Source organism: Lachnospiraceae bacterium (assembly GCA_025758065.1).
GTDB lineage: Bacteria > Bacillota > Clostridia > Lachnospirales > Lachnospiraceae > Enterocloster.
The window spans coordinates 2,130,515-2,188,185 of record CP107199.1 but is presented as its reverse complement, the minus strand read 5'-3'; the positions used below and the strand labels follow the sequence as shown (position 1 = coordinate 2,188,185).

The 57,671-nt window shown below is 43.5% G+C and carries 46 protein-coding genes, 1 pseudogene and 1 other annotated feature (2 of these 48 running past the window's edge); of the genes and pseudogenes, 13 read left to right on the top strand and 34 right to left on the bottom strand.

All coding sequences use genetic code 11. The features are described 5' to 3' along the window. Nucleotides 1-1,102, bottom strand: the 5' portion of a protein-coding gene (locus tag OGM16_10130; protein ID UYJ45192.1) for a transposase. The gene continues 80 nt to the left of window position 1, outside the view; the window shows 1,102 of its 1,182 coding nt (coding positions 1-1,102); it begins with the start codon at nucleotides 1,100-1,102; its stop codon lies beyond the left edge, outside the window. Nucleotides 1,103-1,515: 413 nt separating this feature from the next. Continuing rightward, nucleotides 1,516-1,778, bottom strand: a binding site (T-box leader). A 141-nt stretch (nucleotides 1,779-1,919) separates the two neighbouring features. Here OGM16_10130 and OGM16_10125 point away from each other — a divergent pair. Further along, the gene (locus OGM16_10125) at nucleotides 1,920-2,951 is read left to right on the top strand and encodes a 3-deoxy-7-phosphoheptulonate synthase (GenBank protein UYJ45191.1); all 1,032 of its coding nucleotides are present in this window, start codon (nucleotides 1,920-1,922) and stop codon (nucleotides 2,949-2,951) included. 143 nt (nucleotides 2,952-3,094) lie between these two features. Here OGM16_10125 and OGM16_10120 read toward each other — a convergent pair whose 3' ends face one another. The 6 genes from OGM16_10120 to OGM16_10095 all read right to left on the bottom strand — a co-directional run bounded on the left by OGM16_10120 (nucleotide 3,095) and on the right by OGM16_10095 (nucleotide 8,186). After that, nucleotides 3,095-3,937, bottom strand: coding sequence for an undecaprenyl-diphosphate phosphatase (locus tag OGM16_10120; protein UYJ45190.1), 843 nt, complete (start codon nucleotides 3,935-3,937; stop codon nucleotides 3,095-3,097). Nucleotides 3,938-3,974: 37 nt separating this feature from the next. Then, nucleotides 3,975-4,664 (bottom strand): uracil-DNA glycosylase, encoded by a 690-nt coding sequence (locus tag OGM16_10115; protein UYJ45189.1) that lies wholly within the window; start codon nucleotides 4,662-4,664, stop codon nucleotides 3,975-3,977. A gap of 42 nt (nucleotides 4,665-4,706) precedes the next feature. Next, nucleotides 4,707-5,468 carry an imidazole glycerol phosphate synthase subunit HisF gene (hisF, locus tag OGM16_10110; protein UYJ45188.1) on the bottom strand — a complete coding sequence of 254 codons (762 nt, stop codon included), beginning with the start codon at nucleotides 5,466-5,468 and terminating at the stop codon, nucleotides 4,707-4,709. Nucleotides 5,469-5,505: 37 nt separating this feature from the next. After that, on the bottom strand, nucleotides 5,506-6,114 hold the full coding sequence (hisH, locus tag OGM16_10105; GenBank protein ID UYJ45187.1) for an imidazole glycerol phosphate synthase subunit HisH: 609 nt from the start codon (nucleotides 6,112-6,114) through the stop codon (nucleotides 5,506-5,508). Nucleotides 6,115-6,160: 46 nt separating this feature from the next. Further along, complete coding sequence (locus tag OGM16_10100) at nucleotides 6,161-6,823, bottom strand: hypothetical protein (GenBank protein ID UYJ45186.1); 663 nt, start codon at nucleotides 6,821-6,823, stop codon at nucleotides 6,161-6,163. A gap of 169 nt (nucleotides 6,824-6,992) precedes the next feature. Continuing rightward, the gene (locus OGM16_10095) at nucleotides 6,993-8,186 is read right to left on the bottom strand and encodes a phosphopentomutase (protein ID UYJ45185.1); all 1,194 of its coding nucleotides are present in this window, start codon (nucleotides 8,184-8,186) and stop codon (nucleotides 6,993-6,995) included. 258 nt (nucleotides 8,187-8,444) lie between these two features. Between OGM16_10095 and asnA the strand changes: the two genes are divergently transcribed. Further along, nucleotides 8,445-9,452, top strand: coding sequence for an aspartate--ammonia ligase (gene asnA / locus OGM16_10090; protein UYJ45184.1), 1,008 nt, complete (start codon nucleotides 8,445-8,447; stop codon nucleotides 9,450-9,452). Between the two features lie 21 nt (nucleotides 9,453-9,473). Next, nucleotides 9,474-10,130, top strand: a complete 657-nt coding sequence (locus OGM16_10085) for a trimeric intracellular cation channel family protein (GenBank protein ID UYJ45183.1) — start codon at nucleotides 9,474-9,476, stop codon at nucleotides 10,128-10,130. Between the two features lie 117 nt (nucleotides 10,131-10,247). Here OGM16_10085 and OGM16_10080 read toward each other — a convergent pair whose 3' ends face one another. The 7 genes and pseudogenes from OGM16_10080 to OGM16_10050 form a co-directional block, all read right to left on the bottom strand. After that, nucleotides 10,248-11,915 carry a Na/Pi cotransporter family protein gene (locus OGM16_10080; protein ID UYJ45182.1) on the bottom strand — a complete coding sequence of 556 codons (1,668 nt, stop codon included), beginning with the start codon at nucleotides 11,913-11,915 and terminating at the stop codon, nucleotides 10,248-10,250. 549 nt (nucleotides 11,916-12,464) lie between these two features. Beyond that, entirely contained in the window at nucleotides 12,465-13,613 is a 1,149-nt protein-coding gene (gene fucO, locus OGM16_10075) for a lactaldehyde reductase (GenBank protein ID UYJ45181.1), read from the bottom strand. Nucleotides 13,614-13,969: 356 nt separating this feature from the next. After that, nucleotides 13,970-14,425: an IS200/IS605 family transposase gene (tnpA, locus tag OGM16_10070; protein ID UYJ45180.1), complete on the bottom strand. Its 456-nt coding sequence runs from the start codon at nucleotides 14,423-14,425 to the stop codon at nucleotides 13,970-13,972. Between the two features lie 333 nt (nucleotides 14,426-14,758). Continuing rightward, nucleotides 14,759-15,324: pseudogene (locus tag OGM16_10065) on the bottom strand (TetR/AcrR family transcriptional regulator). Between the two features lie 141 nt (nucleotides 15,325-15,465). Then, on the bottom strand, nucleotides 15,466-17,766 hold the full coding sequence (locus OGM16_10060; protein UYJ45179.1) for a hypothetical protein: 2,301 nt from the start codon (nucleotides 17,764-17,766) through the stop codon (nucleotides 15,466-15,468). Next, complete coding sequence (locus tag OGM16_10055) at nucleotides 17,750-20,014, bottom strand: efflux RND transporter permease subunit (GenBank protein ID UYJ45178.1); 2,265 nt, start codon at nucleotides 20,012-20,014, stop codon at nucleotides 17,750-17,752. The genes OGM16_10060 and OGM16_10055 overlap by 17 nt, the downstream gene beginning before the upstream one ends. Before the next feature lie 31 nt (nucleotides 20,015-20,045). Beyond that, nucleotides 20,046-20,900 (bottom strand): hypothetical protein, encoded by an 855-nt coding sequence (locus tag OGM16_10050; protein UYJ45177.1) that lies wholly within the window; start codon nucleotides 20,898-20,900, stop codon nucleotides 20,046-20,048. A gap of 247 nt (nucleotides 20,901-21,147) precedes the next feature. Between OGM16_10050 and OGM16_10045 the strand changes: the two genes are divergently transcribed. The 6 genes from OGM16_10045 to OGM16_10020 all read left to right on the top strand — a co-directional run bounded on the left by OGM16_10045 (nucleotide 21,148) and on the right by OGM16_10020 (nucleotide 27,011). Next, nucleotides 21,148-21,744 (top strand): TetR family transcriptional regulator C-terminal domain-containing protein, encoded by a 597-nt coding sequence (locus OGM16_10045; protein UYJ45176.1) that lies wholly within the window; start codon nucleotides 21,148-21,150, stop codon nucleotides 21,742-21,744. A 55-nt stretch (nucleotides 21,745-21,799) separates the two neighbouring features. Continuing rightward, on the top strand, nucleotides 21,800-23,032 hold the full coding sequence (locus OGM16_10040) for a class I SAM-dependent rRNA methyltransferase (protein ID UYJ45175.1): 1,233 nt from the start codon (nucleotides 21,800-21,802) through the stop codon (nucleotides 23,030-23,032). 869 nt (nucleotides 23,033-23,901) lie between these two features. Next, complete coding sequence (locus OGM16_10035; GenBank protein UYJ45174.1) at nucleotides 23,902-24,522, top strand: sugar O-acetyltransferase; 621 nt, start codon at nucleotides 23,902-23,904, stop codon at nucleotides 24,520-24,522. 178 nt (nucleotides 24,523-24,700) lie between these two features. Then, the gene (locus tag OGM16_10030; GenBank protein UYJ45173.1) at nucleotides 24,701-25,162 is read left to right on the top strand and encodes a LysR family transcriptional regulator substrate-binding protein; all 462 of its coding nucleotides are present in this window, start codon (nucleotides 24,701-24,703) and stop codon (nucleotides 25,160-25,162) included. A 56-nt stretch (nucleotides 25,163-25,218) separates the two neighbouring features. Then, nucleotides 25,219-26,382, top strand: coding sequence for an N-acetylglucosamine-6-phosphate deacetylase (nagA, locus tag OGM16_10025; protein UYJ45172.1), 1,164 nt, complete (start codon nucleotides 25,219-25,221; stop codon nucleotides 26,380-26,382). Nucleotides 26,383-26,570: 188 nt separating this feature from the next. Continuing rightward, a complete protein-coding gene (locus OGM16_10020; protein UYJ45171.1) occupies nucleotides 26,571-27,011 on the top strand; it encodes a GNAT family N-acetyltransferase in 441 nt (146 codons plus the stop codon). Between the two features lie 42 nt (nucleotides 27,012-27,053). Here OGM16_10020 and OGM16_10015 read toward each other — a convergent pair whose 3' ends face one another. Further along, the gene (locus OGM16_10015) at nucleotides 27,054-27,593 is read right to left on the bottom strand and encodes a nitroreductase family protein (protein ID UYJ45170.1); all 540 of its coding nucleotides are present in this window, start codon (nucleotides 27,591-27,593) and stop codon (nucleotides 27,054-27,056) included. A 141-nt stretch (nucleotides 27,594-27,734) separates the two neighbouring features. Here OGM16_10015 and pdaA point away from each other — a divergent pair, with 141 nt between their 5' ends. Next, nucleotides 27,735-28,607 (top strand): delta-lactam-biosynthetic de-N-acetylase, encoded by an 873-nt coding sequence (pdaA, locus tag OGM16_10010; GenBank protein UYJ45169.1) that lies wholly within the window; start codon nucleotides 27,735-27,737, stop codon nucleotides 28,605-28,607. 17 nt (nucleotides 28,608-28,624) lie between these two features. Here the strand turns inward: pdaA and OGM16_10005 are convergent, their stop codons facing one another. From OGM16_10005 to OGM16_09965, 9 genes are all read right to left on the bottom strand, one after another. Continuing rightward, on the bottom strand, nucleotides 28,625-29,341 hold the full coding sequence (locus OGM16_10005; protein ID UYJ45168.1) for a hypothetical protein: 717 nt from the start codon (nucleotides 29,339-29,341) through the stop codon (nucleotides 28,625-28,627). Next, entirely contained in the window at nucleotides 29,325-29,996 is a 672-nt protein-coding gene (locus OGM16_10000; protein ID UYJ45167.1) for a YkgJ family cysteine cluster protein, read from the bottom strand. The genes OGM16_10005 and OGM16_10000 overlap by 17 nt, the downstream gene beginning before the upstream one ends. 54 nt (nucleotides 29,997-30,050) lie before the next feature. Further along, nucleotides 30,051-30,839 (bottom strand): L,D-transpeptidase, encoded by a 789-nt coding sequence (locus tag OGM16_09995; GenBank protein UYJ45166.1) that lies wholly within the window; start codon nucleotides 30,837-30,839, stop codon nucleotides 30,051-30,053. Between the two features lie 138 nt (nucleotides 30,840-30,977). Continuing rightward, nucleotides 30,978-34,316, bottom strand: a complete 3,339-nt coding sequence (locus OGM16_09990) for an SMC family ATPase (GenBank protein UYJ45165.1) — start codon at nucleotides 34,314-34,316, stop codon at nucleotides 30,978-30,980. After that, nucleotides 34,313-35,461 carry an exonuclease SbcCD subunit D gene (locus tag OGM16_09985; GenBank protein ID UYJ45164.1) on the bottom strand — a complete coding sequence of 383 codons (1,149 nt, stop codon included), beginning with the start codon at nucleotides 35,459-35,461 and terminating at the stop codon, nucleotides 34,313-34,315. Before OGM16_09985 ends, OGM16_09990 begins: the two co-directional genes overlap by 4 nt. 120 nt (nucleotides 35,462-35,581) lie before the next feature. Further along, the gene (gene argH, locus OGM16_09980; protein UYJ45163.1) at nucleotides 35,582-36,961 is read right to left on the bottom strand and encodes an argininosuccinate lyase; all 1,380 of its coding nucleotides are present in this window, start codon (nucleotides 36,959-36,961) and stop codon (nucleotides 35,582-35,584) included. Nucleotides 36,962-37,028: 67 nt separating this feature from the next. Continuing rightward, on the bottom strand, nucleotides 37,029-39,914 hold the full coding sequence (locus OGM16_09975; GenBank protein ID UYJ45162.1) for a YfhO family protein: 2,886 nt from the start codon (nucleotides 39,912-39,914) through the stop codon (nucleotides 37,029-37,031). Nucleotides 39,915-39,940: 26 nt separating this feature from the next. Continuing rightward, complete coding sequence (locus OGM16_09970) at nucleotides 39,941-40,363, bottom strand: GtrA family protein (protein ID UYJ45161.1); 423 nt, start codon at nucleotides 40,361-40,363, stop codon at nucleotides 39,941-39,943. 126 nt (nucleotides 40,364-40,489) lie between these two features. Next, a complete protein-coding gene (locus OGM16_09965; GenBank protein ID UYJ45160.1) occupies nucleotides 40,490-41,491 on the bottom strand; it encodes an FAD:protein FMN transferase in 1,002 nt (333 codons plus the stop codon). 174 nt (nucleotides 41,492-41,665) lie between these two features. Here OGM16_09965 and OGM16_09960 point away from each other — a divergent pair, with 174 nt between their 5' ends. Continuing rightward, nucleotides 41,666-42,592, top strand: coding sequence for a LysR family transcriptional regulator (locus OGM16_09960; GenBank protein ID UYJ45159.1), 927 nt, complete (start codon nucleotides 41,666-41,668; stop codon nucleotides 42,590-42,592). A 316-nt stretch (nucleotides 42,593-42,908) separates the two neighbouring features. Further along, on the top strand, nucleotides 42,909-44,099 hold the full coding sequence (locus OGM16_09955; protein ID UYJ48434.1) for an iron-containing alcohol dehydrogenase: 1,191 nt from the start codon (nucleotides 42,909-42,911) through the stop codon (nucleotides 44,097-44,099). 102 nt (nucleotides 44,100-44,201) lie between these two features. On the opposite strand, the gene OGM16_09950 is transcribed toward OGM16_09955, so the two are convergent. The 10 genes from OGM16_09950 to OGM16_09905 form a co-directional block, all read right to left on the bottom strand. Further along, nucleotides 44,202-45,563: a xanthine permease gene (locus tag OGM16_09950; GenBank protein UYJ45158.1), complete on the bottom strand. Its 1,362-nt coding sequence runs from the start codon at nucleotides 45,561-45,563 to the stop codon at nucleotides 44,202-44,204. Nucleotides 45,564-45,613: 50 nt separating this feature from the next. Further along, on the bottom strand, nucleotides 45,614-46,558 hold the full coding sequence (gene arcC / locus OGM16_09945) for a carbamate kinase (GenBank protein UYJ45157.1): 945 nt from the start codon (nucleotides 46,556-46,558) through the stop codon (nucleotides 45,614-45,616). Between the two features lie 56 nt (nucleotides 46,559-46,614). Next, complete coding sequence (locus OGM16_09940; protein ID UYJ45156.1) at nucleotides 46,615-48,027, bottom strand: TIGR00366 family protein; 1,413 nt, start codon at nucleotides 48,025-48,027, stop codon at nucleotides 46,615-46,617. 75 nt (nucleotides 48,028-48,102) lie between these two features. Then, a complete protein-coding gene (locus OGM16_09935) occupies nucleotides 48,103-48,804 on the bottom strand; it encodes a DUF6198 family protein (GenBank protein UYJ45155.1) in 702 nt (233 codons plus the stop codon). A gap of 22 nt (nucleotides 48,805-48,826) precedes the next feature. After that, a complete protein-coding gene (locus OGM16_09930; protein UYJ45154.1) occupies nucleotides 48,827-50,029 on the bottom strand; it encodes an amidohydrolase family protein in 1,203 nt (400 codons plus the stop codon). Between the two features lie 44 nt (nucleotides 50,030-50,073). After that, entirely contained in the window at nucleotides 50,074-51,480 is a 1,407-nt protein-coding gene (locus OGM16_09925) for an amidohydrolase family protein (GenBank protein UYJ45153.1), read from the bottom strand. Between the two features lie 67 nt (nucleotides 51,481-51,547). After that, nucleotides 51,548-52,348: a cyclase family protein gene (locus OGM16_09920; protein UYJ45152.1), complete on the bottom strand. Its 801-nt coding sequence runs from the start codon at nucleotides 52,346-52,348 to the stop codon at nucleotides 51,548-51,550. Nucleotides 52,349-52,401: 53 nt separating this feature from the next. Continuing rightward, nucleotides 52,402-53,829, bottom strand: coding sequence for a DUF1116 domain-containing protein (locus OGM16_09915; protein UYJ45151.1), 1,428 nt, complete (start codon nucleotides 53,827-53,829; stop codon nucleotides 52,402-52,404). Nucleotides 53,830-53,846: 17 nt separating this feature from the next. Further along, nucleotides 53,847-55,403: an acyl-CoA synthetase FdrA gene (gene fdrA / locus OGM16_09910; GenBank protein UYJ45150.1), complete on the bottom strand. Its 1,557-nt coding sequence runs from the start codon at nucleotides 55,401-55,403 to the stop codon at nucleotides 53,847-53,849. After that, nucleotides 55,390-56,262, bottom strand: a complete 873-nt coding sequence (locus tag OGM16_09905) for a DUF2877 domain-containing protein (GenBank protein ID UYJ45149.1) — start codon at nucleotides 56,260-56,262, stop codon at nucleotides 55,390-55,392. The genes fdrA and OGM16_09905 overlap by 14 nt, the downstream gene beginning before the upstream one ends. Nucleotides 56,263-56,445: 183 nt before the next feature. On the opposite strand from OGM16_09905, the gene OGM16_09900 reads away from it, so the two are divergent. Then, nucleotides 56,446-57,671, top strand: the 5' portion of a protein-coding gene (locus OGM16_09900) for a PucR family transcriptional regulator ligand-binding domain-containing protein (protein UYJ45148.1). 376 nt of this gene lie beyond the right edge of the window; the window shows 1,226 of its 1,602 coding nt (coding positions 1-1,226); it begins with the start codon at nucleotides 56,446-56,448; the stop codon falls past the right edge of the window.

The following is a 57,671-nucleotide window of genomic DNA, read 5'->3' as shown; positions in this document are numbered from 1 at the left end:
GGCTGATTCCACTTTCTTTAAATCTTTGAATACGGCGATACAGGTATAATTCTCTCATGTTGAAGCCGATGATCATCAGATCAAATATTACTTCTGTTGCTGCATGGCAATAGCAATGTTTTGCGTGATAATACGTTTTCAACTGGTGGAATCCATTCTCTTCTATATCCCATCTTCGGTTCATCATCTCCCATAAAACCCGAGGTTCCCCTTGATCCAGAGTCGTTACCAGCCACATCCGGCGTTCGTTTTCTTTCCAGCTTTCATGATATCGGATCACACGAAGCTTATGGGGACTATTATCTATCTCAAATCCTGAAAGATCCCAGACTTCTATATTCTTTTTTCCACAGGTAAACGACCTTTTTTTCCCCTCATCCCGCTTAAACAGGCTTTCCGCATCCTGAAACAGTTCCCTTCGTTCATCTTTTAGTCGGATCACCGCATCCAGTCCGCACTCTTTTATCGTATTGATAAATGGGGCATTCAGATACAGCGCATCTGCTACGATCACATCTGCGAAATGTCCGTGTCTTTCCTTCAGACGTCTGATCAGCTTTTTTCCTCCTGTCAGTTCTCCTTCATCTTTTTCCGCTCCGTCCCTCGGTTTTAACATTTCCTGGCCCAGGATTACATGTGGCGTTTTTCCTACTGTCATACAGACCACGCTCCGGTGGAAATATTCTGTTTCACCTGCACGGTTTTTCCGGCTAAGGCAGTCCGAACAGGACTTTTTTGTGCTGTTGAACAATTCCACTCCATCGATACCGGCTACAACATATCCACCTATAGTCCCTTCCCGAAATACACGGTTGCTTTTTATGATATCGATCGTCTGGTCGTGGATCTCACGGATCTCATCTGGATCTATCTGGGTAAGAAGGTCACGGACCGCATCAATTTTAGGTATTTTTCCATGTATGCAGTTTTTCAATCGTTTTCCCATACTTTCAGGCGCAGAAAAAACTGTATGAAAACTCTCATACTGCAGCATCAGAAAGAGCAGTGCCGGCATGACGATATTAAATAATGGGATCGTTCTTCTTTTTCTTTTGTCCGATAACCCCTTGATTTTCTCCGGGATTTTATATACACTTTTCATATAAGTTAGCAGCTTCTTTAATGCTAATTTTTCATTAAGGACACCTTCTTTCGTGTTGTTTTGTGGGTAACATAATTATACAATAAAAGGTGTCCTTTTTGATTGCTTATGCAGAAAAAACAGTAACTTTTTATTCAATATGAGAATTCCCCGTTCTGCCAGATGGATCCCTTGCAAAACGGGGAACTTTTTATCTTAAAAGCGAAATCCCTGGGAGATTCCTGATTATTAAATGTTACAGTTCAGCCATGACATCTTCTTGTTTCCATATTCATGAAAACAAGAAGCACGGTGGGTTCACCATATGCTGATTTGGATGAAAAAGTGCTTATGCAAGCAAGCTTGCAACACACTTTCTCATTCAAACCAGCGCATGGCTGAACTGTAACTATTAAATAAAAAAGCTCCGTCCCCTAAAGGACGAAGCATAAAGATCCGTGTTACCACCTTAATTTACAGACAGCTCACACCGTCTGCCTTAAAAGGTACGCTCTTTCGAGGATACCCTGGTACTATAACGTGTACCGCCTCCGTTGCAGCCTACTAAACGATCTTATCATTATTCAGTGCAAAGCTCAGGGATGTATTCATATCCTGCTTTCCATGCGCCTCTCATCAGCCGGCTGCTTTCTGTATGCTTTTGCAGAAAATTACTTGTTCCCATCATTGCCAAGTCATGAAATTAAGGCTATTATAGGCAGTTATCCTATTTTTGTCAATGGGATTTTTTTGCGTTGCAACTTCCCCAAAGTTATACTATAATGAGTCCTAAAGAAAATTGAGCCATACTAAAGTTACATCGGGAGGATAAAGACCAATGAGTTTCACACTTGTAAATGAACTTCCAAGCCCCGCAGAGATCTTAGAGCAGTTTCCTCTGCCTGAAAAGCTGGCAGCTTTAAAAGCTGAAAGAGATGAAGAGATCAAAAAAGTAATTACCGGAGAAAGCAATAAATTCCTTGTTATCATCGGACCTTGCTCCGCTGATAATGAAGATGCTGTCTGCGACTATACAAACCGTCTTGCAAAGGTTCAGGAGAAGACCAAAGACAGACTTCTCATTGTTCCAAGAGTTTACACCAATAAGCCAAGAACCACAGGCGAAGGCTATATGGGCATGCTCCACCAGCCTGATCCTGAGAAAAAGCCGGATATGCTCCAGGGGATTATTTCCATCCGTCATATGCACATGAAGGTATTCCGCGAGACCGGAATGTCCACTGCTGACGAAATGCTGTATCCGGATAACCTTCAGTATCTGTCCGATATTATGTCCTATATCGCAGTTGGCGCCCGTTCTGTTGAAAACCAGTATCACCGTCTGGTAGCCAGCGGCTGTGACGTACCGGTGGGCATGAAAAATCCTACCAGCGGCGATCTCAGCGTTATGTTAAACTCTGTTGTAGCAGCCCAGCTGCCTCATGATTTTATCTTCCGCGGTGACGAAGTTTCCTGCCCCGGAAACCCATTGGCACATACCATTCTGCGCGGTGCTGTAAACAAGCATGGCCAGTGCATCCCTAACTACCATTATGAGGACCTGCACCTGCTCTTTGAGCTTTACTCCAAGAGAAACTTAAAGAACCCGGCCTGCATCGTAGATACCAACCATTCCAACTCCAACAAAAAGTATGCAGAACAGGTACGTATCGCAAAAGAAGTTCTCCACAGCCGCCGTCATTCTGATGATATCCGTCATCTGGTAAAGGGTCTGATGATCGAAAGCTACATCGAGCCAGGAAACCACAAGATCGGCGAACACTGCTACGGACAGTCCATTACCGACCCATGTCTGGGCTGGGATGAGTCTGAAAAGCTGCTGTATGATATTGCTGAAATGGCAGATTAAAAATAATCGTTAAAAAAACTCCGTTCCTGATATATGAGCAGGACGGAGTTTTTTTGTCTGCAGTATTTTAGCTGCCCGTTATGGACATTTTAGTATTTATTGATCCATTGCCTGGCCGACCGGGCATTTTTGCGGAACTATGATTATGATGCCAGTGCTGTGATCCCGAAGTATGCCAGCACCACAATACCTAAAATAATACGATAATAACCAAAGAATTTAAAATCATGCCTGCGCACATACCCCATTAAGAACTGGATAGAGTATACAGATACGCCAAATGCAACAAGCATTCCCAGAATGGTGTAAAAAATCTGCGGCCCGGTCAGGGCATTGCCTTTTATGAAAAACTTTACAAGCTTTAAAAAGCTGGCCCCGAACATGACCGGGATCCCTAAAAAGAAGGAAAATTCAGCTGCCGCACCTCTGGAACAGCCAAGTACCATGGCTCCTAAAATCGTAGATCCGGAACGGGACGTACCCGGTATCAGGGACAGAAGCTGGAACAGACCGATAAAAAGGGCTGTTTTTGCAGAAATATGACCTACTTTGGTAATAGACGGATTGGCTGTAATAGAACTGTTTTCCAGAACAATAAACAGTACACCGTAAATGATCAGTGTGGCAGCTACCACATAGGCGTTGTATAAATGTGCTTCCATCCAGTCATCTAAAAGAAGTCCGAATACAGCTGCCGGGACACATGCGATCACGATCTTGATCCACAATGCCCATGTAGCCTGTTTCTGTCTGGAAGACTTTGCTGGGCTGAATGGGTTTAATTTGTGAAAATACATTACTGCAACCGCTAGGATAGCGCCTAACTGGATCACCACCAGGAACATGTCTTTAAACGCATCCGGCTGGTTTAACCGGATGATCTCATCTACCAGGATCATGTGGCCGGTGCTGCTGATGGGCATCCATTCTGTGAAACCTTCTACAATTCCCAGAACGATCACCTTTAAAATCTCTACTATACTCATAATTGCTCCTTATATATCATTTTTTGATCACGTCAGCTTATTTCGCCTGCTTTTCTATGTTTTCGATCTGCCAGTCAACAGGCTCTAAACCATGTTTCCTGAGGAAATCATTGGTCTTGCTGAAAGGACGGCTGCCGAAAAATCCTCTGTATGCAGATAATGGGCTTGGATGGGGCGCCTCTAAGATCATATGCTTTGGATTGTTTAACATAGCCTTCTTTGCCTGGGCCGGTCTGCCCCACAGGATAAAGACCATGGGACGGTCCTGTTCATTTAACACACGGATGGCAGCATCTGTAAACTGCTCCCAGCCAATATCATGGTGGGAATTTGCCTGATGGGCCCGCACAGTCAGAACTGTGTTTAAAAGCATAACGCCCTGGTCTGCCCATTTCTTCAGATAACCGTTATTTGGTATGTAACAACCCAGATCATCATGCAGCTCCTGATAAATATTCACCAAAGATGGCGGAATATCTATATCCGGCTTTACGGAAAAACTCAGGCCATGGGCCTGGCCATTGTTGTGATAGGGATCCTGACCCAGGATCACTACTTTTACCTTTTCCAGTGGTGTAAAGGCAAAGGCATTGAAAATGTCATCTGGTGCCGGAAAAATCTCTCTTGTTTCATACTCATGTTTTACAGTTTCATATAATTTTTTATAATATGGCTTTTTAAACTCTCCGCTTAAGGGAGCCAGCCAGTCATTAGATATCGCAGCCATTTTATGCTCCTTTTCTCTTGTATGTTCTCTTCAGGCACACCCTTATCTCCGAACGGAAATACCTTGGTCAGCCAGATAATCCTTCAGCTCACAGATTTCCAGTTCCTTATAATGGAACATGGAAGCAGCCAGGACCGCATCTGCTTTGCCTTTTGTTAATGCATCATAAAAATGCTCTTTTGTACCTGCACCGCCAGATGCGATCACAGGAATGCTTACCAGATCTGCTACTGCTGCAGTCAGTTCATTGTCATATCCGGCTTTTGTGCCATCGCAGTCCATACTGGTAAGAAGGATCTCACCTGCGCCTAATGAATCTGCTTTTTTCGCCCATTCCAGCACATCCAGACCTGTATCTAAACGTCCGCCGTGTTTGTATACATTCCACCCGGAACCATCTGCCCTGCGCTTGGCATCGATCGCTACCACAACGCACTGTCTTCCGAATTTCTGTGCTGCATCATGGATCAGCTGCGGGTTATCAATGGCAGATGAGTTAATGGATATCTTATCAGCGCCTTCCCGAAGAAGCATGCGGAAATCTTCCACTGTACGGATCCCACCGCCTACTGTAAAAGGGATAAACACCTTTTCTGCCACCTTGCGCACCATATCTACTACTGTTTTTCTGTGGTCAGAGGACGCAGTAATATCAAGAAATACCAGTTCATCTGCTCCTGCTTTGTCATAAGCTGCCGCTATCTCCACCGGATCACCGGCATCTTTTAAATTTACAAAATTAACGCCTTTTACAACACGGCCGTTATTCACATCTAAGCATGGAATGATCCTTTTTGTAAACATATTTTATTTTCCTTTCTCCAGGTATGTGTAAAAGCCACTATGACAGTTTAATGAAGTTTTCAAGGATCTTAAGACCTGTCTGGCTGCTCTTTTCCGGATGGAACTGGCAGGCGAACAGGTTTCCTTTCTCGACTGCTGCGTGAATATGTGTCCCGTATTCCGTAGTAGCTGCTACAATATCTTCTGATCCTGCTTTCAGATAATAGGAATGGACAAAATATACATAACTGCCATCTGGAATGTCCTGAAACAATCTGGAATCCGGACGTACTTTCAGGGAGTTCCAGCCCATATGTGGAACTTTCATCCCCGGTGCTTCCGGTATCTTTAGGATCTTTCCCGGAAGCAGTCCAAGACCTTCTACACCAGGGCTTTCTTCGCTGCTTTCAAACATCAGCTGCAGTCCCAGACAGATCCCCAGAAAAGGGGTCCCTTTTTTTACGATCTCTTTTATCACATCTACCAGTCCATACTGGTGCAGACGTTCCATTGCATCCCCAAAAGCACCTACTCCCGGAAGGATCACTTTATCAGCCGCCAGAAGTTCTTCCCTGTCTCTGGTGATGACCGGTGTTTCTCCAAGATAAGCTAATGCTTTTTCCACGCTTTTTAAATTTCCTGCATCATAGTCTATTACAGCGATCATGGTCATTCCTCACTTTCGTCTTTTATCTGGCTTTTACACTGCTATTTTATTTTTCAAGCATCCAGCGGACAGAATTTTCATGGACAGAAACGCCACGTTCCTCCGCCTCCTTAGGAAGCTGGTAAAAGCTTTCATTTATACGGTATAATCTGGATTTACGGTTAAAATAAATGATCTTTTCAAAAGGCCAGCGCATAACAGTGGGAGTTGCGAATCCTTCTCCCAGTTCCAGGATCACAAGAGAACGGTTAATCGTACCGGTCTGCCATTTCATATAATCTTTCCATCTTGGAAGATAGCCTTCTTCAATATATGTTTCTGCCTTTATAGTATTTCCTGTAAGCGGGGCTTTGCAGTGTGGACAGACATCATCTGGCACTTCACTTTCTTCCCAGATGTCCTTGGTACATGCCTTAGAACACTGTCTCCAGTGGATATTTCCGCAGGGAGCCACGATCCTGTTTTTATCAAAGGGCATTTCATAAACAGCCCCGTCTGTTAAAGTAGTGACAATGTAATAGTCTTTCTCTTTTATCAGATCATAAAGGGCTTCATAAGCTGCCTCCAGATCAGCCTGGGATGGATCTGTTAAATGGCAAAAGCGGATATCTTTTTCATCATCCCTCAGCGCCCATTCTTTTCCGATCCCAATGAGGACTTTCTGGGCTTCTTTTATCTTTTCCATGACCTCTGTCTTTACATTTTCCATTAATTTCTCTGCCTTCCTGCAAATTATGTCAATCAACATAATACCACAGACAGCCTTTCATTTCAATGAAACAGTTTATAAACCCTTTGCAGTCCTTTTTAACGGGAATACAAAAAACAGGCAGAAGCTTTTCTCCCGCCTGCTTTAAAAATACAGATACTGTTCTCAATTATTTAAACTGCCCTAAAATAGAAGTTCCAATGGTTCCTTCCGGCATTTTCACATCAAAATTATCTGCAATCGTAGCACCGATAACACCAAAGGTATCTGCTTCTTCCAGTTTTCCATCTCCTTTTAATGACGGGGAATAAACTAACAGCGGTACCTGCTCTCTCGTATGGTCTGTACCGGTCCATGTAGGATCATTTCCATGGTCTGCTGTGATCATTAACAGATCATCCTCTTTCAGATTCTTTAACAGCTCACCCAGCTTTACATCAAAGCTTTCCACTTCTTTTGCATAGCCTTCCGGATTTCTTCTGTGCCCCCAAAGTGCATCAAAATCAACCAGGTTGACAAAGCAAAGACCTGTAAAATCATTGTTCTGCAAAATGTCGATGGTCTGTTCCATGCCGTGAACAGAACTTTTTGATTTATAAGCCTCTGTAATGCCTTCCCCGTCAAAAATATCTCGGATCTTTCCTACAGAGATCACATCATATCCGTTTTCTTTTAATGCATCCAAAGCCGTTTTTCCTGTTGGTTTTAAGGCATAATCATGGCGGTTGCTGGTACGCTTGAATTCACCTTTTTTCTTTCCTACATAAGGTCTTGCAATGACGCGTCCTACTCTCCACTCATCCTTTAAAGTCAGCTCCCTGGCGATCTTGCAGCAGCGGTAAAGCTCATCCAGTCCAAAGGTTTCCTCGTTTCCACAGATCTGGAGCACTGAATCAGCAGATGTATACACGATCATGTGACCGGTTGCGATCTCCTCTTCTGCCAGCTCATCCAGGATCTCTGTACCGCTGGCGCTTTTATTTCCAATGATCTTATGTCCGGTACGTTCTTCCAGTTCATGGATCAGTTCAGGTGGGAAACCATGGTCTGTAAATGTAACGAATGGCTTTGTGGTATAAATACCCGTCATTTCCCAGTGTCCTGTCATAGTGTCTTTTCCGCAGCTTTTTTCATTAAGGACCAGCTGATAGCCCAATGGATGTTCTGCAGGTGTTACTCCCTTTAAAGGATGTAAATTCGCCAGCCCCAGCTTTGTAAGGTTTGGGATTTTCCAGTTATCATGCTTCTCAGCAATATGACCCATGGTATCTGCACCGTCATCGCCGTAAGCAGCCCCGTCTTTTGCATGACCTGCGCCAAAAGAATCCATTACTATCAAAAAAATGCGTTTAAATTTCTTCATTATTTTCATTCCCTCCCATTATTTTTCCGTTTTTTATACATTTTTGCTTTATTTCCATATCTAATATCAGTATACACAAAATAGAAAAATAAAAAAATGCCATATGGCATTTTTTACAGGAAGTAATTTTTCATAAAACCTTTGACTTTCTTATCATTTTTTACTTGAAGCTTCTTTGTAATAATGTTACCATGTACATATTGTATGTTCTCCAGAACTTTTCGGGGGAACATAACATTTCTCAGGAGGAATATATCAATGGAACTGTTTATACCGGAGCACTATGATCCCCGGCTGGATATACGTGAGACCCAGGATGCCATTAAATATATCCGCGATACTTTCCAGAAGGAAATGGGACGCGAGATGCACCTGGAACGTATTTCCGCACCTTTATTTGTAGAAAAAAGCAGCGGTTTAAATGATAACTTAAACGGCGTAGAACGCCCTGTATCTTTCGATATGGCTGCTATTCCTGGTGAGACCATGGAAGTTGTACACTCCCTTGCAAAGTGGAAACGTATGGCATTAAAAGAATATGGTTTCCAGCCAGGAGAAGGTCTTTACACCAACATGAACGCCATCCGCCGGGATGAGGAGCTGGACAATCTCCACTCCTGCTACGTAGACCAGTGGGACTGGGAGAAAGTCATTACCAGGGAAGACCGCAATGAAAAGACCTTAAAGGATACTGTACGTCTGATCTTTAAGATCATCAAGCACATGCAGCACGAAGTATGGTACAAATATCCTCAGGCTGTAAACCAGCTGCCAGATAATATCTTCTTTATCACTACCAGTGAACTGGAAGCTATGTACCCGGATAAAACCCCAAAGGAACGTGAAAACCTGATCACCAAAGAACACGGCTGCGTATTTTTAATGCAGATCGGTGACAAGTTAGCCAACGGAAAGCCACATGACGGCCGTGCACCAGACTATGATGACTGGAAATTAAACGGTGATATCCTTTTCTGGTATCCAACCTTAAACTGCGCGTTGGAGATCTCCAGCATGGGTATCCGTGTAGATGAGACTTCTTTAAGGGAACAGCTTGAAAAATCCGGCTGCACAGACCGTATGGAGCTTCCTTATCACAAGATGCTTTTAAACGGAGAGCTTCCTTATACCATCGGCGGTGGTATCGGACAGTCCCGTCTGTGCATGCTTTTACTGGACCGAGCCCATATCGGCGAAGTACAGGCAAGTATCTGGCCGCAGGAAATGCGTGATACCTGCAGGAAGCATAAAATCTACTTACTGTAATTACAGGAGATCTGATCAATCATGGGGAATTCTATTTCAATCTTCTTTCTGATCGAGGCTGTGGGAACCATTGCTTTCGCCTCTTCCGGCGCTATGGTGGCTATCCGGCAGAATCTTGATCTTCTGGGGATCATTGTATTAGGTGTTACAACAGCAGTTGGCGGAGGTATGATGAGGGACATCCTTTTAGGGATCGTTCCTCCCAGCCTTTTTACCAACCCGGTTTACACGATCATGGCATTTGTCACTGTCCTGATCCTTTTTACAGTCATCCGTATGAACCAGCATTTCTTAGAGGGTGACTGCATCATCACTTATGAAAAGCTGATGAATATTTTTGATGCTATTGGACTGGCTGCTTTTACAGTAACAGGTATTGATACTGCTGTAATGGCTGGATACGGGAATTATCATTTTCTCTCTGTTTTCTTAGGAGTTCTTACCGGCGTAGGCGGCGGGCTTTTAAGGGATATTATGGCAAGGCAGACTCCTTATATCCTGAAAAAACATGTTTATGCCTGTGCTTCCATTGCAGGGGGAATGTGCTATTCTTTCCTGCTTTCCAGCCCTGTTAATAACGATGCTGCCATGATCATCAGCGCTGTTTTAGTGGTTGCTATCCGCCTTTTAGCCACTCATTATTGCTGGAACCTGCCAAGAGCGTTAAAGAAGTCCTGATATCATTTTGGACAACTCTTTTATAATAAGATTCCGAAAGAACATTAAAAAGCTGTATCTACCGATCCTTCAGTAAATACAGCTTTTTTCATATTTTCATAACATGTTTTATATTTTTTATTCGGCCGCAGGAACCGCTTCTTTATCGTTATTCCACTGGATCACATCATATGCTTCACCAATGTTTAACATATGGTCGCCGATTCTCTCATAGTCTGTGAGCATTTCTGAATACAGGATAGAGGACTCTACATTACAATGGCCTTCCCGCATACGGTCGATCTGATTCTGACGGAAATTGTCAGTAATATCATCGATCTTCTGCTCTATGGCCTTGATCTTCTCTAAGGTAAATCCACTGTCTCCGGCTGCCGCCATTCTGAGCAGCTCCATACCTTCTGCACAGCTTTCATCCATGACCTTAAATTCATTTTTTGCATAATCTGAGAAATTCAGGTTTTTTTCCTGGATCGTCTGGGCATATTCTGCCAGGTTCATGGCATGATCGCCAATTCGCTCAATATTTCCTAAAATACTGTACATCTTATTTAATGCTTCAATATCCTGAGGTGTCTGGTCTAAAACAAGGACTTTGGATATCTTCTTTGACAGTCGTACGTTGGAAAGGTCGATCTCTTCTTCTCTGTCTGTGATCTCCTGGATACCATTTTCACCTGGTCCCTGTTCCATGGCCTTAAAGCTGTCAGAAACATTGGCAGCAGCCATAGCCAGCATATCCCGGATTTCTTCATGGATCTGGCTGATGGCAATGGTAGAAACACCCAGATGATGTTTGGAAGCCATCAGGCCTTCAAACCACTGGTCTGCATCCATCACATGCTTTACCTGGGTATCCGGAAGGATCTTCTTTGCAATATTTACTAACATCGGCCCAAATGGGAACAGGATTACAGTTGTGGCAATATTAAAGATGGTGTGCACATTTGCGATCTGCGCAGCCGGATTTGCCGGGTTAGTGGCGATCATCCAGTCTACAAATGGCGTTACCATACACAATACCACAAATATAACTGTACCGACTACATTGAACATCAGATGGATGGCTGTGGTACGCTTTGCATTTCTGTTGGTTCCCACAGAAGCCAGAACAGCCGTGATACAAGTACCGATATTCTGACCGAACAGTACGAACACAGCGCTGTGAAGACCTATCACGCCGCTTACAGCCAGTGCCTGTAAGATACCGATAGAAGCTGCGGAAGACTGGATCACTGCTGTGAACAGCGCGCCTGCCATAACACCTAACAGTGGGTTTTTAAAGCTGGTCATCAGCTGGATAAATTCCGGTTCATCACGAAGAGGAAGCATTGCATCGCTCATCATTCCCATACCGATGAAGATAACACCTACCCCGGCAACAATGCCGCCGATGTGCTGCAGCTTTTTGTTCTTAACAAAAACCACCAGTACAACACCGATAAATGCGATCAGCGGTGCTAAAGCACCTACGTCCAAAGCGATCAGCTGTCCGGTAATGGTGGTACCGATATTAGCACCCATAATGATCCACACAGCCTGTTTTAAAGACATAAGACCTGAGTTTACAAAGCCTACTGTCATAACGGTTGTAGCTGAAGATGACTGGATCAGTGCTGTGATGCCTGCGCCTACCAGGATTCCCATAAAGCGGTTGGTGGTCAGCTTTTCCAGAATCTGCTTCATCTTGTTTCCGGCAGCTGCTTCCAGATTATTGCTCATCATCTGCATTCCATACAGGAACAGCGCCAGACCTCCCAGAAGGCCCAAAAGCAATTCAACTCCCATTTTTTACTCCTTTTTCCTTAAAAAACAGGATGTTTTTGTATTATCAATATTCGGATAATACTGATTTTTTCCTGTTTTTTACATGCGTTTTACCTTTAGTTTACACTTGCTCATTATACGGGATATTTTATCAATCGTCAATATGGATTGTTGGTCGGTTATGTAAAGTTCAGGTAAATTGTTTGTAAACTCGCAGTATGTTATCTATATATAGATAATGCGTTTTTAACGGTTTTGGGGTAAAAAAAGGCCGCACCGAATGGGGCGGTGGGGTGTGAATAGCGTGAATAACCTCCACTTGCAAAGGATCCACTCATGGCCCCGCGCTATCGCGCTCCATTGCCTGCTGACGCAGGCGGGCCATTCGTTAATGGCGCAGAAAAAGCAAATGGCCGTCCCACTTTGGGACGACCGCTTGTGCTTCACTCATGACCCCCGCGCTATCGCGCTCCACTGCCTGCTGACGCAGGCGGGCCATTCGTTAATGGCGCAGAAAAAGCAAATGGCCGTCCCACTTTGGGACGACCGCTTGTTTTTTCTATGCGCTCATTACATTAAAGATAAGTATAAGTTCTTGATGTCTTCAAAGGTCGGATCTTTTGGATTGCCTGGGCGGCATGCATCATCCATTGCGGACTGTGCAAGGAAATCAACGTCTTCTGCCTTAACGATAGCCTTTAAGTCAGCTGGGATACCAACATCAGCAGACAGCTTCTTAACTGCATCTACAGCTGCCTTGCGGTACTCTTCCTGGCTCATGTTCTCTACACCTTCAACACCCATTGCAACAGCGATATCTTTGTATTTGGTTCCTGTGCATGGTGCGTTGTATTCCATAACAGTTGGAAGCAGGATCGCATTTGCAACACCATGAGGAGTATCATAAACAGCACCTAAAGCATGTGCCATGGAATGAACGATTCCTAAACCTACGTTGGAGAAGCCCATACCTGCGATGTACTGTCCTAAAGCCATTCCTTCACGGCCTTCTTTTGTATTCTCGCAAGCGCCTCTTAAGTTCTTGGAGATCAGCTCGATTGCCTTTAAATGGAACATATCAGTCATCTCCCATGCACCCTTGGTGATGTATCCTTCAATTGCATGTGTTAAAGCGTCCATACCGGTAGATGCGGTCAGACCCTTTGGCATAGAGGACATCATATCCGGGTCAACAACTGCGATAACCGGAATATCATGTGTATCTACACAAACGAATTTACGTTTCTTTTCCACGTCAGTGATAACGTAGTTAATGGTAACTTCTGCTGCTGTTCCTGCTGTAGTTGGAACTGCGATGATCGGGATAGATGGCTTCTTGGTAGGTGCTACACCTTCCAAGCTTCTTACATCTTCAAATTCAGGATTGGCAATGATGATACCGATTGCTTTTGCTGTATCCATAGAAGAACCGCCGCCGATAGCGATCAGATAATCAGCACCGGATTTCTTAAATGCTGCTACACCAGTCTGTACATTCTCAATAGTTGGGTTTGGTTTGATATTAGAGTAGATCTCATATGCAAGACCTGCATTATCCAGTACATCTGTAACTTTCTTTGTTACGCCAAATTTGATCAGGTCTGGATCTGAACATACGAAAGCCTTCTTAAAAGCTCTTGTTTTTGCTTCATTAGCGATCTCAGCAATAGCGCCTGCGCCATGATAAGAAGTTTCATTTAATATGATTCTGTTTGCCATGATACACTCTCCTTTTTTTGTGTATATACTCCCTAAAGCTTTCCTGCACCTGCTTTGCGGCCGGTTTTCCGGGAGTACATAAAAATCATGTGTTCCGGGAAGTCCAGAACAGTTTTTTATGTTCTTTTTCGTTTCGTTAATATTATAACAACACTTTTTCCAAAATCATAACCACCCGTCCAACGGGTGGTTTGCACTAGGGCTATAAGCCCTTGTTACTAGGCCAGCGTCTCAAGGCGCTGGCTTTCTCTTTAGACTGTGGGAATTCTGTTTACACAGCCTTCCCACAGCTCCGTTCAAGCCATATTGCTCTTGACTCGTCGCTACCCCTTAAAGGGTATTGTTACTACTTGGCATTAACCCTTAAAAGGGTCTTCATATTCCTTTACACTTAGCTTATCCATTGCTATATCATGCTTTTCCTGCTCTTGGATATATTTTTTTATTGTAGCCTCATTTAATCCTACTGTGCTAACATAATATCCTTCTGCCCAGAAATGACGATTTCCAAATTTATACTTTAAATTTGCGTGTTTATCGAATATCATAAGCGCACTTTTCCCTTTTAAATATCCCATGAATGATGATACACTTATCTTTGGCGGAATACTTACTAACATATGGATATGATCTGGCATTAGATGACCCTCAATAATTTCAACACCTTTATAACTACACAATTGTTTTATAATATCTCTTATATCCGCTTTGTATTGATTGTAAATTATTTTTCGTCTATACTTAGGTGTGAAGACGATATGATATTTGCACATCCATTTCATATGCGCAAGTGAATTTTCTTTCTTCGCCATAAATTACCTTTCCTTTCTGCAATACAGCCTGAACAACTCTATTGTAAACGGAAAGGTGATTTTTTGTATAACAATCGACGCGCACCCGCATAGCGGGTGGTTTATTGTTTCGCCCATCTCCATTTTTCGGAACAACGAAAAACTCCAATGGGCTCAACAGACTAAAGTCCATAATAAAAGTGACAAACTTGCCTGTCTGTCACTTTTTGATAACATTTTTTATTTTTGCATGTAATATTTATTAAAATCGTACATATCACTTTATATACAGCCAGTCGTATTATCTGTATATTGATAATATCGTTTTGTGTTATATATAACAAAGCACCCGGTTTACAGCAGCTTCAGCTCATCAAAAACAGCAGCCAATCTCGGTGGCATGGCCTCTACCAGCTTTTTTGACATTTTCGCAGGTGAATCCTTCATTCCTGTAAGGACCCATTTTACAGTCATGTAAATGGAACCTCTACAATACATTTCCAGAAGAAACTGCAGATCTTCCCCTAAAGGCCTGCTGGTCTTTCGCCCGATCAGATCCTGATAGAACGGAGGATCAGTTCAAAATCATGTTCTTTTAAGGAGTTGCGGTCATCACTGCGAAATGCCTCTGTAAAAAATACCTTTTCATTAACAATAAATTCAAACTTCTGTGTCAGGCTCTCCCCAACTGTATGTCCCATGCCGATCTGCTCAAAAGACTGGAGTACCAGTTTGTCAAAATACCAGTTGATCAGATCATATTTATCTAAAAAATTCCGGTAAAAGGTCTGCCTTGCAACACCGCAGCCTTCTACGATATTTTTTACTGTTATCTTATCCACCGGCATCTGCTTCATGCATTCTTTCATAGACGCTGCCAGTTTGTATTTCGTTTTTTCCTGCTTTCCTACTGTTTCCATGTTTTTCTCCCGCTATATAGCCATGCTATCTGCCCACTGACAGAATTACAGAACAAGACCCCCGGCATGTCATCCCATATGCCGAGGGTCTGTATTTTTTCTGACCCTTATTTCTATCATACCAGAAACAAGAGCAGCTGACTATCTGTTTTTAAAAATTGAGATGATGGCCTTCCACATCTGTACCAGCACATTCCACATCCTTTTTAATGGGCCTTCATTTACCTTCTCTGTCTCTGCATCAGTTTCCTTGTTATCTTCATCATCCAGGCTGATCTCGTCTGTACGCAGGACTACCTGCAAGGTCTTTGGAGCCGGATTTTTATCAGAAGTAAAGGAAACCTTATCCTCTGACGGATCAATAAATAAGAAGCGGTTATCAGTGTCAAATTTATCCAGCTGTTCATCCATAACATCTTTCATGGTACGGCCTGCCGTTCTTACGCCTGTGGTGCTGTCTAAGATGCTAAGGCTCTTATCAAGAAGCTCCATGCTGCCTCTTAAGCTGTTCTTTGCAGCCTCATCTATATCACCGCTGGTAGCTTTTAAGGTATTCTGCACAATGGTCATAGTGCTGATACCCTTATTCATGGCATCTGTAGTGCGGTTTACCAGCTCAGAAAGATCATCCAGGGATGCCTGCAGATCCGGATAATACATATCCAGTGAATCATGAAGAGCAGTCAGGTCTTCAATCATCAGATCCATGCTGTCTGTCAGGTCTGCACCATATTTTGCTGCATCTCCTACATTGTCCATCAGATTAGACGCAACCTGAGTAAATTCACGGCTGTCCTTATCGATCTTGGATAACATTTTATAAAGAGTTACCAGGTCAACGCCGGATGGAGCGCCAACCAGAGGAACCTCATGCTTTTCAATATGAGCCTTGCTAAGTGTCTGGGCATCACTTATGTCTGCTCCATCTGCAGCATCAGAACTGTTATCTGTTCCTGCTGCACTGTCTGCAGTATGGGAACTGTTATCTGCCTCTGCCCCACCGTCTTCATGATCTGCACCGGCCGCTTCAGAAGCCATATCACCACTGGTTTTATCTTCTGTTACTGTATCTGAGCTGTCTGCCTTGTTTATATCAGGATCTTCCTGGTTTCCAGAAGACGTATCTGCCTTGTTTTCCCTGTCATCATCCGGATCATCTGCTATGGTCCTTGTATCTGTATCTTCCAGATCACCCAGATCCAGATCATCCACATCATAATCCTCCAGGCTTGCGATCAGTTCCGGAAGTGCCTCTAAAATCGTAGTCGTCTGCACCTGGAACTGGGCATTATTCTGGATCAGCCATGCCATATCTTCTCTTACATCATCTAACTGTTCCCCTAAAGACTGGGAAGTGGTGCTGATATTGCGGAGACGGTCATACATTTTACGCAGCGGCTGCTGCATATCCCCCATGGTATTTACAATATCACCCATGCTGTTATGTACTGTTTCTGCCGTATCCTTAGCTGTCTGCAAATGAGGGACCAGAGTTTCCAGCTGCTGTGACAATGCAGTCAGTGACTCTAAGGTCTGGTCATTTCCGGCTAATATACTATCTTTATTAGCACTCCATTTTTGTCTTGCACTTTCAGCAGAAGAAACACCGGACTGTACCTTGTTAATGCCATCACGCATGGATTCTACAGATTTTGCCATCTGCTCCAGACTGTCATATAAAGCATCTCCTGCGTCTTTCCATGTATCCTTCGCTTCTTTCAGGTCCTTAATATGGTTCAGGTCATCAATAGTGCCAGGTGCCATTGCCATGATCACACCGGTAGTTTCAAAGCTGTCTGTACCAATACGGACGGTATAATCTCCTTCTTCCCCCGGAAGAGCGGAAAATACAGCTGCTGTGGTAGATCCAAGGCTCTGGATCTGGGCACCATCTGCGTCTACACTGTAGCATTTAGACATATCTACAGGAACTGTCACCATTAACATCATATTATTGCGGTAATACAGATCAGCATTATCATTTGGCGTAGCCTTCACATGGATCTCGATCAGGCCCCCTGCACCTGCCAGTTTGTCACCGTCTGTGGGAACACCGTTTAACTTATAGGACACATCAAAATCCCATGGAAGTACCACCTGTTCATTGTCCATGGTACACTTATAATAAAAACGGCCATTCTGACCTTCCGGCAGGTTCCAGGTCACGCTTCCATCTCCTAAAACCGGAGCATCACTGGTACTCATATTTTCTACATTGATGTAATTTCCATAATCAGTGATCTCACCAAGGCCATTTAAATTTACCCCTTTTACTACGTTTACCTTTGTTGTTTTTCCGTAGTAATCCAGGTTCACATACATGGTCTCATCTACATCTGCACCTGCCGGTGCGCCATATACAGGAACGCTGCCTGCTGATGTGCAAAGCAATGCTGCCGTTAAAACAGAAGCTGTCACTCTTTTTCTAAATTTCATTTCCATCTACCTCCGCTGTCTGACTGCCTCTTCTTGCCAGGGCTGCTGACGCTTTTTTCTTAACTGCCCCAATTCCGGATTTTACTAAGGCTTTCCGCTTTTCATGTCTTCGTTTTAAATACTTCTTAAAGCGGTCCATTTCATTACTTGTGATTATACCGTCACAGAGGACTAGCAGTGCCGGCAAAATGGTAAGTACCAGACACACGCTAAGCAGTGCACCTCTTCCGATCAGATGTCCCAGTCCGCCTATAGCCGCCGTACTGGAGATCATATATACAATATAACCTGCCAGTATCAGGATAGTTCCTGAAGTAAATACCGAGGAACAGGACATAGCCAGCGCCTCCACCACAGCTTCCTTCTTCTTCATGGTCTTTCTGCAGGCCATGTAGTTATTAGTAAGCAGGATCGAATAGTCTACTGTAGCCCCCAGCTGGATACTGCTTACGATAATGTAGCCCATGTAAACCAGCGTCTCGCCAACCAGATAAGGCACCGCCATATTGATATAAATAGCTGCCTCAATAGGGATCATAACAATGATAGGCACCAGTACAGACTGGAAACTGAACATGACTACCACAAATACACTGATCAGGGACAGCACATTAACTCTTGCATTATCCGCTGTGATCGTAGTCTTAATATCTTCCGTAGAAGGTGTTTCACCTACCACATAGGATTCTTCCGGATAATATTTCTTCACAATATCCCGGATATCGTTGGTATACTCAAAAGCCTTGTCACTTTCTGATTTGGTACGTATGTAGATCAGCATACGGCTGGTAGTATCTGTATGTAACTGGCTGGTAATGGAATAAGGGAGAAAATCTTCCGGTACACCTTCCGGCAGTGTGTTTGCCATGGATGTTACACTTTTCACATATTCCAGATCTTCGATCTCATCTGACATTGCCTTTTCAGTAATAGCTGATTTATTGGGATAAATGGCAACCAGCATATTGCTTCGGCCAAATTTCTCATTGATTGCCTGCTCATCTGCATAGACCTGTGTTCCTTCGCTGACACCTACGGCACTGTTTCCAAATAAGAAGCTATTCATTCCCTGGGCTGTATAGGCAAAAGGAACAATCAGGATCAGGATCACCAATGCTATATTACGGATCTTATAAATGCCTCTTCCCATTTTATGGAAATCCGGCAGGAGAGGACGATGTGCAGTCTTTTCATTCCATTTTGCAAAGCGGAATATCATGGCAGGCATGAAAAATACTACAGTCAGGAGGCTGAACACGATTCCTTTTGCAAGGACCAGACCCATGTCAAAACCAATGCTGAATTTCATGAACATCAAAGCTACGAAACCTGCTATGGTAGTAAGGCTGCTGGCAAAAATGGAATTGATCGCTGCATCAACTGCATCTACCATAGCTTCTTCATCAGAAAGCCCTTTTTTCTTCTCCCTGGTAAAAGCATCCAGCAGGAAAATAGAATAGTCCATGGAAGTTGCCAGCTGGAGTACCATTGCCACATTATTGGTCAAAAAGGACACTCTTCCTATGAAAATGTTAGTACCACGGTTTAGCAGGATGGCTACACCCATGACCAGAAGAAACAGGAATGGCTCAGACCAGGCAGTAGTCGTAATACATAAGATCGTAAAAATCATAATAATAGCTACTGTTAAGATCAACTGCATCTCACTAGCCAGATTTTCCTGTAAGGACTTGTTCTGTACCGCCATTCCTGTAAAACAGCCTTTATCTCCTGCAATGTCTTTTAATTCATCAATAGCTGCGGAAGTGCTTTTCGCTGTATTTCCTTCTTTAAAGGTCACATCCATTACCGCATATCCATCTTTATAGTAATCTTCGATGTCTTCTTTATGGATAAAATCTTCGCCAGAGTAAATATTAACAGTACTGTCACACCACAGGATCTGATCCACCCCGTCTACGTTTTCCATTCTGTCTTTGTATTGCTTGGCTTCATACAACGTCACATCTTTTAGCATGATACGGGCTGTTCCGGGATAACCAAACTCGTCTTCCATCTTATTTAAGCCAATACCTGACTGTGCATTATCCGGAAGATACTCGGTCAGATCGTAGTTTACTTCCACAAACAGCATGGCAACTGCACTAAGTAAGCAGGCTGCAACAAACACTGAAACGATCCAGTTCTGCTTTTCAATGATAAATCTGGCCAGCTTGATAGACGTCTTTTCTCCGGAAGCCTTTTCCTTTTTCCCACGCTTCTTTAATGGTCCAAACTTGAATTTCTTTTCCATGATCCTAACTCCTCACATAGATATGTGTTATTTAACGCATAAAAAGAACCATAAACCAATGGTGTCCGTTCTTTTCCTCATGAGCCATACCCATATATCGATAATATTGCAATGTGTATTTTCTGTCTGACTTTGATGTATATTTACGTTCCGTTACATTCATTATCTTGCCATATGCCTCATCCGCATCCTCACAGTCCCGCACATATACCTCCAGGCAGGAAGCATTTTTGCGATAAGGGATCGATGCCAGTGTGTCCTCTATGGTTCCTTCTCCTGTAACCCGTCCGTCTGCATATCCTTTTTCCATGGCTGCTGCCAGACGGCTTTGCGCTATTTTATTTAACTTCATATCCATAATAAAGCCTGCATACCGGTCATAACTGGTGTGGTTGTCGCCGTCATATTCCCGTTCTCTGTCTGGATATGCGTCAAAATACTGTTCTTTCTTTTCATCTCCCAGCTCACTGAAAAGTTCCTGTGTTATATCATCATAGCAGCCTGCATTATAAGCACCTCCGCCTGTATTTTCCAGCCACTTCGCTGTTTTCAAAGCTCCTGAATCTTCAAATTCATATACTGCATTATCTAAAACCAGCTGTCCTTCGTTCATGCCTCCATCTTCGTGGAAGTAATACCATTCATCTCCCACCTTTTCCCATCCGGTGGCCATGGTCCCGTCTTCCTTCATATAGTAAAAGCGGCCGCCGGTATAGAGCCAGCCAATGTATGCCGTACCATCTGTTTTTTTCCAGTACCAGTTCCCGTCAAGATTTACCCAACTGCCATTTGGCTCTGCTGCATATACTGCATTTGCCGGTCCCGCTGCCAGAAAAGCGGCCATCATAATTATAGAAATAGGATATAACCTGCTTCTGCCTTTCATCCTCTCATCTCCTGCTGTCTTTAAAACCTCTGTTTTCGTTTATTGAACTGTTTATTTGTTAATTGACATTTGTTCATTTATTAACTATAATGGATTATACTAACTAATGATGAAAACAACAATGATTAATTTTAATTCTTTTGTTTATTAATCGACATTTTTATAATGTATGTTAATAAAAAAAGTATTAAAATACTGTAAACAAATTTGAACGAACATGGAATACAAAAAGGGGGAATTTCTTATCATGAGTACAGAAGCAGTAGATCGACGGATACGGCGTACCAGAAAGCAGCTGCGGGAATGTCTTGTTACTTTATTAAAGCAGAAAAAGGTACAGGATATTACTGTCCGTGAACTAACTGAACTGGCCGATCTGAACAGAGGAACTTTTTATCTTCATTATAAAGATGTATTTGATCTTCTGGAAAAAACAGAAAGTGAGCTTTTAGATAATTTTAACCAGCTGGTCATGAAACATGACGCAGAAGAACTGAAAAAACATCCTTATGGTATTTTTGTAGAGATCTACACGCTGGCCTATGACAACGCCGACCTGGTGGAAATATTATTAGGCGAAAACGGTGACTTAAACTTTATGAACCGCTTAAAGCAGCTGATCCGTGATAAATGTCTCCATGACTGGATGGAAGTATTCCGCACCGGAAATCCCGCTATCTTTGATGCCTACTTTTCTTTCATTGTATCCGGCTGTGTAGGACTGGTGCAATACTGGTTGAAAACAGGTATGAAAGAAACGCCGGGACAGCTGGCAAAACTGACCGAACAGGTGATCCGTAAAGGTATCGGAGTACTGGACACAGACCCTTTTGCAAAGGTATAATAAACCCTGGAAAAACAACCAGCGCCTATACATTCAAAAACCGAGGAGAAAACAAATGAACTACGAAGATTTATTTAAAGAAACTGCCTGTGTACGTATAAAGAAAGGAACCGGACGCACCTTAAAGGCCGGCGGCGCCTGGATCTATGATAATGAGATTGACGCCATTTCCGGTGATTTTGAAAATGGTAATCTGGTCACTGTAGAAGACTTTGATGGCTATCCTTTGGGACATGGCTTTATCAATACAAGATCCAAACTGACCGTACGCATGTTATCCCGCAAAAAAGATACTGTAGTCAATGAAGATTTCATCGAACAGAGAGTCCGCACTGCCTGGGAATACAGAAAAGCTACTACTGATATCTCCAGCTGCCGCGTGATCTTCGGCGAAGCAGATTTTCTGCCTGGTATCGTCATCGATAAGTTCGAAGATGTTTTAGTAGTAGAGTCCCTGGCACTGGGAATCGACCGCTTAAAGCCGGTGATCTTAGATAAATTAAAGAAAATCCTGGCAGAAGACGGTATTTTGATCCGTGGCATTTATGAGCGAAGCGATGCAAAAGTCCGCCTTCAGGAAGGTATGGAGCGCTTCAAGGGCTTTATTGGTGAACCATTTGATACCAAGGTGGAGATATGTGAAAATGGCGTTCACTACATCGTAGACGTAGAAGACGGCCAGAAAACCGGATTTTTCCTGGATCAGAAATACAACCGGCTTGCAGTACAGAACCTGTGCCGCAATCTGAAACCTGCAAAAGTATTAGACTGCTTTACCCATACCGGCTCTTTTGCTTTAAATGCAGGTATTGCAGGATCCAAAAAAGTCCTGGGGGTGGATGCTTCCCAGCTTGCCGTAGACCAGGCAACAGAAAATTCCCGCTTAAATGGCTTAGAGGATCATGTAACCTTCCAGTGCGCCGATGTATTTGACTTGCTTCCTAAATTAGAACAGGAAGGTGAAAAGTTTGATGTAGTCATCCTTGACCCGCCAGCCTTCACCAAATCCAGAAATTCCATTAAAAACGCAGTAAAAGGCTACCGTGAGATCAATCTCCGCGGCATGAAGTTAGTAAAAGACGGCGGCTACCTTGCCACCTGCTCCTGCTCCCACTTCATGGATCCGGAACTGTTCACCAAGACCATCCGTGAAGCCGCTTCCAACGTCCACAAGAGACTGCGCCAGGTGGAATACCGCACCCAGGCAGCGGATCACCCCATCCTTTGGGCGGCAGATGAGTCTTATTATCTGAAGTTTATTATTTTCCAGGTGGTGGATGAGAAGTAATGATGAACAACCAGGAAAACAGTAAAAAATTATAATGAACTAATAGAATGATTAAGGTGTCAAAAGGTAGTTTTTTACAATTTTCTAAGAAATAGAGGAATTCAATCCCAAAATGTTTTGATATTTATGACTAAAGTGGGATTTAGTTCAATAGGGTCCGAAAGGGCTCCTCCATGTATAAACGCATTCACGTAATTTAGGACCTTTTGTTCCGCCGCCAGTTAGACAGGGCTCCGGCAAACTCACACGCTTCGCGTGTTCAAACAATGCCTCCACCCTGTCCGCTATGCTCACAAAAGGTCCAAAATTGCCTAACGAATGCTTATTATACATGGAGGAGCCCTTTCTACTGTATTGGATATGTCACATAAAAAATGCCGTACTTAAGTACAATCCCCCTCCTGCATGAAAACTGTTTATTGGTTTGCTCCTACATTTTTTATTGCCAATAACGTAGAAAGCCGCCGGTGCACATGACAGAATAAGCATTTGTTTGAAAATCCGTGAGTGGGCGCGCATAGCGTCAGAACGGAGAACCACTGTTTGAGCACGCAAAGCGTGCGAGTTTGGTTCGCATTTCTGACAATAAGCGGCGCAAGTCCACGAACAAAGGATTTTCTCCCAAATGCGCATCTGTCATGTGCACCGGTGGCTTTCGGACCTTAGTCAACAATATCCCAATTTTGCAACTGGACAAAGATAACTTTTTGCGAATGGTAGTGCAAAACGTTATTTTTTGAATATAAGCATAAATAAAGCATATAAAGTTTTGAAGAAATGCGCATAATGTAAAATCTTGCATTGATTCATATGAAATAATGTAATAAAATACATTAATTCGTATGAATTTAAAATTAAGAGGTTAAGCAATGATAAATAAAACCGAATGGGACAGAATGATCCAGGGAAAATTATATAATCCCTATAAAGTTGGCGGAAATACCTTTGAAACCGTTCATGCAGCACAGAAAAAATTTAATGAATCAGAATACTGGCATGATAAAAGTGCTTTTGAAGAACTGAAAAAATGTTTTAAATCCGCTCCTGATGATATGCTACTGACACCTCCTGTTTATTTTGACCATGGAAACAGAATATCATTTGGAAAGCATTTTTATGCTAATACAGATCTGACTATATTGGATGAAAATTATGTTACCTTTGGAGATAATGTATTTCTGGCTCCTCACATAAGCATATATACAGCAGGTCATCCCATTGATAAAGATGTGCGTAACCTGGATCTGGAATATGCTAAACCTGTAACCATAGGCGATGATGTCTGGATCGGTGGAAATGTTGTGATCAATCCAGGCGTTACCATAGGAAGCAATGTAGTGATCGCTTCTGGATCGGTTGTAGTAAAGGATATCCCCAGTCACGTAGTTGCAGGCGGGAATCCCTGTCATGTAATACGGCAGATAACGGAAAAGGACAGAGATAGCTGGCATGCTCAGTTAAAAGACTACGAGAAAGATATAAAAGAGTAAACTTTATAACTTCTTTTTTAAATAACACCCGCTCCAAAACAAATTCAACAATACCCAGCCAATCCCGGTAGCCACTGCTACTGCATTTAACTGAAACCGGCTTACAAATGTCCATGACAGGATCACCCGCAGAGTAATGTATCCCACAGCCTCTATAAAGGGGATATAGCTCCTGCAGATGCTTTCCTTTCACCAGGCAGATTTCTGTCTTATCAGTGAACGTGAAGGCGACCACAACTGGATCTTACTGCGAAATGATCCCATGGTAGCCCTTATTCCACCTGGACACCCACTAGCAAAAGAAACATCCGTTCCCATGGAAGCCTTTGCTGTAGAATCCTACATCCAGACCTATCCGGGACAGGACGTAGACAATGCCCGTATTTTCTCCCGCTGCCACATTACTCCCAACACCCAGTTTTCCACTATGGACATTAACGCAACCTATTCCATGGTAGAAGCCGGTCTTGGCATCGGCATCAATAACCAGGTCAACAGTTATCTCTGGCAGGACCGGGTGGTGCACCTTCCATTAAAACCGACCCAAACCATGAATATTGGACTGGCTTATGAAAAGAACATCTCACTGGCTTCACAGGCCTTTCTTCACTTTATAAAAGATAAGTTGCCTGAATATTGAAAAAAGCTCCAAATTTCGGTACACTAGAGAAAGATACAATAGGAGGGGTTACTGCTATGATCATTGATAATGTAAAAGTTTATACACCAGAAAAGACATTTGTAAACGGCGGTATCATTCTTGAAAATGACCGCATCTGCCATATTTATACAGCAGAAAATAAGCCTGCTGATGGCTATCTTTCAGAAAATGATGTTCTGGATGGAGAAGGCGCCTATGCCATTCCAGGGCTGATTGACCTGCATTTCCACGGATGCAAGGGGGATGATTTCTGTGACAATTCCATGGAAGCAATAGAACGGATCGCAGAATACGAAGCTTCTGTGGGAGTAACTGCCATTGCACCGGCTACCATGACACTTCCTGTAGAGGAGCTGGTAGATGTTTTAAAAACTGCCGCACAGTACAAGCATGAAAAGCACGACTATAAAAAAGCTGACCTGGTAGGCATAAACATGGAAGGGCCTTTTATCAGTCCTGTGAAAAAAGGCGCCCAGGATGACCGGAATATCCTTCCATGTGATACTGCCCTTTGTGAACGCTTCCTGGAAGCCTCAGAAGGCCTGGTCAAATTTGTAGGAATTGCGCCGGAGGAAAGCGAAAATTCTCTGGAATTTATCCGGCAGATGAAAGATAAAGTAGACATCTCACTGGCTCATACCAATGCAGATTACGATACTGCCCTGGCGGCTTTTAACGCAGGGGCAAACCACGCTGTCCATTTATACAACGGTATGCCGGAAATCCTTCACCGGGCTCCCGGAGTTGTAGGCGCCGTATTTGACAGCAAACATGTTATGGCAGAGATCATCTGTGACGGCATCCATATCCATCCGTCTTCTGTACGTGCTACCTTCCAGATGATGGGAGCAGACCGTATGATCCTGATCAGTGACAGCATGAGAGCCACCGGTATGCCTGACGGCCAGTATACTTTAGGCGGACTGGACGTAAAAGTAGTCGGAAAACTGGCAACTCTGGTTTCTGACGGGGCCATTGCCGGTTCTGCCACCAACCTTGCTGACTGTATGCGCACAGTTGTTAAAAAAATGGACATCCCACTGGAAACAGCGGTTGCCTGCGCTACCATCAATCCTGCAAAGAGCTTAAAGATCGATGACGAATACGGCTCCCTTGAAAAAGGTAAAAAAGCCAATGTGGTGCTTCTTGGGGCGGATCTGGAACTAAAAGCAGTTATAAAAGATGGAAAACGGATTTAAAAATGTACTCTCGGAATCTTTTTGTACTTGATTTTGCGAGAAAATTTTTTGTCAGTTGTGCCCAAATTTTTGAGGCGTTGGCGTTGCGTCCGCCTCTAAAATTCGGGTGCGACTGGCGGAAAATCGGCCGCAAAAGCAAGTGCATGAAAGACTCCGAGAGTACGTAAAAATGAAAGAGAGAAAAAAACATGACAATCATACGACCCATGCAGCCTGCAGACAAAGAAGCGGTTCTTGCAATGATGGAAGTTTTCTACACTTCCCCGGCCGTTTTCACCAATGGCTCTGCCACTATTTATTCCAATGATTTTGAAGCCTGTGTAAGCGATAATCCTTATCTGGAAGGTTATATGTTTGAAGAAAACGGGCAGATCCAGGGATATGCCATGACCGCCAAAAGCTTTTCTACGGAATTTGGCCGTCCCTGTATCTGGCTGGAAGACATTTATATCAAAGAAGCTTTCCGGGGTACTGGTATCGGAAGCCAGTTTCTTGAATTTATTGGAAACATGTATCCTGAGGCAGTCCTTCGTCTGGAAGTAGAAGAAGAAAACGGCAGAGCCGTTAAAGTCTATGAGAAAAATGGATTTAACGTCCTGCCGTATATGGAAATGAAAAAACTGTTGTAATAACCACAAACTTGTTTTGAAAAATTGATTTCAAAATTTAATTTAGAAGAATTTTGCTATATCCTCTACATTCTTCCTTGTCGGCATTTCAGGTCTGATCGCTCCGTATCCTACTGCGATCACGGAGACAACTTCCTGGGATGCCGGGATTTCTAAGTATTCACGAAGCTTTTCACTGTCACGGATCCCCATGATCAGAGTATCTAAGCCCATATCCTTTGCCTTCAACACCAGGTTTTCGTTCTGAAGTCCCAGATCATAACAGCCCCAGCCTTCACCTACTTCATTTTCAGCTACGCCTTCTCTTGAAAAACCGGAACGGGTTTTTACAAAAGCCGTAACAATAAGTACTGGTGCATTTGCACTGTTTTTCTGGTTAAATTCCGGAAGGCAGTCTTTTTTCACTTTTTCCAGCATTTCCGGTGACATTACCACATAATATCTGCCAGTCTGGGAATTTTTCCAGGATGGAGCCATCTGGGCAAAACGGATCATTTCTTCGATCTGCGCCTTTTCTACTGTCTTTCCTTCTTCATAAGCTCTTAAGCTTCTGCGTGCCATAAGGGTCTGGTTAAATTCCATAATAGTTCTCCTTTACATTCTTATGTACTCTCGGAATCTTTATATAATCCTGAAATCTTTTACTTTCTAACAGGGAGTATAACATATCCGGAGCCTCTTTGGAATATACATACACCAATCTCTTTTATCTGGAGTTTCCCTATGGGTAGTTTTATAAAAAAATGGTTCCATCTGGTTTTGATCTTTGTTTTTGCCTATCTGGCAGGAAGTCTGGCCGGTCATGCTGCAAACCAGTTTCTTTCCGTTGATGGATCTTCAAAAAATGCAATCCAGAAATCCTCTCCAAAGCCAGTAGCCTTAACAGAAAATGGTATTCCCATTTATTCTGCCTCTGCTGACGGCAACTGGGGCTTAAGTTTTCCAAATCCCGGTCAGGCTCCCGTTGGAAATACAACAAATGACTATTTAAAGCAGTTTAATGCCTGTTATATGGGAGAGCCTGGTGAAAAAGTGCTCTATCTCACCTTTGATGCCGGTTATGAAAATGGAAATACAGGAAAAATATTAGATGCATTAAAAAAGCATGGAGTCCATGCAGCCTTTTTTATAGTGGGAAATTATCTGGAAACAAGTCCTGAACTGGTAAAACGGATGGTAAATGAAGGACATATTGTTGGCAATCATACATACCACCATCCGGACATGTCAAAGATCTCTGACAAAGCAAGTTTTGAAAAAGAATTAAAGGATCTGGAAACCTTGTATACACAGGTCACTGGCCAGACCATGAAAAAATATTACCGGCCGCCTCAGGGAAAATACAGTGAAAACAACTTAAAAATGGCTCAGGAGATGGGATACAAAACCTTTTTCTGGAGCCTTGCTTATGTGGACTGGTATCAGGATAAACAGCCCTCAAAAGAAGAGGCGTTCGAAAAACTGTTAGGCCGTATCCATCCCGGAGCCATCGTACTGCTTCACAGCACCTCAGATACTAATGGTGCTATCCTGGATGAACTTCTTACGAAATGGGAAGAAATGGGATATCATTTCGCCACATTAGATGATATCTGATGTACTAGTACATCGTTTTAAGACTCCGGCACTACAACAGCTTTACTTCCAATTAATTCCAGTTTGTCGCTGTTGCTGCCTTCTCTTTTTATATGAGCCGTTTTAACAGCAGCTCCGGATGCACAGGCCGCTGTGATCGTTCCCTGGGCGCCTGCAAGTTCCACAGTCTCATCTACAATGCCAAACTCTAAGCCTGTAAAGGTAAGGTTTCCGCCCTCCAGCCGGACTGCAGAAGGATGGTCTGCATCCAGCTCTCCCCCGTTCCAGTCGCTGCAGACAGCATTGCCGCTGGCAGATTCCAGTTCCAGGCTTCCTTCTCCCCTGACGGTCAGTGTACCTGTACCTTTTTTGATCACAGGTCCCTGGCTTTCCAGGTGGCTTACTGTATCTTTTTTCAGCTGAAGGATCAGATCTCCTTCCACTTCGATCACCGGTTCTGCTGTGTCCAGGCTTCCTGCTTCCAGTTCGTCCAAAGTCAGGATATACTGTCCTCTGCTGTTTCTAAGTGTCCAGCCAGCTTCCCTGGTGGTCTTTCCATTTTCAGGGATCAGTACCTTTTCTCCTTCGATCTTAACAGAAGTAAGAGGAACCTGGTTTCTGGAAGTAGTCAGATTGAATTTGGACGCTACAAGCATTCCAAAAGTAGCTACTCCTGCGCAGCAGGCTGCCACCAGACCGATAAACAGAACGGTGCGCACCATTCTTCCAATAAATTCCTTAGGCAGCTGCTGCATGTTTCGCTTCCTCCAGTTTCTTGTTAAACTGCTCATAAAAATCCCCAGAAGCATCAAAGGGCTCCATATAGAACTTTTTCAGGATATATAAGCACAATGCCTTTGACTTTTCCTGTCCTTCACTTCCAAAACTTTTTATCTTCTGTCCCATTTCTTTTGCAAAATAATGCCAGTCAGAAACGAATTTCTCATATTTTCCGAAATCCGGCACATCGATCCATTTACGTACCTTTACTTTGGTCCTGTTTTCTTTTTTACATTCGTGGATCTGTAAAAAATACTGGAATGAACCATTTTCATACAGTCTGCCCAATGGGAACAGGCGGCAAAATCCCGGTCTGAATGGATGAACGGAGCATCTTCCTTCTTCATTTAAGAAAGAACAGGCTTCCTTTTCTCCTGCCATTTTCAGATTTGGAAGGATCAGTCCGTCTGACATGTTTAACTCGATCCGGCCTTTTAACAGATCCTCAAAGGATAGCCCTGTTCCTGTACTTAAACGGTAAATATCATAGGGATCCAGTAAAATAGAGGATCCCATTCCCTGACAGCAGGCAGAACAGCCTTTACAGTCGCCGCAGTCTGCTTTTACCATATCTGAGGAACTGTACAGCTTTCCATCTGATATTTCTTTTAAATCTATTTCGCGTTCCATTGTTTCTTTTGTTTCCTTTCACATTCCAGCGGTTCTTCTGTCCATTTAAATCAGTTACGGCCCGATAGTCACCGGTACACCTACTGCACAGTAACTCCACAGAATATCCATTACATCATTTGTCATGGCAATACAGCCTGCTGTTCCTCTGTCTCCCTGATTTCCATGGATCTCAATGGCTCCTCCTAAAGGAGTATCCCATGGGGGTGTCACACCTGCTTTATTGGCATCTACAATAGCCTGATACTGTTCCTGGGTAATAAGGCCGGTGGACAGACCTCTCTGGGCATCTTCAATATTGGGATAGGACAATCCCAGTGCCAGATAATATTTGCTCTTGTCATTTCTGGTACATACGTAGAAACTGCCTGACGGAGTGATCTCATCTCCCTCCTTTACTTTATCACCAGTAGCCGACTGCCGTCCCAGCTTGGCATCCCAGATACCGATCACCTTCTTATTCTGCATCAGGGTCAGCTTGCTCTGGCGTTTGCTGATATAGATGCTGATACCGGTGGCTGTCGGGGTGATAGATGCCGGGTCTGGTTTGGCTGCAGAGGTTTCTGTATTCTGAACAGCATCTGACTCCTTTTGGCTTCCATCTGCCTTGTTTTCTGTACTCTGGGTCTTATCTGTACCGGCTGCAGGATTTTCTGTTGCCTGTGAGGCCTTTGCCCCATCCTGGTCATTCTGGCTGGCATCTGTCACCGGTGTTGCCTGGCCATCAACAGCTTCAACGGTGCTGTTAATGGCAATGATCTGTTCTGCCATCGCGCCGGAAGCTGCTGTTACAGCCAGTCCTACTGCCAGAAAACCTCCCATCAATAATCTTCTATATCTCATAAAACGCATCTCCTTTTGGAAAACATATACCCGCTTTTTTCTATCTGCTCCCCATTTTACCAGAACACCGCTTTATGGGCAACCGCAGTTTGTTTAAGATTTTCTGTCAGTTTTCCAGCTATGCCTGAATAAACTTTCTTAGTTCCCAACCACCTGTACCTGGCTTCCTATACCTGCGCTGCTGCGTTTTTTGGTGACAATGATTTTTCGCTCGATCCGGTCCTTCAGCTCTCCTACATGAGATATAATGCCTACCAGTCGTTGGCCCTCTGCCAGATCATTTAAGGAACGGATCGCCTGGTTTAAGGAGTCTTCATCTAACGAACCAAAACCTTCATCTACAAACATGGCATCCAGGCGGATCCCGCCTGCGCCTGCCTGGATCTCATCGGAAAGCCCCAATGCCAGTGAAAGGGACGCCTGGAAGGATTCTCCGCCGGAAAGTGTTTTTACACTTCGCTCTGTTCCGTTGTAATGGTCAATAACATTTAATTCCAGACCTGCTTTTTCCTTCTTGCCTTCCCCATTTTCCTGCCGTTTTAACTCATACTGGCCACTGCTCATGGTCATAAGCCGCAGATTGGCCCTGCGCAGGATCCGGTCAAAATAAGCCATCTGCACATAGGTTTCAAGCTCGATCTTACGCTTTCCGCTAAGTGTTCCCCCTGCTGTATCAGAAAGTGCCCGCATCCACACATATTCCTGCTCTGCTGCTGCCATTTTTTCCTGCTGTCCCTGAACAGCCTCATAAATACGCCGGTTGCTTTGCAGCTGTGAAAACTGTCTGGAATAAGCTTCTTCCCAGTTTTTCTTCTCTTCTGAGAATGTATTGATTTTTGCCTGTATCTCGTCTTCAGAGCTTTCTACTGTGGAAGAAATCTGGCTTTTTAAGGTTTCCATCGAAGATTTCAGGCTTTCACACTGCTGTTTTAACTGACCAAGTGTTTCATCCGCCTGCTTCAGCTTCTTCTCTAATGCCTGTTTTTTCTCTGTTTTAGCTTTCAGGACAGCATCTATCTCATGGGTTGTCATAAAACCATATATCTGGCTTTCTTCTTCAATCTGTCTCTTTAACTCTTCCAGCTGTATTTCCAGTTTCTGGATATCCAGAGTCTTTTGGGAAATGCTGTCTGAAAGAGTCTTCTGACGGATCTCCAGCTTTTCTGCCTGTATCTGTAAATGATCTAATATATCTGCTTTTTCTCTGTTTTTCCTGATCTCTGCCTGAACTGCTTCCAAAGCATCCCTGTTTTCTTCTTTTAACTGTATATATGCAGCTTTTATCCAAACAAGCATCTGCTGTATGTCCTGCATACCTGACTGTATCTGTGTACTTTGCAGATCTTCCTGCTGCTTTTCCAGCTGCAATATCTCCATGCTCTGCTTTATAAGAAGAGAAAGGCTTCCTGCTGCTGATGAATAAATATTCCGGGTCTTTAACAGCTTATCCTGGAGTACTTTTTCCTTCTGTTCTAAAGCCGCCAGTTCTTTCTGGCATTTTTCAAGAGATTCTTTTGCCGTCTGAGCTTCTTTTAACTTCTGTTCACAGGAAGATAATTCCTCTGACAGATGCATTTTTACTTTTATGACATCCTGGCTTTCTGCTGCACTTTTTTCTGTCCCGGAACCTTCCATATGAGGTGCTTCTGATATCTCATTCCAGACGTCCCCAAAGATCTTCCCTCCTTTATTTTTATACTGCTCCCGCAGATCCCCCAGCTGCTCCTTCATCTGGCCGGCCTGGGCACTTAACTGCTGTACATTTTTTTCTTTCAGCTCTAATATTTCCCTCTTCCGGTCCAGAACCTTTTTATCCGGCACCTGATCTGCGATCACTGCCAGCTGGGGATGATGAAGGGAACCACAGACCGGACATTTCTCCCCTTCCTTTAAATGCTTTGCCAGAAGACCTGCCTGTGCATCCAAAAATGCCTGTTCCAGTTGGTTATAAACCTCCCTTTCCTCATTTCTTTCCGCAACAGCTTTCTCATATTTATCCTGGGTCTCCCATAATCTTCTCTCCGCCTGTTGTAACTGGACTACCTGGGTCTTAAACTCCCGTAACTGCCCTGCTCTTACCTGCAGTACCAGCTCTGTTCCAGCCAGTTCCGTAAGGACTGTTTCCTTCTTTTTCCGTTCTTCTTTCTGCAGCACAAGTTCATTTTCATTTTTTTCCAGTTCTGCTACTTTCTTTTCCCCGGCATCTTTTTCTATAACTGCCTGATTTAAAGCATTTTCCCCGTCTGCAAGCTGCTTTGCCTTGTCCTGCACTTCTTTTAAGATACTTTGCAGCCGTTCTTTTTGGGCGTCTACCCCTTTCAGGCTTTCCCGGGCTTCTTTATTCTCCTGTATTGCCTGTTCCAGAGAAGCTTTTTCTGTGTTTAATCTTCCAGCTGCCTCTTTCTCTTTTTCAATCTGGTCTGCCTTTTCGCCGGCTGTTTTTTTCTTCTTTATAAAGGCTTCCAGACCATCTTTTTGTGTCCGTAAACCGCGGATCTCCTCTGCCAGCAGCTCACAGTCTCCGGCTGCTTCTTCTGCTTCCTTTTTCTGTTCCTCAGCCTCTGTTACCTTTGGAACTAACACCTTAAGCTGTTCCTGCTTTGCTTCCAGGTTTTTCTTCATTTTCTGCTTTTGCTGTGCTTCTCCAAGCCCCCGGCTTGCAGCTTTTATTTCTTTATCCAGACCGTTTATGTGGTCTTTTACCTCTCTTAAACTGTCTTCCTGCCGTTTTATAGCATCTACAAGAAGCTGGATCCCCCGCATGGTCTTTCCCTCAAATTTCGCCTTTTTCAGTTCTTTCCATTCTGCCTCAGCCTGGGGATCTTCGCTGATAAATGCATCACCTAAATACTGGAGGATGCTTAAACGCATGCCATCATACTCTTTCCATTTCCCCTTCACTGCATCCCGCAGCCGGTTTTCAATATCCTGATAGATCCCCGTATGGAAGATCTGGCGGAATATCTCCCCCCGCTCTGTAGTTCCGGCTAAAAGCAGTTTCTGGAAATCTCCCTGGGCGATCATGGCAATCTGGGTAAACTGGCGGTAATCCAATCCCATTAACTCTGTTATAGCTTTTGTCACTTCTCTGGTTTTCGTCACAGGCTGCCGGCCGTCAGGAAAAACAAGCTCTGCCTCTGCTTTCTGTAAGGTAAATCCCGTTCCTCTGCCCTTTGGACGCAGATATTCCGGATTTCTGGTAACTTTATAATCTTTTCCCTGATAGATAAATGTCAGTTCCACATAAGTAGGAACATCCTCCGGTGCGTATTTGCTGCGAAACATTCCTGTTTCCCTTACATTTCCGCTGGCTTCCCCATAAAGGGCAAAGGTAATAGCATCAAAAAGAGTGGTCTTTCCCGCGCCTGTATCACCGGTGATCAGATAAAGCCCTTTTTCCCCCAGCTTTTCAAAATCAACTACTGTCTTTTCCCCATAAGGCCCAAAGGCGCTTATAACCAGTTTTTTCGGCTTCATTCTTTCACCTCCCGGATGATATTTCCTACAAACTCTTTCTGTACCTGGCTCATAGGCTGATTATTCTGCAGCTCATAAAATTCCATAAACAGCTCCATTTCTGATTTTTGCTCCACTGCCTGGGCTGCCGTAAGCTCCATATTTCCCCTGGTCCTGCAGTTATCATATTCCAGCTGCATAATATTGGGATAAATGACCCGCAGCTTCTGAAGACCGTCTAAAATATCCTCTTCATCTGTCAATGTCACATGAAGGTAATCATCGCAGTTTTCATTTTCATAAAATGGCTTTGCAGTTACTTCCATATAACTGCCGCGGATCTTTCGCATATCCCGCAGTGGACGCAGAAAAATAGCTGATATATCTACATTTCCTTTTTCTTTTAACTCCACCACAGTAATGGATTTCTCCTGCCCCGCCTCTGAAAAAGAGTATTTAAGAGGCGTGCCGCAGTAGCGCACCTGGTCTCTTCCCACTGCCTGTGGACTGTGGATATGGCCCAGTGCCACATAGTCAAAATCATCAAAAACAGAGGCATCTACATTGTCAAGCCCCCCTACAGACACCTCTTCTGACTCACAACGCATGGCGCCTGTAACAAACTGATGGGCTATTAACACATTCCGCACATCTGTATCTATATCCATATGGGAAACAGCCATTTTCACTGCGCTCTGGTGATCGCACACTGCTTCTGCTTCTTTTTCAAATTCTCCCCCTTCAAAAGCATGGCGGACTACAGCCGGTTTTATGAAAGGCAGCAGATGGATGCACACTTTTCCATATTCATCCGTAAATTCCACCTTCTCTGTCTTTCCCTCATATACAGGAGCCACGTAAATGCCGCTTTTCTTCATCAGCCGTCCGCCGTAAGAAACACGTTCCGGAGAATCATGGTTTCCACTGATCATAAACACGGGCAGTCCCATTTCATTCAGGCTTGTGAGAAAATCATCAAATACCTGCACTGCCTCTGCCGCCGGAACCGGCTTATCATAAATATCACCTGCTAAAATGATTCCCTCCGGCTGATGCTCTTTCGCAGCCTTTAATATCTGTCCCAGAATATATTTCTGGTCCTCCAGCATGGAAAATTCATTGACCCGCTTTCCAATATGCAGGTCTGATAAATGAAACAGCTTCATAAAAACCTCCCAACCTATATAATGTACTCTCGAAATAAGAGTACATTATACCAAAAAGGCACCGCAAAAAAACTTTTTTCTTTTGCGGCACCTCTCATTCCACTTGATCATGTGTATTTGTTACTGCTCTAACTGCTTCTTATAGATCTCAATTACTTTCTTCATCATTTCAGGACCTGGTGCTCCGATGGTCATACGCTTTTCTACACAGGTCTTCATGCTGATGGCTTCGTATACATCTTCCTCAAACACAGGACTGATCTTCTTATATTCCTCTAATGAAAGATCATCTAAGGCAATGCCCTTGTCAATGCACAGCAGTACCAGCTGTCCTACAATGCCATGGGCATCACGGAACGGCACGCCATGATTTACCAGGTAATCAGCTGCATCTGTAGCATTGGTAAAGCCATTCTTTGCACTGGCTTCCATTACATCCTTGCGGAATTTCATGGAAGAGATCATGCCGGTAAATAAGGACAGACAGCCCTTCACTGTATCAATAGCATCAAAGGTCAGCTCCTTATCTTCCTGCATATCCTTATCATATGCTAAAGGAAGTCCTTTCATTGTGGTAAGCATAGAAACCAGGGCACCGTAAACGCGGCCGCTCTTTCCACGGATCAGCTCTGCAATATCAGGATTCTTCTTCTGAGGCATAATGCTGCTTCCGGTGCTGTAAGAATCATCGATCTCTACGAAACGGTATTCATTGGTATTCCAGATAATGATCTCCTCACTGAAACGGCTTAAGTGCATAGCAATCGTAGATAATGCGCTTAACAGCTCGATCAGGTAATCGCGGTCAGAAACAGAATCCATGGAGTTTAAGGTTGGACCATCAAAATCCAGAAGCTTTGCAGTATACTCTCTGTCCAGAGGATAAGTAGTTCCAGCCAGGGCGCCGGAGCCTAGTGGACAGTAATTCATTCTCTTGCGGATATCCTGTAAACGGGAACGGTCCCTGGAGAACATTTCAAAATATGCACCTACGTGATGAGCCAATGTTACAGGCTGTGCTTTCTGTAAATGGGTAAAACCAGGCATAAATGTCTCTGTATTTGCTTCCATGATCACCAGAAGTTCTTTTAAAAGTTCTTTTACAAGAACGTCCATCTCATCGATCTCATCTCTTGTATACAGCTTCATATCCAGAGCTACCTGGTCGTTGCGGCTGCGTCCTGTATGAAGGCGCTTTCCTGCTTCACCAATACGTTCTGTTAAGGTTCCTTCTACGAAAGAATGGATATCCTCATATTCAGAGTCTGACGGGATCACCAGACTGCCGCTGTCAAGGTCTTCCCTGATGCCTTCAAGACCTGCCACAATGGCATCTCTGTCTGCTTCTGTCAGAATTCCCTGTTTTGCTAACATCTTTACATGCGCAATGCTGCCTCTGATGTCCTGACGGTAAAATTTCTGATCAAATGAAAGTGATTCATTAAAATTCTGTACCAGCTGGTCTGTTTCTTTTGTGAAACGTCCGCCCCAAAGCTTCATAATTGATGTCTCCTTTTACTTTTCTTTTTATATCTGCATGTATGATTATTCATTATACATTATAAATTCACATTTTGCGGCTATTTTTTCTGTTTTTGCCTATTTTTTTCTTATTTTTTTCATTTACAGCTGTAAACAGGGCTGCACCGGCAAACACAGACAGGCTTACACCGGTGATCATGGCACCGGTTTTTAAGCCTTCCGGCTCATAGGTCAAAGTGATCTCATGATCGCCTTCACTTAAGTCTGCTGCCACAAATGTATCAAAGATGGACCTGGTTTCTGTTTCCACACCGTCTACTGTAAGTTTCCAGCCCTTATCATAAGGAATGCTTGTATACATGGTACCGGCTGTATCTGCATGAATAGTACCGGAAAGCTGCGTATCTGTCCACCTGGACAGTTTTACAGGATTCTGATCCATTTTTTCATAAAACTCTTTAAACGCCTCTGTATCAAAACGCCATACTTCTGCCTGAAGTGTTGGATTTCCATCATCTTCACAGCGAAGCTCCACCTCTGTTCCTCTTACAAGATAACCAAGTTCCAGGAAATAACCTCTGTCCACATTGTCAAAGGTCTTGCTTTTTTCGCCCATGGCGGCAGTAACCTTTTCCACCTTTTTGTTGGTCACATATACATAATACTGACCATTTTCTTCTGATGTAAAGGTAAACTTTTTGCCTTCTGCAGCTCCTTCATTGGACACTAAAACATCCCTGGTTCCCAGCACATTGCAAAGATCATTCTGGACGACAGCCGGGTTGCCGGAATCTAACAGCCAGTTGCCTTCCACATCCCCCGGGAGCATAAATGCCACAGGCAGTGTATATTTATTCTCATAAAGCCACATGGAACCTTTTCGTCCCAGCTGGTCCTGTAAGCCAGTTGAAGGCTGCTGATCCGGATAAATGCCATAGCGGATGGAAAACAGACTGTCCACCAATGGGGTGCTTCCCTTGATACTGTAAGCATTCGTAGAGCTTTCACATCCAAGGAATCTTACAAAATCCGATAAAGAAGCATTGGCTACAGAAGAAAACAGGGATGCCGACGGATAATTCATCCATGCCCCGTCATTTTTAGTCTTGCTGTCTCCCTTTTCCACTCTGTAAAAGGTGTCACTTTTAATGTTTCCAGCCAGCTGTATGGTGTCTTCATTATCCTTTACATAGGCTGTTCTGCTGGTAGTGGGAAGACTGCTGACACCTAAATTTAAAGCCGTTTCCACTGCCACTAAAAGCAGTGTGAGCATCATGACCGCATCTTCATTCCAGTGCTTTCTCTTGTACAGATAAACAAGTCCCATATACAGAGAAAGGAAGATAATAGCTGCATAAAACACAGAAAAATGAAATTGCTCTGAGTTATCCACAAGTTTCTCTGCCATGATCACAAAAATGACCGCACCCCAGAAAGCCCATACCACCTGCTTCCAGGAAATTTCTTTTAATTCCAGGCAGGCCTGATGGCACATAGTCAGCACCAGGGCAATATAAATAAAGGACTGCCTGCAGGGAAGGCTGTTTGGATAATGGAAACCATGCCAGATGAAGTTTAACACATTAATGGAAAAGCTTGCATAAAACATTAACAGCAGACCACAGTAAACTGCCTTTTCCCGCACTGTTATCTTCTTTGCCCCCAGATAAAGGAGCAGGAACATAAGTACCGCCACACCACAGTAAATATTAGGCCAATGGTCCAGACCTATCTCCGTTCCCACATTTCCAATATGGCGGGCGATCATATCAAAAATAGAAAAATAGCAGCTGATAGTCTTTGGAAAATCAAAGTCACCGGAAGCAGTTGCCTGTAAAGCATAGATCTCCGGCAGAAGCACTACAGCTGCCAATCCTCCTGCAAGGAGAGAATAAAAGCCAAAACGCACTCCTGTTGCTGCCAGTTCTTTTACTCCCTTTGGCGGATTTAAAATGACCTGCATGATCACATACATGACCATAAAAATACAGATCATAATAGAAATATAGTAGTTGGACAGAATAGAAAGTCCCAGGGTAATGCAGTAGAACAGCCCCTTTTTCTCCCGTACCAGCTGCTCTGCCCCATAGAGGATCAGTGGCAGAAGCCAGATGCAGTCCAGCCACATGATATTCCAGCTGTAAGCTGCCATATAACCGCTTAAAGCATAGAAAATACCAAAAACACCGGCTATAAAATGCTTTTTTTCAAAATGACGGTTCAGATACCAGGTAAACGTCACGCCACAGATGCCTGTTTTTATAGTGATCAGGATGGTCATAAATTCAATGATGAATTTCTTTGGACATAAAATGATCAGCCAGTTCACCGGACTTGCCAGATAATAGGCATAAAGGGCAGAAAAATTCACTCCCATACCAATATCCCAGCTGTATAGCAGGCTCCCCCCCTGCTTTAGCTTGTACTGGAATTCAGAAAAGAAAGGGGCATACTGATGGTACATGTCTGTCCGTAAAAAGCACTCTTCCCCAAATGGGAAAATACCTCTCTGGGCAAAAAGAATGATCAGGACAGCTACCGGCACAAAAAAGGCTGCGATCATACCATCACCTGGGCGCAGAAAGCGGAAGCCTCCATTTCCCGGCTCACTTTCGTTTTCCGGCTCGTCTTTAAATTCTTCCGGTGCTTGTACATCTTCTCTCTCATCCGCGTCGGCCTTATGGACAGCATCCACTTTTTCTTCTCTTGCAGCTGCTGTCTGTTCTTTCGCTTTCCCCAGACTTCCCGCCTTTTTTTTCTCTTTTTTTATTTCTATTTGCACTAGCTCACTTTCCTGTGATCTTTCCTGTAAATTTTTCTGTGATTTTTCCTGCGAGCTTTCCTGTAAATTTTCCTGCAAAGATGCTGCTTCCTCCCTGTTGTCTGCATTTTTTACCGTAACCGGTCTCTGGACCATTTCCAAAACTGCGTCCAATTCCTTCTCTACCTGTTCTATTTCTTCACGACTCACTGCATTCACCTTTCTTACAGCCGTTCCTATTTCTTTTTAAAGATCCAAAGTTTGCTGAACACATAATTTGCCACCATATTGATAACAGAAACTGTCAGTTTGCAGAACATTTCATAAACAAGCCCTCTGTCTCCTCCCAGCTTCACCATCACTACCAATAAGATCCAGGTCGCCACTCCTGAAATAGCTCTTGCCGCAAAAAAAGCACCGCCCTCTTTTAATAGGTAAGAGGGGCGCATGTTAAAATTGCGGAATACAATGATCTTATTTACAATATAGGCAAATAATACCGCAGCCAACCATGAAAAAGCCTGGGATACACCAACACCCATGGACATCTTCCTGAATAACGTATAGGAAACAAAGTCCACAGCTGTTGTCAGCACACCACAGACCAGGTAGCTGATAGTCTCATAATTTACACATTTTTTCCATAATTTTCCAAACACGTTTTTTCTCCTGCATCTGACCTTATATTTCTTTTCCCCAGTCAGTTCTTTCTATAATATTTTAACCTGTCTGATACGGGATCGCTGCGTGCTTTGCACTCTCCCAATCCTGCCAGTTATCCTTCCTTAATCAGAACTTAGAAACTCCTGTGTCCCTTCTGAATAATGCAGTTCCCCATCTTCTGTGATGAACACTGCATATACACCATCCAGTGAATCAGCCAGTTTCATTCCATTTTCCAGACCTAAAGCAAAGCAGGATGTGCTCAATCCGTCTCCATCCACAGAAAGTTTTGAAATGATCGTCACCTGGGTAAGGCCATTTTCATAAGGATAGCCTGTATGCGGGTCTAAAATGTGATGATAATTCACCCCATCCTGGATAAAATGCCGTTCATACACCCCAGAGGATACAACAGATAAGTCATTGATATCCAAAGCTGCTACTGTTTCCGTACGGTCTGCAAAAGGTTTCTGAAGACCGATCTTAAAAGGCTTTCCGTCTGTTTTTTCACCTACACAGACTACATTGCCTCCCAGGTTGATAATAGCACTTTTTACCCCCTGTTCTGTTAAATAATCTTTGATCCGGTCTGCAATATACCCCTTTGCAATGGCTCCCAGATCAATCGCTGTATCATCATCTGCAAAAGTAACTGTATTTCCTTCTAATAAGACTTTCTTATAACCTACTTTTTCAAGAGCCGCCTGGATAGCTGTGCTTTCCGGCACTGCTGGATCTGCCCCTGCAAAGTCCCAGAGACTGCTTAAAGGCTCAATCGTAATATCAAAGGCCCCGCCGGACATTTCACAATACTCCAGTCCCTTCTTTAAAACCTCCGCAGTTTTATCAGAAACTGTAAACTGTCTTTCGCCCGGCTTTCTGTGGTTCATCTGGTAGATCTCACTTGTGTCGATGGTGGTACTTAAAACATTTTCATATTCCCTGCACACATCCAGAGCACCATCTAATATCTCTTCTTTGTCTGTATCATACAAGGTAACACTGACAAAGGTATTCAGCAGAAAATCCATTTTATTTATGGGCTCTTTTGTCTTCTCTGTACAGCCTGTTAATGACAACACCAGACAAAGAACTGTAAGCAGGATGCAATTTCGTTTTTTCATATATTTATTATCTCTTTTTTCCATAAGCACATTCCAAATTTTGTCACGCAACGCATGAACAGTAATCATTTTATCACTATGACAGTTTTACTGTCAACATAACCAGAAAGACTTTGAAAAGAACAGGGATTTAGTATATACTTGTAAATGAAAATGAGTTACAGGAGATCCCATATGAATCTTTCCTATTTAAAATACGCTGTAGAAGTAGAAAAAACCGGTTCTATTACAAAAGCAGCCCAGAACTATTATATGAACCAGCCCCATTTAAGCAAGATCATCCGTGAACTGGAGCGTGATCTTGGATGTCCCATCTTTGACCGTACCAGCAGGGGAATGATCCCTACTGTCCGTGGAGAAGAATTCCTGCGCTACGCAAAAGGGATCATGGAACAGGAAGCTCAGTTAGACAAGCTCTGCTCCAGAAATAAGGAATGTCCCCGTGAAATTCGTCTTTGCGGACCCCGTGCTTCTTATATATCCAGCACTTTAAAGAATTTTTTAAAAGAAGATGACCGGCTTTTTACGACCAATGTGCGCTATAAAGAAACGAACTCCAAGGACGTGGTCCGTCTGGTCTCTTCCAAAGAATTTGACTTAGGCATTGTCCGCTGTCAGGTACTTTACGAACCATTTTTCCTTAAAATGATACAGGATGAACATTTGGACAGCAAGGTCTTATGGCAGTTCTCTCCTAAGGTACTTATGTCCCCCTCGCATCCTCTTGCAGGAAAGGAGCCTTTAGACCACCTTGATTTTTCCCAGTCCGTAGAACTGCTTCAGGGAGATATCCAGTATCCTTCTTTTACCCCGGAAAATACTGACTGTGTCCTTCCGGACAGTGATCCCCGCCATACCATTTATATTTATGACCGGGGCAGCCAGTATGAATTTCTCCGCCATCTTCCAGGTGCCTATATGTGGACTTCTCCTGTTCCGTACAGCACCCTTACAGAAGCAAAACTGATCCAGAGAGAATGTACCCGCCCGGATAATGTATTCAAGGATCTTTTAGTCTGTCGCAGCAACTACCGCCTGTCCAAAGCAGAAACAGAACTGACCCAGTGGCTGGACCGCACTATCAGCCAGCTGTCTGACTAACTGGCTGCTCTGTTTTGTAAGACCATTTTCATCAGGTCTTAAAATATCGTCTTGAAAATAACAATATTCTCAGTAACAGAGCTGGCCATTTTTTCGTTTATTTTTCTGTTACTGAGTATTTTTTTCTTTCTGCTTTCTATTTTTATTCACATTTCACAATTTTCTTCTCATTAACCAGTGATATACTTACAGGAATACCATTATTCCATTTTTGCATCTAGTCAAACTTTTATCAATGTGCTACTATATAGCTGTTAAAGAAATAACGAACAGATACATATAGTCAATCACACAACTATATTTTTAGGAGGTCATAATTATGAGATTCACATTACCAAGAGATTTATACCATGGAAAAGATGCACTGGAGTCCTTAAAGACACTGCCTGGCAAGAAAGCCATTGTTGTTGTAGGCGGCGGCTCCATGAAGCGTTTCGGTTTCCTGGATAAAGTAGAAGCTTACTTAAAAGAAGCAGGAATGGAAGTTCAGTTATTTGAAGGCGTTGAGCCAGATCCTTCTGTAGAGACCGTTATGAAGGGTGCAAAAGCTATGCAGGAATTCAAACCTGACTGGATCGTAGCTGTAGGTGGTGGTTCACCAATCGATGCTGCAAAGGCTATGTGGGTATTCTATGAGTATCCTGATACCAAGTTCGAAGACCTGATCACACCATTCAGCTTCCCAACACTGCGTACAAAAGCTAAATTCTGTGCTATCTCCTCTACCTCCGGTACAGCTACCGAAGTTACTGCATTCTCTGTAATCACAGATTATGCTAAGGGAATCAAATATCCTCTGGCTGACTTCAACATCACACCAGATGTTGCTATCGTTGACCCGGCTTTAGCAGCTACTATGCCTAAGAAGCTGACCGCACATACTGGTATGGATGCTATGACTCATGCTATCGAGGCTTATGTTTCCACACTGCACTGCGAATACACCGATCCATTAGCACTCCATGCAATCGAACTGATCAACGAATATCTGGTTGCTTCCTACAATGGCGATCTGGATGCCCGTGCTAAAATGCATGACGCACAGTGCTTAGCTGGTATGGCATTCTCTAACGCATTATTAGGTATCGTTCACTCTATGGCACACAAGACCGGTGCTGCTTACTCTGGCGGACATATTGTTCATGGATGTGCTAACGCAATGTACCTGCCAAAGGTTATCAAATACAACGCAAAAGAACCTGAAGCAGCTGCAAGATATGCTAAGATCGCTAAGTTCATCAACCTGCCGGGAAATACTGATGAAGAACTGGTAGATGCTCTGATCGCAAGGATCCGCGAGATGAACAAGGATCTGGATATTCCTACCTGCATCAAGTACTATGAAGGCGGAATCATCGATGAGAAAGAATTCATGGAGAAACTGCCTAAGGTTGCAGAACTGGCAGTAGGCGATGCCTGCACCGGCTCCAACCCAAGAAGCATCAACCCAGATCTGATGGCTAAGCTGCTTAAGTGCTGCTACTATGATGAGGAAGTTGATTTCTAATTCATAGAAATTCATAAAAGATCTGAAGATCTGGAATTGAATAAGAAATTTTTTAAGGGCTGCGATTCAAAACCGCAGCCCTTATTTGATCAAAGGATATTCTTATGATTCTTTTAAAACAATATTCAACAATACATTTAATCCCACACCACACAGTACTGCAATAAATACCGGTGAAGTACAAAGCATATTTAAAAATGGCGAAAGTCCATCTGCCCACTCTTTATAAGTAGAAGTACACTGATATGGAAGCATAACTGCTAAAGTAAGGGTAATTCCGGCTACCAGCGTATTTCTCAATGTTCTTGGAGATGATACAATGGAATCGATCCCAGAAAACATGATGGAAGCCGCTGAGATTAGAAAAACAGCTCCGATAACCGGTTTAGGGATACCTGCCAGGATATATGCCATTTTAGGACAGAAACCATAAAGTTGGAAGAGTCCCCCTGCAAACTGGGTCACACGTCTGGAAGCTACACCGGTAGCTGCCACGATACCTATATTCTGTGTATAAGATGTACATGGCAGGCCTCCAAAAAGAGCTGTGATCATACAGCCAAGGCCACTGGCCATGATTCCCTTATCAATATGCTTTACTCTGTACACCTCATCACAGGCTGCACAGGTTGCAGCATAATCTCCTACAGACTCAAAAATAGCTCCCATATATCCACTAAAACCACCGATAACAGCTGCCGCTATAATGGTGATCGCACCACTTGGCTGTCCTTTCATACCTGTAAATGGGAAAAGACGCGGGATTCTCAGCCATGGGGCTGCGTGAACTGCTTCCCAGTCAAAAATCCCCAGAAAAGATGATACCACTACTCCTACGATCACAACTGTAACAAGTATAAATCCCTGGGAAATGATTCCTTTTGTTTTAAATTTAAGTACAAGTGCCAGTAAAAATGAAATCAGTGCCAGGATCAGATACAACGGTTCCTGTTTGGAAAATGTCCACTGGACTGCAATCCTTGCTGCTACAAAGCCAATTGCAGTTACTACAGAACCAACCACTACCGGTGGAAGAAATTTTCTTACTTTACTGACTGTTTTGGTCACTCCAAGTACTGTCTGGATCAGACCTCCTATAAAGGATGCGCCCCATACAGCAGGAAGGCCATAAACACCTGCTATATTACCCATGGAAGACATCAAAGCAGAAGATGAACCTTGCACAATAGGAAGCCTGTTTCCTACCGTTGTCTGAAGAAAAGTGCATATACCCATGCAGAAAAAGCAGGCACAAAGCAAAGTAGGTACAAAATCAGGTTGATCGATCCCGGCTAAAGAAGCAAAACCGGCTGCCCACATAAAAGGTGTGAAATCCACTAATGTGATCTGAAGTGCAAAAAGGATCGCTTTCCACAATGGTTTTGGAACATCTTCTATTCCGTATGCAATTTCAATGTTAGATTCTGGCTGTTCTTCAAATACCGCCTGTTCTGGGTCATACATAAAACCACTTCCTATTCTCATTCTTAATTTTTCAATCTTTATCTTAGTTTTTAAACCAATTCTATTTCTGTTCCTGTTTTTCCTTCAATTCCATCTTCTGCTTTTTCAAGCAACGTAATCAGTGCTTTTCTTCCTTTGCCAGATTTTGCAAAAGCAACTGCTGCCTCTACCTTTGGAAGCATGGAACCTGGAGCAAACTGTCCTTCCTCTATATAAAATTCTGCTTCTTTCACACTCATATGATCCAGCCACTTTTCTCTTGGTGTACCATAGCCGATCGCCACTTTTTCTACTGCTGTAAGAATGATCAGATAATCTGCCTCCAGCTCTTCTGCCAGTTTTTCAGATGCAAAATCTTTATCTATGATCGCTTCCGTGCCAATATAGTCTCCGTTTTCGTTCTTTACTACAGGAACACCGCCGCCTCCGCAAGCGATCACGATCTGGCCTTCTTCCACCATTCCACGGATAGACTCCATTTCAAGGATAGCCACAGGCTTTGGTGAAGGAACTACGCGGCGGATTCCTCTGCCAGCGTCCTGTGCAAACACAAAACCTCTTTCTTTTCTCAGAATCTCTGCTTCCGCCTCTGTTACATAGGCTCCGATGGGTTTAGAAGGCTTTTTATATGCCTCATCTTCCGGATCCACCTGAACCTGGGTAAGAATGGTAGTAATAGGTTTACGGATCCCGGATCTTTCCAGTTCATTTCTTAAAGCTCTCTGAAGATCCAGACCAATATATCCCTGACTCATTGCTGTACACACAGATAATGGGCAAAGTTCATAATGTTCGGGATCCTGCTTATGCAAAGCTGTCATCGACTTCTGGATCATTCCCACCTGAGGTCCATTCCCATGTGAAATAACAACCTGATGTCCTGCAAGGATCAGGCCTGCAATCGCCTTTGCAGTTCCTTTTACAACTTCTGCCTGCTCTGAGATCGTTTTTCCAAGAGCGTTTCCGCCCAGTGCAATTACAATTCGTTTTCCCATAATTATTTTCTCCTCTATTTGTATGGTAGTGTCAAAAACTACCTCTTTTTAATTCATTATAAAAACAGCAGACCGGCTGATATGATCACCAAAAGGGCGATCAGACAGATCACACAATATCCCATTACATCTCTTACCTTTAACTTCGCTACTTCCAGCACCGGAATCAGCCAGAACGGCTGCAACAAGTTGCAGCAGGAATTTCCCCAGGAAAGAGCCATTGCCGCTTTTCCTTCCGACACTGCAGGCATAAAACTCTGCACTGCCTGCATTACAATGGGACCCTGGACCGCCCACTGTGCCCCGCCGCTTGGCACAAACAGCTTTACGATCACTGCACTGAGGCAGGTAAACAGTGGAAATGTCTGTGCATTGGAAATATGTACAAAAAATCCAGCGATCACCTGTGCAATAGAAACACCTGTAGAACCACCGTTATAACTGATCAGTCCTGCAATACCCGCATAAAAGGGCATCTGCAGAACCACTCCTACTGCTCCGCCAAGAGATTTTTTCACTGCTTCTACTGTACGTACAGGTGTTTTATACATCGCAATGGAGGCAAACAAGAAGATCATATTAACCTGATTAATAGAAAGTGAAAAAGACTGCTTTTTAATATAAAGAGAGTCTACAAAACTCCAGATCACACAGAAAAATCCAATACATGTAATGGCTCCGTTTAAAAGTACGGATGTTTCCAGCTTTTCTGCAGGAGTCATTTCACTGGGGGATTTATAAACTTTTGCTGCAGATACTTCATTAAATATAGACGGATCCACTGTTTTCGTCTTTTCAGGAGATGGATGCATGGCAGTGATCAGCAGGCATAGAACAATGGCACCAACCACATAGATAAACAGATTATAAGGTGCAAATACCGTTTCCCTGAAAGGAATACCTGTTGTACTCCATACGCCTTCAAAATTCCAGCCACCGGCTACATTTAAGGCGATGGTGCCGGATATTCCCACCAGGCAGAACGCATTTCCTACATAGGCAGCTGCCACAAGCAATGGATAATGGATCCCTTTTACCTTTTTTGCCACTTCCTGGGCCAGCACTGCACATACGATCAATGCTGCGCCCCACTGAAGAAAATATGCCACCATACCTACTGCTGATACCAGGATAAGAGCCTGCTTTGGTGTTTTAGGTACAGATGCGATCTTTACAATGATCTTATGCACTGGCTCTGTATTGGCAAACATGGTTCCTGTCACTACGATCAGCACCATCTGCATTCCAAATCCTAAAAGATTCCAGAAACCACCATACCAGCCTTTATATACAAGATCTATCAGACGGTCGAGCACTGTGATCCCTTCTGCAGGAGCAATACCGGTAACAGGAATGGCTGCTATGAACAGTATTACCGTTAAAAGCAGGACCAGAATGTATGCATCCGGTAAAAAGCGGCTGATCAGAGCTACACTTCCATCTACCAGTGTATCAAACAACTTTTTCAATTTTTTCACCTCAAAACTTTTCTTCCACTGCTTTATAAGCAGAGCTGCCACCAATATGGGGCAGCTCTTTTGGATTTAATTCATAATACTCTGGAACTTTTCATAGAATTGTGGAAATGAAGAATCAAAACTTCCGGCACGATCCAGTATTTTTCCAAAAATACCAATCAGCGGAGCATTTACGATGGTTGCAAGAACTGTATTAAAACCTACCATATCAAAAGCAAAACGGCGGAATAATACAAGCATAAGGATCACTGCAATGCAAAGAGCTGTAAAATCAAATATCCATTTAACCTTTGTTGTATCTTTATGAAATGTATCTGAAATATCTTTTACAAACATTTCATAGGCTTCCTGTGGGAGGTAGGTCCTCAGGAAAAATGCGATCGCCAGCGAAGTGATCACTGTTCCTAAAACGCAGGACATTCCCCTCTGCCAGAACACTGTATACTGTTCTGCTCCCAAAACATCATACCAGAGATCCAGGATATTTCCGTAAAGAAACGCTGTAACAAACGATAACAAATATTTCCATTTAAACCGTCTTACTGCAATTCCTAATACGATCAGTAGTAGTCCCTGGAATATGTACTCAGATTTTCCAAATGTAAACCACGGCAGTGTTTCTGAAATCCTAAGATACAGTACATACGCAGGAGCAACTACCATTGATACACCAAAACCGCTTTTTGCTGACAGGCAGACACCTAAAGGGCACAGGATCATTCCCATTACATAAGCAAGTTCCGCAAAATTTCCTTTTTTATTGTTCATCTGCATCCCCTTTCCGTGGAATCTACTTTGCAGTAATATCCACACCACTCTTAATTACATAAGCAGGGGCTGTATGATGCCAAATGGCATGATATACATCTTCATCCTCCAGGACTACCAGATCGGCATTTCCGCCAACTTTCAGCTCATGATCCTTGATGCCAAGAACTTTTGCTGCAGTAGTAGTTATCATGTCATAAAGCAGTTCCATGTCATCGAAGCTGACCATATGGAGCAGATGGCTGGCAAGAAAGGCCACCTGAAGCATATTGCACTCGCCATATGGGTAATATGCATCTGCAATATCATCCTGTCCCAATGCAACTGGAACACCTGCTTTTAACAGATCTTTTACTCTTGCATGGAGAGGGCCTGTATGAGGATCTGATACAACACCGATCTGTGCTTTCTTTAAAAGAGAAACCAGCTTTCTGAAGTAATTTTCAGGATACAGTTCCATTGCACGGCAATGCTGTGCCGTAGCTCTTCCCTGCCATCCCATTTCAATCACTTTCTTGCATAACATTTCAAGAGTTCTCTCTTCTGCATCACCTACATCATCTAATAGCATGGAAATGTCTTTATTGTATTCCTTTGCATAATCACACATGGAATTTACATGATCCAGTTCTTCTTTCTCTGTAAACTCGATCCACGGGATGCCGCCTACTACATCTGCGCCAAGATCCAGGGCATCTTTGATCAGTTCCTTTGCGCCTGGTTCTCTTGCAACACCATCCTGTGGGAATGCAACTACCTGGATATCCAGACGGTCCTTATATTCCTCTCTTCCCCTGATAACACCTTTCACGCCTTCCAGTCTTGCTTTGCTGTCTACATCAGCAAATGCACGGATATGAGTGTTACCATATTTAACAGCCAGATCACAAGCCTTGCGCACATTTTCAATGATCCATTTTTCATCATAGCATGCCTTAAAATCAGCGGCTCTTTCAATAGAGGTCATTGCTCCGCCCATGTTATTATCATTGTATTCCTTTAAAGCGTCCTGACCTGCCATTTCCAATGTATATACCTTGCACAGATGAAGATGGCCGTTTACAAAGGATTCTGTTACCAGCTTGCCTTTTGCATCAATGATCTGTTTTGCTTCACCTTCTACAGATGACGCAATGGCTGTGATCTTTCCGTTTTCAATTCCGATCTCCACCAGTTCTTTTCCTGTTTTTCTTGTTTTCGCATTTGTAATCTTAATATCCAGCATATGTAACCCTCCTGATTTTTTTATGTCTATGCTCTCATAATCTTTTAGCCGATATCTTCTTTTAAACTGCCAATTCGAACAGAAGCTCTTGTCAGTAAGTCTTTACCTACCTGATTTACATAATCCCGTTTTTCTTCTTCGTTTACTTTCGTAAGTTTTCCTGATGATACAACTAATTCCCCATTTACCACTACATCTTTTACAAGACGCGGATCTCCACTTTCTACAATACATGCCACCGGATCATAGCAGCCGCCTGCATAGGTAAGCTGGTTCCAATCCATAACTGTAAAATCAGCAGCCATTCCTGGTGCAAGATAACCAATATCATCTCTTCCAAGGACTTTTGCACCTCCAGCTGTTGCCATATACAGATAATCATCTGGTGTCGCTGCCTGATCTCCCCAGGTCAGACGGTTTAACAGATATGCACACCGGATCTCTTCCAACATATTGGAAGAATTACTGCTTGCAGCTCCGTCCACTCCCAGTCCGATCCTTGTAAGACCATGTTTTAAATAAGAAGGTACCGGGCATGCACCTGAGCTTAAAAGCATATTGGAGATCGGGCAGTGTGCTACGCCTGTTTCTGTTTCAGCCATCTGTTCAATCTCTTCTTCATTTAAGTGGATACAATGTGCAAAATAGAATCTCTTTCCAAGAAGTCTGTGTCTCTTAAACCATTCAAAAGGACGGCAGCCCCATGTCTTAAGTGTATATTCTACTTCATGCTGACTTTCTGCAAGATGACCATGGACCATAATGTCATATTCTTCTGCAAGATCTACAACAGCCTCTATGATATCTTCTGTCTCATACTGTGCGATACTTGGCGCAATTCCCACCTGACACATAGAAAAGCGGGAACGGTCATGATACTTTTTCACCAGCCTGATGGTATCTTCTGTGACACTTTCCTTGGTATCTACCACTTCCGGCGGTACAATATCGCTTGGTACAGAGTGGAATCCTCTGGTAGGATGGAAACGGATGCCTATCTCTGCAGCTGCCTGGATCTCTGCATCAACCAGATACTTTACTCCCACAGGATGTGGATACCACAGGTCATTGGATGTGGTACAGCCTGTTTTCAGCATATCGCCCAGTCCGGAATAAACACCTGCACGGGCTACATCTGTATTCAGATCTTTGTAGATCTCATACATAACAGTAAGCCATGGTTCCAGTTTCAGACCTCTTGTTGCCTGTATATTGCGGATCAGTGACTGCCAGGTATGATGATGGACATTTACAAATCCAGGAAGGATCACAGTTCCCTTAGCATCTATGGTTTTATCAATCTGTAATTTACCTGCATATTTTTTCTCCAGATCATTTCCTACGTCCAGGATCTCTTTTCCGGAGATCAGCAGATCTCCATGACGGAATTTTTCCCGTTTTTCATTTACAGTAAGGATCCAGTCGGCATTCTTATAAAGTGTTATCCCCATATAGCTTCTCCTTTTCTTCAGAGGGCTTTAAACTTCAAAGCCCTCTGCCTGCTGCCTGATTTACTTTTTATACATCCTCAAAACCATCAAATGCCACAATACGGCTGATACAGCTTTCACCGTCCTGGAACTTCCATGGGAAGCAGCCAATTACAACTCGCTTGTTAGACAGCTTATCAATCTCACCGCCCATACATTCTGCATGGATCGCCTCATAAGGCTGGCCAAACAGCTCTAAATGCATTGCCTGATAATGCTCTGGCCATGGATAAACCTCATTTAAGGACTTGCCATACTTCTCACGGAAGATAGCATCGCACTTCTCAGCTTCCATTGGCTCCCAGTCGCGGATCTTTGTATTCATTGGATGGTCAGCAGAACCGCAGTCTACACCCAGCCATTTGATCTTCTTTTCACGTACCCACTTGATAAAATCAAGAGATGGTCCCGGATGACGCAGCATGTAGCGGCGCTCATCTGCTGTCGGCTGGTCAAATCCATACTTATGATAACCTGTATTGATGATCAGGATATCTCCTTCACGTACTTCTACTCTCTTTTCAATGTCTTCTGGTGTATAAATACCAAAATCTTCTGCCATATCAGAAAGGTCTACTACTACGCCAGGAGCACAAAGCTTGGTAAGCTCTAAGGCTGCAATATCTCTTCCGGCTGTATCAAAGTGGCGTGGACCATCCAGATGGGTTCCCACATGGTTGGAATGTGTTACCAGCTGTCCGTTAGCACCATTTGGAGCCAGACGCTTAAAATATTTTACCTGCAGTGGTTCATAAGTTGGCCACGGTGGTGTGCTGATTCCGATCGGGATACTTAAATCGTACATTTTGATGTCAGACCATTTACTCATAATTATAAATCCTCCTTGATTATATATAAATATTTTTATTTAATTGTTGATTTTTACTGTTCCCATGCTTTCGCACAAGCTTCAATTGCCTTAGTAAAGCAGCCTTCCGGCGGATTTACAAGACCGGCTCCGATCTGTCCTACACCATAATCCTTGTGAGCGATACCTGTGTTGATGATAGGACGGATACCTGTTTCCAGAACCTTTACAATATCGATTCCTGTTGCACTTCCCCTGAAATCCAGTACCGGGATCTTATAAGCATTTCCTTCTCCCTCTGTGATCTCATACATCTGGGATGAATAATTAATAGCATCCTGTACCTGGCCGCCGACGAACTGTACAATGGCCGGTGATGCTGCCATACAGAAACCGCCGATACCCGTTGTTTCCGTAATACAGCTGTCGCCGATATCCGGGTTTGCATCTGCCTCAGAATATCCTGGGAAATATAAGCCACGGATATACTCAGAAGGAGCGGTAAACCACTGATCTGCTCCCAGTCCTGAAATGCGGATACCAAACTCAACACCATTTCTACACATAGTTGAAACAATGGTGCTGTACGGGATACCCAGTGTAGGATCCATAGTTGCCTTACAGGACGGCATGGACAGATTCAGGAATGCATGGTCATTTCCATTGATAAATCCAATGGCTTCCTGCTGCTGTTCCAGTGAAAAATGGGTCTTGTACACATCAGCAAGGATCTCACGGATAAATAAAGAGGTTCCTGCTTTGTTACGGTTATGTCCCTCATCTCCCATCTGAAGAGCCTGGGCGATCATAACCTTCATATCGATCTCTCCATGGATCTCCAATGCTTCTTTCAGAACCGGATAATAAACCTTTTCCATTTTTCTTAAACGGTCAAATACTTCCTCATCGCAGGCACCAAAACGCAGTACCTTTCCAAGACCTTCATTCATGGTGCAGTACGCATCATTTCCAAAGGTTTTGTTGACCACATGCCATACCGGCATAGAATATGTAATAATACCAGCCATAGGGCCAACTGCATTGTGATGGTGGCAGGAATCAAAGGTGATCTTTCCGCTTGCTGCCAGTTCTTCTGCTTCTTTTAAGTCTTTTGCCAGTCCTTCATAGATCAGGCCACCCATAACAGCGCCTTTCATAGGACCGCACATATTTTCCCACTTTACAGGAGGTCCTGCATGGAGAATGGTGGTTTTTGTCATGCCCGGGATCGCTTCTCCGGCAGTAGACATTCCAACTAAAGCAGGCTGTGCTGCAAGAATCCTTCTTAATGCCTCTTTATTGGCAGCTTCGATCTTTTCTGCCAGCTTTGGATCCTTTAACTGTTTTAAGTAACCGGCGATCTTTTTATCTCCTCCTGCTACCGGCTTCCATGCTACATGGACTGCCTTTACATTCTGCTTTTTCAGGTCCTGATAAAAAGATTCAATTCCGAAATTTACCACACATAATTCTTTTTCAAATAATTCATTTACTTTGCTCATTTTCTTCCACCTCCTCTTTACAGATTTTCTGTGATCAGCTGTACAAATCTTGCTGCCTGTGCATTAGAGGGAAGTACGATCGCACCTGCTCCTGCTAACTGAAGGGAAGTAGCGGTACGGCTCTGTGGATCGCCTTCTGTACCACATACAGTGGCTACTACTGACAGATAACGTCCTTCTTTGGCTGCCAGATCTTTCGCTTTACGGATGGCATCAGACAGATCCTTTGCCGGATCTTCATGAGATCCATATCCGATCACACAGTCAACTAAGATCACCGCTGTTTCAGGATCTCTTGCTTCCTCAACTACACGTTCTGCTCTTAAAGATGGATCGATCATTGGATGAGGACGTCCTACTGTAAACTCATCATCTCCAAAATCAAGGAAAGTATTTTCCTTTGAACGGCCATTTCTTGCATTTTCCAGCTTGTCCTCAGGGCTTAAAGGAATATTGGAATAAATATGCTCCATGCTTCCGATCAGAAGCTTCATTGCCTCATCGCAGATGGTTCCGCCTGTATAAAGGCCTCTTACATATTTCTGTCCCTGGATCATTCCAGCACGTTCTTCCGCCGCCAGCTTTTCAGCCTGATCCTTTCCCATGGAAAATTCTTCAAAATCGGTAACTTCTCCTCCTTTAGCCAGTGCCACAGCCTTGTGGGCTGCATCTTCCAGGGAAACGGCTGCATAAAGACCTGCTTTTCTGATCTTTTCATTGTCACCGCCAATGAAACATACAACGACCGGTTTTCCGGCTTCTGCTGCGATCTTTAAGATCTGGTCCTCTACCTCTTTTGCCGGAGGTTTGGATACCAGTACGATGATCTCTGTTTTTGGATCTTCGATCAGGGCGTTCAGACACTGCTTCATCATGATACCGCCGATCTCTGCCTTTAAGTCTCTTCCGCCTGTACCAAGCAGCTGGGAAACACCTTCTCCTAACTGATCAATAATGGTTGAAACTTCCTGTGCGCCTGTACCGGAAGCACATACAAGACCGATCTTTCCTGGCTTGATCACATTTGCAAATGCAAGAGGCACATGATTGATCACTGCTGTGCCACAGTCAGGTCCCATCATCAGAAGTTCTTTTGAAACTGCATATTCTTTCAGTGCTTTTTCTTCCTCGATGGTCACATTATCACTGAAAAGCATTACGTTGATATCACGATCCAGACAATCCTTTGCCACATCTGCTGCAAAACGTCCCGGAACAGAGATCACTGCCATATTCAGATTTTTTTCTACTTTTACTGCTCCATCCAGTGTAGGCGGGAAATATTCTGCCTTACTCTTTTCTGCTTTCTTATTCAGCAGTTCATCTACCTTCTCTACTGCCTTTTTAAAGCAATCTTCATCATCGCATTTTGCTGCCACAAAGAAATCATTGGCTGTTACTTCTTCAAATCCTTCCGTATCCAGTCCCAGGTTTCCTGCGATCTCCCTGTTCAGATCGGTTCCCATACCTACAAGAGCTTCTGTAATACCTGGCAGATTTTTCACATCCTTGGATATGATCATCAGTGTTACAGAATCATAATAGGTATTTTTTCTGACTTCAAGCTTTACCACATCTGTTTCCTCCCATCTTATTACTGTCGATTACACCATAATACATGCCGGTGAGAAAATCACAGCCTGAGCTGCTTCCAAAACTGGATACCCGCTTTAATGCTGTACGTATCAGTGCCGGATCACAGCTTTCAAATCCTTTTAAAAGCTGTAAAATATCTTCTGAAAACATATTTTCTCCTGCATGTTTCAACAAAGATCCGCTGATATCATTGGTTTTTAACGCTGCTGCATTTGTAATCTCTTTTAAAAAGCCCTTCCATGGTTTTTCATCCGGCCAAGATGCCACATATCCGCAAAGGAAATCATCAGACGAAGGCGTAAGTCCCGGCCCGCATCCGGCCATCTGTTCTGCTGTGAGCACCGCAGATCCCATGTTTCCTTCCTGGACTGCCTGGCGGAAAGCCTCAATCCTTGGAGCCAGAAATGAGGAAAACACTTCCTCTTTTCTGCCTTCGATCAGCCTATGGATTCCTTTATCTTCCTGATGTTCCAGGAAACTGCGGATAAAGTTTGCTGCTCCGGGCTTTAAGGTTTCTGTCTGACTTTTTTTTAGATCCAGAATCTGGGTTATTTCAAATTCAAATAACTGAAAATTCCCGATCCAGAGTCCCTGATCACTTAACTGCAGCTCTGTTCCTCTCAAACGGAGCATTTCTTCTATTAATTTAAAATCTCCGTTCCATTCAAGACAGATAGAAAAAGGCTGAAGGCTTTTTCCTTTTGCAAGAAATGTGATCATTCCATACTGGCACACCATATTCATGGAACTGCGAAAACAGGAATGTAACATTCCCTTTACAGGTGCTTCTTTCAGCATGTTATACAGATGTCTGCATATCCTGATCTGTACCTTCACCTTGATCTCTTCCTTTCCATCATTTAATGAATATCAACAAAGCCGTTTTTATTGTTTGCGTTTATCTTTGTTATGTTTTATATTATAATCACCGTTTTTCTCATTTTCTATGTTGACTGTTCACAATAAAAATTCTATAATTTTGGTAAGCGTTGCAGATCATATTTTTCGGGGGTGTACGTTATGATAAATTATATTGAAGAATCCTATTACCCAACTGTAGAGGAACTTTTAAAACTTCCTATTTTTTCCACCAGCTACGTTGCTGCCGGCAAAGGGGGACTTGACCGTATTGTTTCCGGTATCAACCTCAGCGACAATCCGGACTATGCACAGTGGATTTCTCCTGGTGAACTGATGATCTCCACCTGCTTTTCCGTTTACAAAGATCCGGCTGCCCTGGCTGCGTATATCCCAAACCTGGTACGCAATCAGATGGCTGCATTCTGTATCAAACCTTCCCAGTATTTAAACAATGTGGTTCCTGCTTTTATGATAGAACAGGCAGATAAAGCAGATTTTCCTCTTATCGTCCTTCCACCTGATATGCAGTTTTCCCATATTACCAAGGTACTTTCCAATGAGCTTACAAGGCGAAGGACTGCTCTTTTGCAGAATACCCTTTCTGTAAACCAGATGCTGACACAGACTATTACAGAAGGTGCTGATCTGGATGAAATAGCTTCTATGATCTCAAAACTGACTGGCGGCAGTATCCTGATTGTAGACAGCGTAAACAGCCGTCACAGTATCTGTCTGAAGGAAGAAGACCGTTCCATTTTTAAGGCTGACTCTGAGACCCAGATGATCAATCAGTTTATCCACATGTCCGTTTCTCATGATCTGACTCTGGGTGAACATTCCTATGGCTGTCTCTATATTTATGATCCGGCTCAGTCACCGGCCCTTTCACCAGAGCTTTTATCCCAGGTTCTGTCTGCGATCCCCTTAGAGATCACAAGGGAGCAGAGCATCCGGGAACGGGGTGATTCTCTTTTTGCCAGCTTCCTGCTCCATCTTCTGTCAGATCCGATCGTAGACCACCAGTTAGAACAGACCCGGGCAGATGAATTCCATCTGAACCTTTCTGATGACCACCTGATCCTGCGTTTAAAGACCCAGAATCCGGAAGAGAAAAACCAGTACAGGAAAAACTTCCAGCATACCCTTCTTATGGGCAATATACGGTCTGTTTTTTCCAAATTGGGACTGGACGTACGGATCGTTCCCGCTTCTGATGATTATCTGATCCTGTTAAATGCCCCTGCCGCCAGTTCTGAGTTAGAACAGCTGGCCCGCCATGTTCCAAAGCTTATATCCTCTCTGTCCCTTGAATATCCGGATCTGCATCTGTGTGCAGGATGCGGCCGTCCTCATCCCGGCATCCGCGGGATCATCCAAAGTGACAC

What these genes read in the sequence shown, in the direction of transcription:
- OGM16_10125 (UYJ45191.1), top strand. Translation starts at nt 1,920, where the DNA reads ATGAGTTTCACACTTGTAAATGAACTTCCAAGCCCCGCAGAGATCTTA.
- OGM16_10120 (UYJ45190.1), bottom strand. Translation starts at nt 3,937, where the DNA reads ATGAGTATAGTAGAGATTTTAAAGGTGATCGTTCTGGGAATTGTAGAA.
- OGM16_10115 (UYJ45189.1), bottom strand. Translation starts at nt 4,664, where the DNA reads ATGGCTGCGATATCTAATGACTGGCTGGCTCCCTTAAGCGGAGAGTTT.
- hisF (UYJ45188.1), bottom strand. Translation starts at nt 5,468, where the DNA reads ATGTTTACAAAAAGGATCATTCCATGCTTAGATGTGAATAACGGCCGT.
- hisH (UYJ45187.1), bottom strand. Translation starts at nt 6,114, where the DNA reads ATGATCGCTGTAATAGACTATGATGCAGGAAATTTAAAAAGCGTGGAA.
- OGM16_10100 (UYJ45186.1), bottom strand. Translation starts at nt 6,823, where the DNA reads ATGGAAAATGTAAAGACAGAGGTCATGGAAAAGATAAAAGAAGCCCAG.
- OGM16_10095 (UYJ45185.1), bottom strand. Translation starts at nt 8,186, where the DNA reads ATGAAGAAATTTAAACGCATTTTTTTGATAGTAATGGATTCTTTTGGC.
- asnA (UYJ45184.1), top strand. Translation starts at nt 8,445, where the DNA reads ATGGAACTGTTTATACCGGAGCACTATGATCCCCGGCTGGATATACGT.
- OGM16_10085 (UYJ45183.1), top strand. Translation starts at nt 9,474, where the DNA reads ATGGGGAATTCTATTTCAATCTTCTTTCTGATCGAGGCTGTGGGAACC.
- OGM16_10080 (UYJ45182.1), bottom strand. Translation starts at nt 11,915, where the DNA reads ATGGGAGTTGAATTGCTTTTGGGCCTTCTGGGAGGTCTGGCGCTGTTC.
- fucO (UYJ45181.1), bottom strand. Translation starts at nt 13,613, where the DNA reads ATGGCAAACAGAATCATATTAAATGAAACTTCTTATCATGGCGCAGGC.
- tnpA (UYJ45180.1), bottom strand. Translation starts at nt 14,425, where the DNA reads ATGGCGAAGAAAGAAAATTCACTTGCGCATATGAAATGGATGTGCAAA.
- OGM16_10060 (UYJ45179.1), bottom strand. Translation starts at nt 17,766, where the DNA reads ATGGAAATGAAATTTAGAAAAAGAGTGACAGCTTCTGTTTTAACGGCA.
- OGM16_10055 (UYJ45178.1), bottom strand. Translation starts at nt 20,014, where the DNA reads ATGGAAAAGAAATTCAAGTTTGGACCATTAAAGAAGCGTGGGAAAAAG.
- OGM16_10050 (UYJ45177.1), bottom strand. Translation starts at nt 20,900, where the DNA reads ATGAAAGGCAGAAGCAGGTTATATCCTATTTCTATAATTATGATGGCC.
- OGM16_10045 (UYJ45176.1), top strand. Translation starts at nt 21,148, where the DNA reads ATGAGTACAGAAGCAGTAGATCGACGGATACGGCGTACCAGAAAGCAG.
- OGM16_10040 (UYJ45175.1), top strand. Translation starts at nt 21,800, where the DNA reads ATGAACTACGAAGATTTATTTAAAGAAACTGCCTGTGTACGTATAAAG.
- OGM16_10035 (UYJ45174.1), top strand. Translation starts at nt 23,902, where the DNA reads ATGATAAATAAAACCGAATGGGACAGAATGATCCAGGGAAAATTATAT.
- OGM16_10030 (UYJ45173.1), top strand. Translation starts at nt 24,701, where the DNA reads ATGCTTTCCTTTCACCAGGCAGATTTCTGTCTTATCAGTGAACGTGAA.
- nagA (UYJ45172.1), top strand. Translation starts at nt 25,219, where the DNA reads ATGATCATTGATAATGTAAAAGTTTATACACCAGAAAAGACATTTGTA.
- OGM16_10020 (UYJ45171.1), top strand. Translation starts at nt 26,571, where the DNA reads ATGACAATCATACGACCCATGCAGCCTGCAGACAAAGAAGCGGTTCTT.
- OGM16_10015 (UYJ45170.1), bottom strand. Translation starts at nt 27,593, where the DNA reads ATGGAATTTAACCAGACCCTTATGGCACGCAGAAGCTTAAGAGCTTAT.
- pdaA (UYJ45169.1), top strand. Translation starts at nt 27,735, where the DNA reads ATGGGTAGTTTTATAAAAAAATGGTTCCATCTGGTTTTGATCTTTGTT.
- OGM16_10005 (UYJ45168.1), bottom strand. Translation starts at nt 29,341, where the DNA reads ATGCAGCAGCTGCCTAAGGAATTTATTGGAAGAATGGTGCGCACCGTT.
- OGM16_10000 (UYJ45167.1), bottom strand. Translation starts at nt 29,996, where the DNA reads ATGGAACGCGAAATAGATTTAAAAGAAATATCAGATGGAAAGCTGTAC.
- OGM16_09995 (UYJ45166.1), bottom strand. Translation starts at nt 30,839, where the DNA reads ATGAGATATAGAAGATTATTGATGGGAGGTTTTCTGGCAGTAGGACTG.
- OGM16_09990 (UYJ45165.1), bottom strand. Translation starts at nt 34,316, where the DNA reads ATGAAGCCGAAAAAACTGGTTATAAGCGCCTTTGGGCCTTATGGGGAA.
- OGM16_09985 (UYJ45164.1), bottom strand. Translation starts at nt 35,461, where the DNA reads ATGAAGCTGTTTCATTTATCAGACCTGCATATTGGAAAGCGGGTCAAT.
- argH (UYJ45163.1), bottom strand. Translation starts at nt 36,961, where the DNA reads ATGAAGCTTTGGGGCGGACGTTTCACAAAAGAAACAGACCAGCTGGTA.
- OGM16_09965 (UYJ45160.1), bottom strand. Translation starts at nt 41,491, where the DNA reads ATGAAAAAACGAAATTGCATCCTGCTTACAGTTCTTTGTCTGGTGTTG.
- OGM16_09960 (UYJ45159.1), top strand. Translation starts at nt 41,666, where the DNA reads ATGAATCTTTCCTATTTAAAATACGCTGTAGAAGTAGAAAAAACCGGT.
- OGM16_09950 (UYJ45158.1), bottom strand. Translation starts at nt 45,563, where the DNA reads ATGTATGACCCAGAACAGGCGGTATTTGAAGAACAGCCAGAATCTAAC.
- arcC (UYJ45157.1), bottom strand. Translation starts at nt 46,558, where the DNA reads ATGGGAAAACGAATTGTAATTGCACTGGGCGGAAACGCTCTTGGAAAA.
- OGM16_09935 (UYJ45155.1), bottom strand. Translation starts at nt 48,804, where the DNA reads ATGAACAATAAAAAAGGAAATTTTGCGGAACTTGCTTATGTAATGGGA.
- OGM16_09930 (UYJ45154.1), bottom strand. Translation starts at nt 50,029, where the DNA reads ATGCTGGATATTAAGATTACAAATGCGAAAACAAGAAAAACAGGAAAA.
- OGM16_09925 (UYJ45153.1), bottom strand. Translation starts at nt 51,480, where the DNA reads ATGGGGATAACACTTTATAAGAATGCCGACTGGATCCTTACTGTAAAT.
- OGM16_09920 (UYJ45152.1), bottom strand. Translation starts at nt 52,348, where the DNA reads ATGAGTAAATGGTCTGACATCAAAATGTACGATTTAAGTATCCCGATC.
- OGM16_09915 (UYJ45151.1), bottom strand. Translation starts at nt 53,829, where the DNA reads ATGAGCAAAGTAAATGAATTATTTGAAAAAGAATTATGTGTGGTAAAT.